Annotated in this window: 62 protein-coding genes, 1 tRNA gene and 1 pseudogene (1 of these 64 only partly in view); 38 read left to right on the forward strand and 26 right to left on the reverse strand. The window is 57.1% G+C overall.

The genetic code is table 11. The annotated features are described in order from the left end of the window. The 4 genes from K5E40_RS09750 to K5E40_RS09765 form a co-directional block, all read right to left on the reverse strand. Positions 1-1374, reverse strand: partial view of a DUF262 domain-containing protein gene (locus K5E40_RS09750; protein ID WP_221730543.1) — the 5' portion only. It extends 657 nt beyond the left edge of the window; only the first 1374 of its 2031 coding nucleotides appear in the window; the start codon lies at positions 1372-1374; its stop codon lies off the left edge, out of view. After that, positions 1364-2860, reverse strand: coding sequence for a DUF262 domain-containing protein (locus K5E40_RS09755; protein ID WP_221730544.1), 1497 nt, complete (start codon positions 2858-2860; stop codon positions 1364-1366). Before K5E40_RS09755 ends, K5E40_RS09750 begins: the two co-directional genes overlap by 11 nt. Positions 2861-2876: 16 nt before the next feature. Next, positions 2877-3602, reverse strand: coding sequence for a hypothetical protein (locus K5E40_RS09760; protein ID WP_221730545.1), 726 nt, complete (start codon positions 3600-3602; stop codon positions 2877-2879). Positions 3603-3789: 187 nt separating this feature from the next. Then, positions 3790-4437: a HEPN domain-containing protein gene (locus K5E40_RS09765; RefSeq protein ID WP_221730546.1), complete on the reverse strand. Its 648-nt coding sequence runs from the start codon at positions 4435-4437 to the stop codon at positions 3790-3792. 218 nt (positions 4438-4655) lie between these two features. Between K5E40_RS09765 and K5E40_RS09770 the strand changes: the two genes are divergently transcribed. From K5E40_RS09770 to K5E40_RS09780, 3 genes are all read left to right on the forward strand, one after another. Then, positions 4656-6137, forward strand: a complete 1482-nt coding sequence (locus K5E40_RS09770; RefSeq protein WP_221730547.1) for a hypothetical protein — start codon at positions 4656-4658, stop codon at positions 6135-6137. A 63-nt stretch (positions 6138-6200) separates the two neighbouring features. Then, entirely contained in the window at positions 6201-9602 is a 3402-nt protein-coding gene (locus tag K5E40_RS09775; protein ID WP_221730548.1) for a TM0106 family RecB-like putative nuclease, read from the forward strand. Positions 9603-9647: 45 nt separating this feature from the next. Beyond that, a complete protein-coding gene (locus K5E40_RS09780) occupies positions 9648-10316 on the forward strand; it encodes an ankyrin repeat domain-containing protein (protein ID WP_221730549.1) in 669 nt (222 codons plus the stop codon). Between the two features lie 50 nt (positions 10317-10366). Here the strand turns inward: K5E40_RS09780 and K5E40_RS09785 are convergent, their stop codons facing one another. Next, positions 10367-11242: a WYL domain-containing protein gene (locus tag K5E40_RS09785; RefSeq protein ID WP_154949546.1), complete on the reverse strand. Its 876-nt coding sequence runs from the start codon at positions 11240-11242 to the stop codon at positions 10367-10369. 119 nt (positions 11243-11361) lie between these two features. On the opposite strand from K5E40_RS09785, the gene K5E40_RS09790 reads away from it, so the two are divergent. Next, positions 11362-11619 (forward strand): hypothetical protein, encoded by a 258-nt coding sequence (locus K5E40_RS09790; protein WP_127650044.1) that lies wholly within the window; start codon positions 11362-11364, stop codon positions 11617-11619. Between the two features lie 9 nt (positions 11620-11628). Beyond that, entirely contained in the window at positions 11629-12681 is a 1053-nt protein-coding gene (locus K5E40_RS09795; protein WP_221730550.1) for an ADP-ribosylglycohydrolase family protein, read from the forward strand. Between the two features lie 334 nt (positions 12682-13015). Here the strand turns inward: K5E40_RS09795 and K5E40_RS09800 are convergent, their stop codons facing one another. The 5 genes from K5E40_RS09800 to K5E40_RS09820 all read right to left on the reverse strand — a co-directional run bounded on the left by K5E40_RS09800 (position 13016) and on the right by K5E40_RS09820 (position 23262). Beyond that, the gene (locus tag K5E40_RS09800; RefSeq protein ID WP_221730551.1) at positions 13016-14605 is read right to left on the reverse strand and encodes a dynamin family protein; all 1590 of its coding nucleotides are present in this window, start codon (positions 14603-14605) and stop codon (positions 13016-13018) included. A gap of 87 nt (positions 14606-14692) precedes the next feature. Further along, the gene (locus K5E40_RS09805; RefSeq protein WP_221730552.1) at positions 14693-16936 is read right to left on the reverse strand and encodes a dynamin family protein; all 2244 of its coding nucleotides are present in this window, start codon (positions 16934-16936) and stop codon (positions 14693-14695) included. Continuing rightward, positions 16933-19017 carry a dynamin family protein gene (locus K5E40_RS09810; protein ID WP_221730553.1) on the reverse strand — a complete coding sequence of 695 codons (2085 nt, stop codon included), beginning with the start codon at positions 19015-19017 and terminating at the stop codon, positions 16933-16935. The genes K5E40_RS09805 and K5E40_RS09810 overlap by 4 nt, the downstream gene beginning before the upstream one ends. Continuing rightward, a complete protein-coding gene (locus tag K5E40_RS09815; RefSeq protein WP_221730554.1) occupies positions 19007-22711 on the reverse strand; it encodes a patatin-like phospholipase family protein in 3705 nt (1234 codons plus the stop codon). The genes K5E40_RS09810 and K5E40_RS09815 overlap by 11 nt, the downstream gene beginning before the upstream one ends. Before the next feature lie 50 nt (positions 22712-22761). After that, complete coding sequence (locus K5E40_RS09820; protein ID WP_221730555.1) at positions 22762-23262, reverse strand: hypothetical protein; 501 nt, start codon at positions 23260-23262, stop codon at positions 22762-22764. 1033 nt (positions 23263-24295) lie between these two features. Between K5E40_RS09820 and K5E40_RS09825 the strand changes: the two are divergent. Continuing rightward, positions 24296-24691, forward strand: a pseudogene (locus tag K5E40_RS09825) (transposase); the annotation flags it as partial. Positions 24692-24821: 130 nt separating this feature from the next. Here K5E40_RS09825 and K5E40_RS09830 read toward each other — a convergent pair. The 12 genes from K5E40_RS09830 to K5E40_RS09885 all read right to left on the reverse strand — a co-directional run bounded on the left by K5E40_RS09830 (position 24822) and on the right by K5E40_RS09885 (position 33512). Beyond that, positions 24822-25931, reverse strand: coding sequence for a GTPase (locus tag K5E40_RS09830; protein ID WP_221730556.1), 1110 nt, complete (start codon positions 25929-25931; stop codon positions 24822-24824). Between the two features lie 609 nt (positions 25932-26540). Further along, positions 26541-27797, reverse strand: coding sequence for an integrase domain-containing protein (locus tag K5E40_RS09835; RefSeq protein ID WP_221730557.1), 1257 nt, complete (start codon positions 27795-27797; stop codon positions 26541-26543). A gap of 371 nt (positions 27798-28168) precedes the next feature. After that, a complete protein-coding gene (locus K5E40_RS09840; protein ID WP_221730558.1) occupies positions 28169-29365 on the reverse strand; it encodes an Arm DNA-binding domain-containing protein in 1197 nt (398 codons plus the stop codon). Between the two features lie 159 nt (positions 29366-29524). After that, positions 29525-30349, reverse strand: a complete 825-nt coding sequence (locus K5E40_RS35390) for a hypothetical protein (RefSeq protein WP_221730559.1) — start codon at positions 30347-30349, stop codon at positions 29525-29527. Continuing rightward, a complete protein-coding gene (locus K5E40_RS09850; RefSeq protein WP_221730560.1) occupies positions 30342-30554 on the reverse strand; it encodes a hypothetical protein in 213 nt (70 codons plus the stop codon). Before K5E40_RS09850 ends, K5E40_RS35390 begins: the two co-directional genes overlap by 8 nt. After that, positions 30551-30817: a hypothetical protein gene (locus K5E40_RS09855; RefSeq protein WP_221730561.1), complete on the reverse strand. Its 267-nt coding sequence runs from the start codon at positions 30815-30817 to the stop codon at positions 30551-30553. The genes K5E40_RS09850 and K5E40_RS09855 overlap by 4 nt, the downstream gene beginning before the upstream one ends. After that, a complete protein-coding gene (locus K5E40_RS35395) occupies positions 30805-31212 on the reverse strand; it encodes an Arc family DNA-binding protein (RefSeq protein ID WP_311775946.1) in 408 nt (135 codons plus the stop codon). Before K5E40_RS35395 ends, K5E40_RS09855 begins: the two co-directional genes overlap by 13 nt. Then, the gene (csrA, locus tag K5E40_RS09865) at positions 31205-31396 is read right to left on the reverse strand and encodes a carbon storage regulator CsrA (RefSeq protein WP_221730562.1); all 192 of its coding nucleotides are present in this window, start codon (positions 31394-31396) and stop codon (positions 31205-31207) included. Before csrA ends, K5E40_RS35395 begins: the two co-directional genes overlap by 8 nt. Positions 31397-31451: 55 nt before the next feature. Next, positions 31452-31658, reverse strand: a complete 207-nt coding sequence (locus K5E40_RS09870) for a hypothetical protein (protein WP_260455578.1) — start codon at positions 31656-31658, stop codon at positions 31452-31454. Beyond that, positions 31655-32092 (reverse strand): tellurite resistance TerB family protein, encoded by a 438-nt coding sequence (locus tag K5E40_RS09875; protein WP_221730563.1) that lies wholly within the window; start codon positions 32090-32092, stop codon positions 31655-31657. The genes K5E40_RS09870 and K5E40_RS09875 overlap by 4 nt, the downstream gene beginning before the upstream one ends. Positions 32093-32183: 91 nt before the next feature. Continuing rightward, positions 32184-32561: a LuxR C-terminal-related transcriptional regulator gene (locus K5E40_RS09880; RefSeq protein WP_221730564.1), complete on the reverse strand. Its 378-nt coding sequence runs from the start codon at positions 32559-32561 to the stop codon at positions 32184-32186. A 156-nt stretch (positions 32562-32717) separates the two neighbouring features. Next, complete coding sequence (locus K5E40_RS09885; protein ID WP_221730565.1) at positions 32718-33512, reverse strand: helix-turn-helix transcriptional regulator; 795 nt, start codon at positions 33510-33512, stop codon at positions 32718-32720. Between the two features lie 86 nt (positions 33513-33598). On the opposite strand from K5E40_RS09885, the gene K5E40_RS35400 reads away from it, so the two are divergent. The 14 genes from K5E40_RS35400 (at position 33599) to K5E40_RS09955 (ending at position 41514) form a co-directional block, all read left to right on the forward strand. Further along, on the forward strand, positions 33599-33895 hold the full coding sequence (locus K5E40_RS35400) for a transcriptional regulator (protein ID WP_221730566.1): 297 nt from the start codon (positions 33599-33601) through the stop codon (positions 33893-33895). Between the two features lie 207 nt (positions 33896-34102). Then, complete coding sequence (locus K5E40_RS09895; protein ID WP_221730567.1) at positions 34103-34438, forward strand: hypothetical protein; 336 nt, start codon at positions 34103-34105, stop codon at positions 34436-34438. Next, positions 34435-34773, forward strand: coding sequence for a hypothetical protein (locus tag K5E40_RS09900; protein WP_221730568.1), 339 nt, complete (start codon positions 34435-34437; stop codon positions 34771-34773). The genes K5E40_RS09895 and K5E40_RS09900 overlap by 4 nt, the downstream gene beginning before the upstream one ends. Further along, positions 34770-35240 carry a Cro/CI family transcriptional regulator gene (locus tag K5E40_RS35560; RefSeq protein WP_409339129.1) on the forward strand — a complete coding sequence of 157 codons (471 nt, stop codon included), beginning with the start codon at positions 34770-34772 and terminating at the stop codon, positions 35238-35240. The genes K5E40_RS09900 and K5E40_RS35560 overlap by 4 nt, the downstream gene beginning before the upstream one ends. Continuing rightward, complete coding sequence (locus K5E40_RS09910; RefSeq protein WP_221730569.1) at positions 35237-35971, forward strand: Rha family transcriptional regulator; 735 nt, start codon at positions 35237-35239, stop codon at positions 35969-35971. The genes K5E40_RS35560 and K5E40_RS09910 overlap by 4 nt, the downstream gene beginning before the upstream one ends. Further along, a complete protein-coding gene (locus K5E40_RS09915; protein ID WP_221730570.1) occupies positions 35968-36558 on the forward strand; it encodes a hypothetical protein in 591 nt (196 codons plus the stop codon). The genes K5E40_RS09910 and K5E40_RS09915 overlap by 4 nt, the downstream gene beginning before the upstream one ends. Next, entirely contained in the window at positions 36555-36782 is a 228-nt protein-coding gene (locus K5E40_RS09920; protein ID WP_221730571.1) for a hypothetical protein, read from the forward strand. The genes K5E40_RS09915 and K5E40_RS09920 overlap by 4 nt, the downstream gene beginning before the upstream one ends. Next, positions 36779-37243: an HNH endonuclease gene (locus K5E40_RS09925; protein WP_221730572.1), complete on the forward strand. Its 465-nt coding sequence runs from the start codon at positions 36779-36781 to the stop codon at positions 37241-37243. Before K5E40_RS09920 ends, K5E40_RS09925 begins: the two co-directional genes overlap by 4 nt. Then, the gene (locus tag K5E40_RS09930) at positions 37240-38007 is read left to right on the forward strand and encodes a hypothetical protein (protein ID WP_221730573.1); all 768 of its coding nucleotides are present in this window, start codon (positions 37240-37242) and stop codon (positions 38005-38007) included. Before K5E40_RS09925 ends, K5E40_RS09930 begins: the two co-directional genes overlap by 4 nt. Beyond that, positions 37991-38824 carry an ATP-binding protein gene (locus tag K5E40_RS09935; protein ID WP_221730574.1) on the forward strand — a complete coding sequence of 278 codons (834 nt, stop codon included), beginning with the start codon at positions 37991-37993 and terminating at the stop codon, positions 38822-38824. The genes K5E40_RS09930 and K5E40_RS09935 overlap by 17 nt, the downstream gene beginning before the upstream one ends. Further along, positions 38821-40215: a DnaB-like helicase C-terminal domain-containing protein gene (locus K5E40_RS09940; RefSeq protein ID WP_221730575.1), complete on the forward strand. Its 1395-nt coding sequence runs from the start codon at positions 38821-38823 to the stop codon at positions 40213-40215. Before K5E40_RS09935 ends, K5E40_RS09940 begins: the two co-directional genes overlap by 4 nt. Beyond that, on the forward strand, positions 40212-40847 hold the full coding sequence (locus K5E40_RS09945) for a hypothetical protein (RefSeq protein ID WP_260455579.1): 636 nt from the start codon (positions 40212-40214) through the stop codon (positions 40845-40847). The genes K5E40_RS09940 and K5E40_RS09945 overlap by 4 nt, the downstream gene beginning before the upstream one ends. Continuing rightward, a complete protein-coding gene (locus K5E40_RS09950; RefSeq protein WP_024011524.1) occupies positions 40844-41128 on the forward strand; it encodes a hypothetical protein in 285 nt (94 codons plus the stop codon). Before K5E40_RS09945 ends, K5E40_RS09950 begins: the two co-directional genes overlap by 4 nt. Next, a complete protein-coding gene (locus K5E40_RS09955; RefSeq protein WP_024011525.1) occupies positions 41125-41514 on the forward strand; it encodes an antiterminator Q family protein in 390 nt (129 codons plus the stop codon). The genes K5E40_RS09950 and K5E40_RS09955 overlap by 4 nt, the downstream gene beginning before the upstream one ends. 145 nt (positions 41515-41659) lie before the next feature. On the opposite strand, the gene K5E40_RS09960 is transcribed toward K5E40_RS09955, so the two are convergent. Then, on the reverse strand, positions 41660-41899 hold the full coding sequence (locus K5E40_RS09960; protein ID WP_024011526.1) for a hypothetical protein: 240 nt from the start codon (positions 41897-41899) through the stop codon (positions 41660-41662). Between the two features lie 66 nt (positions 41900-41965). On the opposite strand from K5E40_RS09960, the gene K5E40_RS09965 reads away from it, so the two are divergent. Continuing rightward, positions 41966-42051: transfer RNA gene (locus K5E40_RS09965), tRNA-Ser, on the forward strand. A gap of 198 nt (positions 42052-42249) precedes the next feature. Here K5E40_RS09965 and K5E40_RS09970 read toward each other — a convergent pair. Further along, positions 42250-42504, reverse strand: coding sequence for a DUF6555 family protein (locus K5E40_RS09970; protein WP_051600379.1), 255 nt, complete (start codon positions 42502-42504; stop codon positions 42250-42252). Positions 42505-42721: 217 nt separating this feature from the next. On the opposite strand from K5E40_RS09970, the gene K5E40_RS09975 reads away from it, so the two are divergent. Genes K5E40_RS09975 through K5E40_RS09985 form a run of 3 tightly spaced genes read left to right on the forward strand, consistent with a single transcriptional unit; the run spans position 42722 to position 44049 of the window. After that, a complete protein-coding gene (locus K5E40_RS09975) occupies positions 42722-43327 on the forward strand; it encodes an HNH endonuclease signature motif containing protein (protein ID WP_024011527.1) in 606 nt (201 codons plus the stop codon). Between the two features lie 30 nt (positions 43328-43357). Continuing rightward, entirely contained in the window at positions 43358-43675 is a 318-nt protein-coding gene (locus K5E40_RS09980; RefSeq protein ID WP_051600598.1) for a phage holin, lambda family, read from the forward strand. Beyond that, on the forward strand, positions 43672-44049 hold the full coding sequence (locus K5E40_RS09985; protein ID WP_210702692.1) for a hypothetical protein: 378 nt from the start codon (positions 43672-43674) through the stop codon (positions 44047-44049). The genes K5E40_RS09980 and K5E40_RS09985 overlap by 4 nt, the downstream gene beginning before the upstream one ends. 144 nt (positions 44050-44193) lie before the next feature. Here the strand turns inward: K5E40_RS09985 and K5E40_RS09990 are convergent, their stop codons facing one another. Together K5E40_RS09990 and K5E40_RS09995 are read right to left on the reverse strand one after the other, a co-directional pair. Next, positions 44194-44397 carry a hypothetical protein gene (locus tag K5E40_RS09990; protein WP_210702691.1) on the reverse strand — a complete coding sequence of 68 codons (204 nt, stop codon included), beginning with the start codon at positions 44395-44397 and terminating at the stop codon, positions 44194-44196. Positions 44398-44718: 321 nt separating this feature from the next. Beyond that, positions 44719-45057, reverse strand: a complete 339-nt coding sequence (locus K5E40_RS09995; RefSeq protein ID WP_024011532.1) for a YceK/YidQ family lipoprotein — start codon at positions 45055-45057, stop codon at positions 44719-44721. A 129-nt stretch (positions 45058-45186) separates the two neighbouring features. Between K5E40_RS09995 and K5E40_RS10000 the strand changes: the two genes are divergently transcribed. From K5E40_RS10000 to K5E40_RS10065, 14 genes are all read left to right on the forward strand, one after another. Then, the gene (locus K5E40_RS10000) at positions 45187-45363 is read left to right on the forward strand and encodes a hypothetical protein (protein WP_221730576.1); all 177 of its coding nucleotides are present in this window, start codon (positions 45187-45189) and stop codon (positions 45361-45363) included. 2 nt (positions 45364-45365) lie between these two features. Continuing rightward, complete coding sequence (locus K5E40_RS10005; protein ID WP_221730577.1) at positions 45366-45677, forward strand: HNH endonuclease; 312 nt, start codon at positions 45366-45368, stop codon at positions 45675-45677. Between the two features lie 413 nt (positions 45678-46090). Next, positions 46091-46567, forward strand: a complete 477-nt coding sequence (locus tag K5E40_RS10010; protein WP_210702687.1) for a TerS protein — start codon at positions 46091-46093, stop codon at positions 46565-46567. Continuing rightward, positions 46567-48108 carry a terminase large subunit gene (locus K5E40_RS10015; protein WP_221730578.1) on the forward strand — a complete coding sequence of 514 codons (1542 nt, stop codon included), beginning with the start codon at positions 46567-46569 and terminating at the stop codon, positions 48106-48108. Before K5E40_RS10010 ends, K5E40_RS10015 begins: the two co-directional genes overlap by 1 nt. A 7-nt stretch (positions 48109-48115) precedes the next feature. After that, on the forward strand, positions 48116-49327 hold the full coding sequence (locus K5E40_RS10020; RefSeq protein ID WP_210702685.1) for a phage portal protein: 1212 nt from the start codon (positions 48116-48118) through the stop codon (positions 49325-49327). Beyond that, positions 49311-49955 carry an HK97 family phage prohead protease gene (locus tag K5E40_RS10025; RefSeq protein WP_210702684.1) on the forward strand — a complete coding sequence of 215 codons (645 nt, stop codon included), beginning with the start codon at positions 49311-49313 and terminating at the stop codon, positions 49953-49955. The genes K5E40_RS10020 and K5E40_RS10025 overlap by 17 nt, the downstream gene beginning before the upstream one ends. Beyond that, complete coding sequence (locus K5E40_RS10030; RefSeq protein WP_221730579.1) at positions 49952-51160, forward strand: phage major capsid protein; 1209 nt, start codon at positions 49952-49954, stop codon at positions 51158-51160. Before K5E40_RS10025 ends, K5E40_RS10030 begins: the two co-directional genes overlap by 4 nt. Positions 51161-51226: 66 nt before the next feature. Next, positions 51227-51418 carry a hypothetical protein gene (locus K5E40_RS10035; protein WP_210702682.1) on the forward strand — a complete coding sequence of 64 codons (192 nt, stop codon included), beginning with the start codon at positions 51227-51229 and terminating at the stop codon, positions 51416-51418. Beyond that, entirely contained in the window at positions 51419-51718 is a 300-nt protein-coding gene (locus K5E40_RS10040) for a head-tail connector protein (RefSeq protein WP_221730580.1), read from the forward strand. A gap of 14 nt (positions 51719-51732) precedes the next feature. Beyond that, positions 51733-52038 (forward strand): phage head closure protein, encoded by a 306-nt coding sequence (locus tag K5E40_RS10045; RefSeq protein ID WP_210702680.1) that lies wholly within the window; start codon positions 51733-51735, stop codon positions 52036-52038. Between the two features lie 11 nt (positions 52039-52049). Then, positions 52050-52241: a hypothetical protein gene (locus K5E40_RS10050; RefSeq protein ID WP_210702679.1), complete on the forward strand. Its 192-nt coding sequence runs from the start codon at positions 52050-52052 to the stop codon at positions 52239-52241. Positions 52242-52244: 3 nt separating this feature from the next. Continuing rightward, complete coding sequence (locus K5E40_RS10055) at positions 52245-52748, forward strand: HK97-gp10 family putative phage morphogenesis protein (RefSeq protein WP_221730581.1); 504 nt, start codon at positions 52245-52247, stop codon at positions 52746-52748. After that, a complete protein-coding gene (locus tag K5E40_RS10060) occupies positions 52741-53124 on the forward strand; it encodes a DUF3168 domain-containing protein (RefSeq protein ID WP_221730582.1) in 384 nt (127 codons plus the stop codon). Before K5E40_RS10055 ends, K5E40_RS10060 begins: the two co-directional genes overlap by 8 nt. Positions 53125-53180: 56 nt before the next feature. Further along, a complete protein-coding gene (locus K5E40_RS10065; protein WP_024011774.1) occupies positions 53181-53651 on the forward strand; it encodes a hypothetical protein in 471 nt (156 codons plus the stop codon). Positions 53652-53657: the final 6 nt, after the last annotated feature.

Genomic DNA, 53657 nt, shown 5'->3' on the forward strand with positions numbered 1-53657 from the left:
TTCCTGCGAGTGATACAGCATGCTCTGCAGCAACGATAGGCCCTGGTGCACGGCATTGTCGCGACTGCGATTGATGTAACGCTTGTCTTCACTGGCGGAAATCGATGTGTGGCAGACCTGATGGATTTCGTCATCGCCCTGATCGACCCACTTGATCACATACTCGTCCCACAGCACACGCATGCGCCAGAGCAGATCAATGAACCCTTGCGCCCTCGCCACACGCTGCGCCGAATCCGCTGGCGCCAGCAAGTGGGCTTCAAACAGGGCGAGCAACTGCCGATCCAGCACACGCGGCAGATCCGCCTGCCCTTGCTCCTTCAGCCAGATACGCAACACATGAAGCAAGAAGAGTGGAAAGCCGATGATGCTCCGCGCCCAGGGGGCTTCTCCGTCATCCTCGGCGATGGCTGCCGGAGCCGCGCCGATATCGACAACAGAGCCGTCAACGATGGCCTGCAAGGTCAGGCGGTCGTAGCCATCCGTTTGCGCGGAGTCGGTCTTTCGATCGAGCAACCCGTGTACGGCGCCTGCATGGAGCAGTTGCCCCTTGTTATAGAGATCCCCCAGTCGGTGCGCCTCCAGCTGGGTTTCCAAACACAGATTGCGCTCGACAAAGCCACTCATGTCGGCACAGGCATTCCACAATGCCGCGAAACGGAAACGGCTTTCCGCGGGGATGTCCTGCAGCAACCTAGCCTTGAGGATCTCGTGGTGCTGTAGCTGGATACCACGATTGTTGATGACTTCGAACAGCTTGTTCAGGTCCATGCCCTCAGGCACTTGCGTGAGCACCAGCGATACATTGCGATACACAAAGCTGGCCAGCGCCTTGAGATATTCATCATCAACAGGCCCGCCGTCCGCACGCTTGTAGGTCTGCGCGAAGGAGGCCATCAATTGCTGAGCCTCTCTCATGCTCTGAGTGTCGATGATTTCGCTGCTCGTCGCTTTCCCCCCCGGCATCATGCTGGCAAGGAAGTCGTTCACCTGCTCCCGGATTGAGAAGTGCAGACGCGGAATCGTCCCTTCCTTCAGCACAACCCTACTGAAGTCCTCCATCACCTGGCTCCATACCGGCACCGTGCTGAGCATCCACAACGTGGTGAAACGCTGCTGGCCGTCGATCAGGTCGAAGCGGCGCATGCCCTGATTGCGATCTTCATCGGTGGTTTTTTCCACCAACAGCGTGCCGCCCAGGAAGAACTGTGTGTCGCCTCGATCGAAAGCATTGGCGATGTCTGTCAGCAGTGTTTTGATCTGCTCATCACCCCACACATACAGGCGCTGGTAGATCGGCACATTGAAACACCACGCAGCGTCTTTCCTGTTGGCCAGCTGTTGCAGAGTGCAGAGGCTGGAATCAATGCTCATGGCGACCTCCATGGGAGGCTTTAAGAAACACCTCAAGCCATTGCGATTTGTCCGCAAGGTTGCGGCATTCAGGATCCGCCTGCACCTTGTAGAACGCCAGAACAGCCCGTTTGTATCGACCTTGCACACCATTCCCCACTTCAATCGTTTCATCGGCATACAACGATGCCACGGCCTGTTGGCGCTTTTGCAGAAAGTCCAGCACCTGTTTCGGATGGTAGCTTTGTGCGATCACATCCAGCAGGTTTAGCTCGGCCAACCTGAAGAAGTTGGCGGCGGTTTCCTGCTTGACCTGTTTTTTCTCCAGGCGAATTGCGCCCAGCAGAAACTCCAGGCGTAAGGCAAACGCGGTCAGTTGCTCGACTTCGAACTGATCCATGTACACCAGGCTGCAGAGCATGAAAATTTCGCGCAGATACTCCTGGTTGTTGCACAGCAGCTGTCGATATATCGCGCGGAAAAAACTCACCTGCGCGCACGGCGCAGGATCGTTCATCAGCCTCTGCAGCAAGGCGGCATACTTGTCTGCGTAGAGAAAGAAGCCCACGCCCTCATGAATGGGCTGGCGCAGTGCCATCGGCAAGTTCGCGGGGTTGTGGCTGATGCGCAGTTGACTGCCGTGCAGTACATGCTCTCCGTCGCCCGTCAGCGTCAACGCAGTTGCCAGCCGATTGTGTCGGGTGGCGTAGAGCGGCACGCTGTCGACGCTGCTGCGGCTGTCCGCAACGTGGTTCCATGTGTCGCACTGGAACTCGGTCAGCAGCGTCTCGTGTCTGCCCGCTGGAGTATGCGCACCGCGCCAACGCCGAGCACGCCAGAGAAAACGATTGAACAGGTTGGGGGCAAAATCCTGGCCGGGCGACAGTATCGCGGGTTGACGTTGCAGCGCCTCCCAGCGCTCGGCGCAGTGCTGCTGCAGGGCTGTCTTCAGATCGCCCTCAGCGTCTGCGTGATCGATCGCACGCAGGTGATAGGCCTTGAGCAGGTCGGTGGCCCGCAGAGGCACGCCGCGATTGTTCTGGGTATCGAAAAAGGTAAATGCAAGGTCGCTGCTGTCCACCTCGATCACCGTCAGACGAAGCTTTCCGATGATCTCCGGTGCAATCGGCTCTTGCTGCTTCAACGCCTGAATCCCTTCACGGATATGTCGTGCGGACTGCCCCGAATAGCTGAGCACCTGGCCCGCTGGCAGTGCACCGGTCGCGCGGTGATACAGCAGCGACAACGCCGTGATGCGCTGCTGACCATCGATGATGAACCTTCTCGATTGGTGCACATCGCGATGCAGCAATACCGCGCCAATGTAGTAAGGCAAGGTTTTGTCCGGCTGGCCTGCGAACTCTGCGAGATCACTGGTCAGTTGCAACAGCTTGTCCGGGCCCCACACGAAGCCGCGCTGATAACTGTCCAGTGCCAATGGCCAACCTACCTTTAGCAGATCGTCGAATGCCAGGGTGCTGACCCGGACAGGAGATTCATGCGTCATTTATCGGCTCCCCTGCTCAGCTCTCTTCCCAGCGTTTGCGCAACGTCCTGATCCGGGCATCCCCTCGCAGCGCACGCCGATCCGGTCCACAGAGCGCGACCGAACCTTCCGGTAGACCAAAGACTTCCTCGATGGCTGCCCGAATGCTGCTGACCTTCGCATCCGAACGTGCGGCCCGATAGCGCGCCGCCCTTCGCTCGGCAGTGGCCACGGTCTGGTCTGCACCCTGCTCATCCTCGGCATCTGGTTCCTCGACATCCCAGTCCTCGTCCTCTTCATCCCCCTCTATAAGTTCCGGATCATCATCGGCCTCAGCGGTCAGGTCAGCCAGGCTCTGACCATTGGAATACCAAGTGCAGGCGTCCTCCTGCTCCCATACCAGCCCATCCTCGACATGAAAGGTGCGCAGGGCTATGGAGGACGAAACGTAATCGCTGAACCGCGACTTCACCGCTGGCAACCGCTCAAAGCCAGCGCCCAAGGCCAGTAGAACCTTATTAGGGCCGGCAACCAACAGGAATTCAGACCAGCTCTGCTCATGGAAATTGACGCTGGCAGAAGCGTACATGTAAAGGGTTGCGCGAAGTGATGCGTCCTGTTCGGCCAACTGGGTCAGTACCTGCATCACAGTGCGGTAGATACTAAAGCCCGCATTTTCGACGGAGTGCGAGTCGACCTCGACAGTGGGCAATGGCGACCCTTTGTTGACGAACGAGAGCTCCGATACCGATTTCTTGATCATTGCATTCTTTCCTTGAACAGTTCGTGGGCGGGAACGGGCGCAGTTTGCGCCCAAAGTCCCCGCTTTTTCGCATTCCCTCTGATTGAGGACGAAGATGTCATGCTCGACAGTGGCAAGTTAGGTGATGAGGATGAACAGCCAGCGGAATCACTTCGTTTGTGATCGCGTGATTGGAAAGTCCCACGACCTAAGAAACAACCGGATAACAAGCATCACCCCATAGCGTTTCCGGGTTATCCAGCATCAGCAAAATAATCACCGGCACCAACTTGCCGAGGAGGTTCGAGCAGTCGCGCAGTTGATCCCGGTTCACAGTGCTATTCCAGGTTGCGCCCCCATGCATGACCTGATTCCGCAACGTATAGATTCGATTGAACAGAACGCCAAGTACTGCAGGGGTGTTGCGGTTGGCCAACGCTTGCTGTGCGGCTCGCCGACCGCTGGCAAAGCGCTCGGTCCACTGTTGCTCGCTGATTTTGCCGTTCTGGTTATCCCAGAAGCTCTGGAACACGAAGGGGTTATCCAGCAACGCGCGAATGCTTCCTGAAAACTCGGACCAGACCAGGTTCTCGATCAGGTTGTCAGTGTCGAGCGCGCAGAGTTTGTCCAGAAAAGCCTTGAACGTGGATTGCTCGGAAAGACGGTACTGCTCGTCGATATCGGTGGCGTAGGCGGAGTTGAAAGCGATCCACAGGAAGATAAATCGACCATCGATATCATCAGCTTGCTCGGCGCGATTCAGCCAGCTCAGTGCACGATGAACGCGCAAGGTGAGGTTTGGATGATGACTTTCCCGTTCCTGACGATGACGGGTCTTGAGTGTTTGATGGTCCATGCAGTGCCGATCCTTGAGGTCGTGGGCGGTACGTAAACAGATGGTGTGTGTCTGAAAACTTTACACATAGTTGGGTTAAACGCCGAGGGAATGGAAAAGCGTCTATCCGAAGCTTGGAACCTGCGCCGTTTGTTTACCTGTATGAACAGACAACGTGGACGGGGCCAGCTCTTTTGCTTAGGGTATGGCCATTCGATATTACCTGCAAGGCAGTCGGCATGAAGCGCGAACAGTTCCTGAAACAACCTGAAGTCGAGTCTTTCATTTCATGGCTTGCGGAGAATTTGCCGACGCTCACGTTCAAGCTGCGCTTCAAATCCAGCAAGTTCGTGCCTGGCGGTTTAATGGCTGATGTTCAGGGGCTCGAGCAGGTCCTTGAGCACTATCGCTGGAAGGCAGGTTGGCAAGATTCCAACCAAGTCCCGGTGGACTCGCAAACCTGGGCTGAAACCCAGCGCTCCCTCGGGCAACTTCGTGAGTGGCTGACGAGTGCGGTCAGTCTGGAGGATGTACAACAAGCGCTTCAGGCGTGTTTGCAGATTCTTCGTTGGGGTGGTGTCCGGGGAGCCATTCCGTTTTTGCACCGGCTGGCCGCAAAGGGCGAGCTGTCGAGCTATCTGCAAAAGATGGCCGGGCTCATGCCGCTCGACGGCGACAATGACCTGAATGATCTCGACGCGACCAGTGTCGAGCGTTTCGATGCGGGTCTGACCAAGATTCACGCTTTGTTCGATAAGTCGGGATCCCCCATCTACGACAGTCGTGTTGGCGCTGCCATAGGTATGCTTTATTCACTGTTTCGCCAGCAATGGACGGGGAGCGGCAAGCCCTTGCTGGCGTTCCCGTCCGGAGCTGCTCGTGGCAGCCAGATCCGCAACGCGGGAGCATTCTTGAACGGCTTGGCAGCACCGCAATTTTCTGCGATCGATTATGCGCAGTGGGCACGTTGGCAGGTGCGGTTGGGGTGGATTATCCGAGCTCTGCTCGAGCGCACCGACTGGTTTTCCGAGCAAGGAACACTGCCTGCTCGATGCCACGCCTTCGAGGCCAGCTTATTTATGCTCGGCTATGACCTGCGGTGCTTTGGGGCGGCGCTGGTGTCTGATCCGAAGGCAGCAGTACCCGTGATTGACGCGCAGAAAAGCGAAAGTGACACCACTGGCTGGGTGCCAACGGGTCACCCCTTCAGCCAGGTCCTGAGGGATTATCTGGCCTTCCGCCACAGCGGTTCGCTCGACAATAAAGCGTCCTTCGTTGCATGGCTGTTGACTAACCCGCGTAACGAGAAACCACTCACGCGTGCCACCGCGCAGGGCTACTGTTTCGCATTTTCCATTGAGGAATTCGACCTGTTTGGCCGGTCGCCCGAAGAGCTCATTCGCATTGTCGACGGTGGCAAGGATGGATTGTGTGCGGCACTGGCGACCGAAACATTGGAGCCGTTCACCCTGGGTGATGAACGGGTAAATGTCTGTCTGGTGGATGTATTGATCACGGGCAATGCGTATCTGCGGGCTACGACAGAAAAGGCACGCATCGACTACATCTTGAGCGCCGGATATGCCGGTACCGAGAACTCTGCCAAGACGCTGATGGCGTTGGGGCGCAACGTGGGCAAGCACTTCGGCCTGCTCGATGCACAACATCTGCCGACGGCCTTGTTCGAGCAATTTTTCCGCGGATGCTCGCTCGACGCCTGAATCCCGCAGGACATTGAATCAGCGTGAGGCGTTCCTGGGCGCCTCACCGGACGGGAAGCGACCATGCAAAACCGGAACGGAATTCAGTTGTACTCCGCCTCAGATATCTGCGGTTTTCTTGAGTGCCAGCACCTGACGGCGCTAGACCTTCAGAACCTCGTCATGCCTATGGAAAAAGCGGCGGCTAGCGATCAGAACCGATTGATACAGGACAAGGGCTTAGCCCATGAGGCAGCCTTTTTCGAGCGGCTCAAAAGCGAATATGCCAACGTGGTAGACATTGCCGAGGGCAATCCGAGTTTCGCGCGCCGGGTGGAACTGACCATCCAGGCCATGAAGGCCGGCGTCGATATCATCTTCCAGGCTTCGCTTCAGGAAGGCGCCTTTATTGGTCACGCCGACTTCCTGCGCAAGGTGCCGCGGGCGTCGGCGCTGGGCGACCACAGTTATGAGGTGATCGACACCAAGCTGGCGAAAACGGCCAAGGCCAAGTTCCTTGTGCAGGTTGCGCTTTACTCACGAATGCTGATCTCGATCCAGCAAGTACAGCCACAGTTTATGTATGTCGTACTCGGTGATGCCGCGTGTACCGAGCAAGCATTTCGGGTTGCTGACTACGCTGATTATCTGGAGCATGTGCTTCAGCGTTTCGAAACGTTCGTGAACAGTGCCGACCACCCCGTAACGTACCCGGAGCCATGCAGCCATTGCGGGTTCTGTGCGTGGCGCGATCGCTGTGACGAACAGCGGCTGCAAGACGACCACATCTCGGCCGTCGCCGGCATCAGCCGCTCGCAAATTCGGAAACTGCAGGGCGCCGGCGTGACCACGTTGCGTCAGTTGGCGGACAGTACCGACGACCTGCGCATCCCGAAACTGCAGACGGAGTCTTTGAGCAAGTTGCGGCATCAGGCACGCTTGCAGTTCCTGGGGCGTTCCAGTGATGTTCCGTTGTTCGAGCTTCTGCCTGTCTCGGGTGAGCGGCGTGGTTTCTATCGGATGCCCAAGGCGGTCGACGGTGATCTGTTCTTCGACATGGAGGGCAATCCGCTGGAAGAGGGTGGCCTGGAATACCTCTTCGGTCTTTACATCGACGAGGCTGGGCAGCAAACCTTCAAACCCTTCTGGGCGCATACCCGAGAAGAAGAAAAGACCGCCTTCGAGCAGTTCATCGACTGGGTCATCGGCCATCTCAAACGTTACCCCGACGCGCATATTTACCACTATGCCAGCTACGAAGAGACGGCCATCAAGCGCCTGATGAGCCAGCACGGGACGCGTGAAGCACAAGTGGACTGGTTGCTGCGCAACGGCAAACTGATCGATCTGTACAAGGTCGTGCGAGAAGCGATCCGGGTGTCCGAGCCCAGCTACTCGATCAAGAATATCGAGCACTTTTACATGGGGCAGCGTGACGGCGACGTCACCAATGCCGGCGCGAGTATGGTGTTTTATGAGCAGTGGAAAGAGACCGGCGAATCGAAGTTGCTTGAGCAGATCGAGCATTACAACAAAGACGACGTGCTATCCACCTATCTTCTTCGTAACTGGCTGTTGGAAATCAAGCCGTCGAGTGCAGGCGCTTTTCTTGGATCTGAAGCCGAAAGCGAGAAATCCATGGCGGAGCAAAAGGAGATCGAGATTCGTCTGGAAGATTATCGCGATCGTTTGCTGGGGGGGATGTGCACTGACGAAGAGGCCATGAGTGACGAGGATCAGGTCACGTTGCTCACCTTCCAGCTACTCGACTTCCACCGCCGTGCAGAGAAGCCAACGTGGTGGCAGCTGTTCAGTCGGCAGGACATGACAACCGAGGAGCTGCTGGAGGATATCGAGAGCCTGGCCGGTTTGCGGCGCACAAACACACCGCCTGAACCGAACAAGAAATCGTTTTTGTATGAGTACAGTTTCGACCCTCAAGAAACCAAAATGCGTACGGGTTCTCAGGGCGTCATCACCGAGTCCCTGGTCAGCGTACAGCTGGTTAATCTGGACCATGACAACGGTCTGGCGACATTCAAGGCTACCGAGAGAAATGCACCGCCTGATTACTTCGACATGATTCCCGGGAGGCCGATCCCGTCTACTTCGCTGCGCAAGGCGTTGTTCCGTTATGCCGACAGCCTCTTGGCCGGCGAACAGCGCTTCCAGGCGGTTGCAGACTTTCTACATCGTCGCGCTCCGCGGGTGAAGGGCATTAAGCCGGGTGCACCACTGCTTGATTCAAGCCTGCCGACGATTGATGCCATCAAGCAGGTGGTGCGAAACCTCGAGCACAGCGTGCTTTTTATTCAGGGGCCGCCTGGTGCAGGCAAGACCTACACCGGCTCGCACGTCATCGTTGATTTGCTCAAGGCGGGCAAGCGTATCGGCGTAACTTCCAATTCGCACCACGCCATCAATAACCTGCTGGCGGCGGTTGAATCTCGTGCGCAAGAAGAGGGATTCACTTTCACAGGACTGAAAAAGTCCTCGGAGGGCGAAGGCACGGAGTTCACCGGCCGCTGCATCCGTTCCATCGAGGAAAAAAAGGAGTTCCTCGATGCGTGGGGGCCGAACATTAACTTGACCGCCGGCACCGCCTGGCTATTTGCCGACCCCGTCTTCACCGAGCAACTGGATTACCTCTTCGTCGACGAGGCTGGTCAGGTGAGTGTGGCGAATCTGGTCACGATGGGCTTGGCTGCGCGAAACATCGTCCTGATGGGCGACCAGATGCAATTGTCGCAGCCAGTGCAAGGCGTGCATCCGGGCCGCTCCGGCGATTCCATCCTCGACTATCTGTTGGATGGCACGCCCACAATCGCACCTGATCGTGGGGTGTTCCTGGCGCAAACCTGGCGGATGCACCCCAACGTTTGCTCGTTCATTTCGCAAGCAGTGTACGAAGGGCAACTTTCTTCGGCGCCCGGTACTGAGAAGCGGGTGTTGTTACTGGATGGCCAGCGACCGGAAGTGCCGAACAGCGGGCTGATGTTTTGCCCTGTGGAGCACGATGGCAACAGCCAGAGTTCGGACGAAGAAGCGGCGCAAGTCCAAGAGCTTTACGCATACTTCCTGCGCCAGCGTTATGTGGATAACAAGGGCGTAGAGCACGCGATCTGCATCGAAAACATCCTGGTAGTAGCCCCGTATAACCTGCAAGTACAGTTGTTGAAACAGGTGCTGCCAGCGGGCGCTCGTGTGGGTACTGTGGATAAGTTTCAGGGGCAGGAAGCGGAGATTGTTATCGTATCGATGGCGACCTCCAATGAAGACTATTTGCCCAGAGACATTGGTTTCCTGTACTCGAGAAATCGCTTGAATGTAGCCGTCAGCCGGGCGAAATCGTTGGCCTGTATCGTCGCCAGCCCCGATCTAACTGCCATACGTTGCCTGACTCCGCACGACATGAGCCTAGTCAACGGTTTGTGCATGGCTGTCAGGTACGGGACGGCTGCCAATGCTCTCGCCCTGTGTGAGTAGTGCCATCAAGGGTTTTGTCATCTATCCGCAACAGGGAAGAGAGTAATGCCATACACGCCCGCTTTGCTTTCTCTGCTGCAGAAGGCTTTGGCCTCGACGAGCTTTTGCGTTGATGACATGGAGGGGCTCGGCTTGGGGGACTGGCACTCTTCAGTGCTTCTCGACAATACGCAGTATCTGTCGTCGTTTGATCCGCTGGCGTTCAATGACCGGAATCTTGTGGGGGACACCCCACTGGACATCGCCTATCGTCTGAACCGAATCGCCCTGATCGAGAAGCTGGAGGCACTCGGTGCCTTGGGAGACAAGCAACTGCGGAGCTGGAAAGGGCTCGGCAGCTTCATGCCGCACGATAAATACATGCATCTTCCCGCCAGGCAGGGAAAAATAAAAACTCTTGAAACGCGTTTCCGGCTAGGCGGGAGTCTCAACCATCGTGATGTGGGCGGAAATACGCCTATTCATTGGCTCGCAATAAATGGCCACTTCAAGACCGTCAAGTACTTCACTGATAACTACAATATGTTCGAACTTGATATGAACGCGAAGAACAACGAGGGCAATACCGCTCGAAATCTGGCCATCCTCTATGGCCATAACGACATCGCTGAGCAACTGCTGATCCGGGAGATCAACAACTGCATCAGCGCTGCGCGTATCTGGCACGAGATGTCGGCCGGGTGGACATGGATGTTGCCGAGTCGAAACGCCTGACAGACAGCGATCGACTCGGGGCAACACGCCTTCGCCCAAAGGATTGAGGATCAGTCATGCATGAGCCAGGGGCGCAGCTCCTTGAGGTTGGTTGCCACGATTTGCTGGGCCTCGGGGTTAGTGGCCTGGTTTCTTGGGTCGATCTGATAGCGTTGCAATACGTACTTCACCAGCGCCCTGCGACTGGGCACCACGAGCTGGCCATCAATCATGCCGAAGTCGGTTTCGATGATTGACTTCTGCGCCGCGTTCAATCGCCCATCGGCGGCAAATATCACCGGTATTTCGGTGTTCCAGTCTTCATCCAGCTCACGAGTATTTGGCGATTCGTCGAGCAAATCTGGCTGGCCCCGTAGACGGCTGAGCACAAAGTCGCGGTACTGGCCGTTCTTCTCGCAGTAAGCCCGCACATGCCAGCGCATACCGGTGTAGACCAGCGTGTGAGGGGCGATGAGGCGAATCTCCACGTTCGGAGTATTGAGCGACACGTACTCGGTTTCCAGGCGCAGGCCGTCGCGACAGGCCTTGAGCAATGGGCGCAGGACTTCCGGCCGAATTGGACGATCCGGGACTTCCAGCACCTTGGTGTGGGCGTAGGCTAGGGCGAGTCCATCGATGTGCGGGGCGCGTTCGTTGTTCTGATAGAGCAGGTGCAAATAGGCGCTGGCGCTGTTGTCGATGAACAGCGGCGTGAACGTCTTGCTGGGCACGTAACCTTTTATTTTTTTATCATATGTAAGATTTTTAGGCGCATGTTCTGTGATGTAGGTGTTGATGTCCTTGGACGCCTGCTGACGGCTGATGCCGAAGCTCTGCATCAAGTGTCCCGTGGTCAACCGGCCCTCCCACCAGGCAACGGTCTCAATCAAACGATAGCGAAGTGCCAGATCCCAGCGGACCTGTTCGATGGACTGCTTGCGTTTCATACCGTCTCCATATGCGCGAATACTTTACCTGTATAAGTCTACATTCTAGACCTGTCGTTAAACACTACATATCGTGTGTCTGTCTTCAAAATGAATTGAAGTCACGAAAGGAAGTGGACATGAGTATGTCGGAAGCGGTTTCGACGGGTGCATTGCTGATGATGGGAGCAATCCTGCTGGTGTTACTGCATCAGTGTCTGAGATTACGTGAGCTCTGGCAGATGGCTATGGGCTGCCAAAAAAATGTGCGCTGGGCGCGGATCTGGGAAATGGAAAACCGCGAACTGCGTTCGGCGTTGCGAGCCGAGAAAGAGCACGTCCAGCAGTTGCAAAGAAAGCTGGTGATTCTGCAGGAATTGATCCCTGCAGAGGGATGAGGAAAGGACATGAACAGACTTGAACGGATCAAGGGTTGCCTGCTCGGCGGCGCCGTCGGTGATGCGCTAGGCGCCCCAGTGGAGTTTCTCGAATGGTCAGCTATTGAGGCTAAGTTCGGTCCACAAGGTATCGTTGATTTTGCCCCTGCTTTCGGTACCACCGGCGCCATTACCGACGATACGCAGATGATGCTTTTCACCGCAGAAGGCTTGCTGCGGGCTTATGTGTGCGGCAGCTCGCGAGGGACTTGCCACGTCCCCAGCATTATTCACCATTCGTTGCTGCGCTGGCTGATAACCCAGGACTATCCCGCGGCGATGCCGATCGACGTGGACGGCTGGCTGATCAAGCAATCGGAGCTCTGGTCTCGGCGCGCCCCTGGCACTACTTGCCTAGGTGCACTCAAGGCCAGTCCGCGGTTGGGCGCAGTTGCCGAGAACAACAGCAAAGGCTGTGGCGCCTTGATGCGCGTTGCGCCCTGCGCCTTTTTTGCAAACGCCTTTGACTACGCGACCCAATCAGGGCGCCTGACTCACGGGCATCCTACGGGCTATCTGGCAGCCGGGATGTTCGCCGATATTCTCCAGCGTATGGTCGATCGGCAGGACAGCCTGGAACACGCCGTCACTCAGAGCCTGGCGCAGTATGGACAAGTGCCCGGTATGGAAGAGACCCGCAGCCTCCTTGAGCGCGTCCTTTTCTTCTTTTACGAGGGCTACAAGCCCACTGCGCAACGAATAGGCGAGCTTGGTGGTGGATGGGTCGCCGAAGAAACGCTGGCTATCGGGTTGTGGTGCGCCCTAGCAGCGCCCTCTTTCGAAGAGGGCGTGATCACGGCGGTGAATCACAGTGGCGATAGCGACAGTACAGGACTCGTCGCCGGGCACTTGTTGGGTGTTCAGTATGGTGCTGCGGCGATTCCTGCTCGGTGGTTCGAGCAATTGGAGTTGCGCGAAGTGATTGTGCAAGTTGCCGAGGACATAGAGCGTATTCCGCGCGTGTACTGTGGGTATAGCGGAGAGTTTGATCAGCAAATCGAGCTGGCGTATCCCGCTGGGTGAGAGCGCTGAAGGAGAGGTCTGTGGATAAATGTTCAGGAGAGCCGCGATGCCGATCAAACCCAAACCTTTCACTTTTGTTCGTGATGAGTGTGGTTGGAAAAAAACTGTAGCGCCACGTAGCGATGCATTGGGGCCCGGTGACTGGTTCGCTCGCTGCCCCAAATGCGGTAGCGAGGCGTTGAGTCATCGGCGAGCGGACGTTATCGATCGCACAGTGGCTGAATGGCTGGCGCGACTGCGACGCTTTTGAGTGCTCGTCGGCACGCAAAGGGACGTCATATGCTGCAGTCGAGCCTGCATCGCCTGCGACCTTCTCAGGTCGCAGGCCAAGTGCTCATGTTGCTGCGTGCGGATTGCTGATCGCCAGGGTGACAAACTCATCATCCACAACACGAACTTCGCCGTGCAGCAGACTGCCCTTGACCAGTACCAGCGGGTCAATGCGCAAGCCGCCTCGGATCATGCCGAAGCTTAGCCCGGTGGAGGCAATGCCATTGCCGAACTCTACGATAATCTTTTTCATCTCCGGCTTGACCGTCAGCACTCTGATCTCGAACTGCTCACCGATGGTCAGCGGGCGATTGAGCCATGTGCGCCGGAATCTGTAGATCAACTCGTGGCTGCGTCGTACCTCTTCGTCTTCGGCCACACCGCCGACAATGAGGGTGATTGTCTCAAGCATTTCCTGCTTGAGCTCGCCAAAGGCACCGACCAGCTCGTTGAGTCGGCGCTGGTCATTGCGCAGGCGTTCGATCTGCTGCTTGATCACTTCGCGTCGCTTTTCGGCCAGGCTGTCGGCGATGGGCAGCAGCTCGTTCATGGCTGACAGCAGCTCACGGTTGGTGGCCGTCGCATTAATGTTGTGAGCGATGATGGCGTCCAGCACTCGCGCGCAGGCCACGCGCTTCTGGGTTCGCTTTGGCTGGCGGTTGAGCGTGTCCAGCCAGGCGCGTGCATCATCTCCGGCCATGTGCTGGCCATTGAGTTTGCCCAGCGGGGCAGCCCAGGCCATCAGTCCGGCCCGGTCGATGTGGGCGTCGTCGAGTGCTTGAGCAGTGCTGTCGAGGATTGCCTGGATGCGCGAGCGACCGACCAGATCCGCCTGGGTGACCACGAAGAAGATCGGCTTGGGATGGTTGAGGGTACGCAGGAACTCCAGGTCGTCGCGGCGGATCGAGCCGTTCTTGGCACTGAGCAGCCAGATCACATGGTCGGCTTCGGCGAGCTGGCGCTGGGCGATCCATGCATCACTATGTACGGCGTCATTGCGGTCGGCCTTGCTGTAGCCAGGCGTGTCGAGGAAGGCGAGTCGCCGCCACAGGCCGGGCAGATGGATCATCAGCAGGCGCAGGACATGAGCGAAGCCAACCTCCACGCCGAGCGTTTCCTGATAATGCTTCTGGAAGGCATGGGTGATCGCCTGCAGGGCGCGGCGATCCAGCGCGACCTCCTGGGTGAATGTGTTCAGCGCGATGATTTCCTCACGCTCACCTTGCACGATATAGCTGGGAATCGCGGTGGTGGGCTCCAGCGATTCGGGCAGCACATCGACGCAGAGCAGGCTGTTGAGAAAGCGCGACTTGCCAGCGCTGAAGCCGCCGCCGACACCGATTACAGTCTTGTTGGCCAGATCGGGGAAGGCAACCATATCCTCCAGCGACTGCTCCAGCGCCACTAGCTCGCGATAGGCTTGTGCCTCGGCCGGGTAGTCGTCTCGCGCGGCGAGGTTGACGAAGCTCTGGTGAATCAGTTGGTGCAAGCGGTGAAGCTGCCGGCGATGTTCGCTGGGGATCACGCCTTGAGGCTGGGCGATCAGTCGGGTGATCAACTGCAGTCCCAGCGCCGAATCTGCCAGATAGGGATTGGCGGTTTCGGCTTCGGCAACTTCCAGTTCTTCTAGGCTGAAGTTGGATTCAAGGGACATTTATTAATCTTCTATTTTGCGGGCTACTGTCTCGATTCGAGAGTTGGCAGATATTCGTAGCGGTGTGATGTGTTCGTCACTTCGCCATCACAGCGCGGCCAGTGCCTTCGCTACCGCCTGGCGGGCGGCGGCGATCTGTTGGATGCTCTGCTCCTTGTTGGCAATATCTTCTCGCAAACGGGTCAGGCTCCGCTGGATGTCGCAGCTCATGTCTTCGACGAAGGTCTGGCCGGTACTGCTCAGGCTGGCTTCGATAGCCTTGACCTTGTGCTCCACTTCGCTTTCGAGGTCGCGGATGATCGCGGCTACGGCCTCGCGCTGAGCTTCCTTGAGACCGTTGATCTGGCTCTCTGAAACCCGATCGCTGCCAAACGATTTGATGATGCTGAGGCTGTAGTCCTTGCTGGAGAAGCTGACATCCGGAATGGTGATGCGGCGCAGGCTCTTGTTGACCTCGGCCAGCATCAGTTCGGCATCGAAGTCGGCGCTGCCGGTGTCGAACAGCGACATTGCCGCGACACCGACTTTACGGCGCATCTCATCGAGATCGACGCAGTCAATGATTGCCTTCTGCAGGGCCTTGGTGGTCTGCAAGGCAAAGACCTGTACGCGCTCGATGGCATCCTGAGCGCTGGCGTAGACGGTGACCACATCGCGGAAGCGTGTTTCCCGATCCCCCCAGGAGAAGGGGTTGTACCAGCTGGACGTGGAAACGGAGTAGGACTCGGTCGTTGTTTCCTTGACCGCGTCCACCCTGGAGTACTTCTGTGCCTGCTCTCGAATGTCTGTCTTGAGCAGCGCGAACTGCTGACTGGCCTTTACCGACTGCTCGTCAAACACGCCTTCCAGGCGTGCCTTGCCACTTCGCATACGCTTGAGCATGTCCTGCTCGGTTTTTTCCAGCTCCCCGATGTCGCCGTTGCGCACATGTTCGCTACGCGCCTGCAGGCTGAGGTCAATCTGTTGCAGGCGTTCGCGCGTTCCGTTGTGCACGCCTTCGATCAATGCCTGCTCCTTGCTGGCGATCAGGCGCTGCTTGTGTTCGAGTTGGGCGAGGATCTCGTCGCGCAGCGCCGGAATGTTGGAGAGCTGACGCAGGCTGTTCGGTTCAAAGGCAAAACCGGTCGCGGTGCATAGCTGATCGAGTTGTTCCCGGTCTTCTTCGGACAGGGAATCGAAGTGCTCGGCGACTAGCCACGCCCAGCTGGAAATGAAGCGTGGTGCGGATTTTTTAACGGCGCTGAGGATGCGCCGGGTCTTGTTGTCCTGGCCAGGCTGGTTGATCTGCGCTTCCAGCGTCAGGCCGGCCTGCTCGGTCATTTTCTTGTCCAGCAGTTGCAACATTGCACCGGTTCGTACAGCAGAACGTTTCTCGGCGGGTGCCCGCTCGGCGAGCTTGCTGGCTGTGACGGCAATACCACGATCCTGGCGCAGGGCAAGATCACGCTGCGAACCGACCAGGAACACCGCCTTGTCGTCGATACCCGCTTCAGGCAGTTGCTCGCGCAGCACCGCCATGTCGGAAGAGGTGAGGAACTGGCTGACTGCCGAGAGCAGGAAGATCACGTCGCACTGGCCAAGGAAGCTACGGGTGATTTGGCCACGGGAAACCACCGGGTCGTTGAAGCCGGGGGTATCTATTATTTCCAGGCCTTGCAGGCGCTTGTCGTCGACATGCAGCACGGACATCTTGGTGATGGCGGTGAAGCGTCCGCCGCTGCCAACATACTCCTGCAGTGCATATGCCAGGTCTTGAGCACCGCCAGCGACGTCCAGCACCTCGGTCTTACCCAGGTAGTCCCGTACGTTAAGTCCCTTCTTGCGTGTCATTTCCACCAGCTCCCGTGAGGAGCGGATGGCTTCGGGAACGTGGCGATCGATCTCCTCCGCTGTGTGCGCGCGAGGTGTCGCGAGTATCTTGGCGAAAGGGCTGTCGGTCTTCGGCGGCTCCTTCAGCTTGCGCTTTGCTTCGGCATAGGCTCTGGGGTACTCGTTGGCACGTTGTTCGATGTCGGCCCAATCGTCGACGCTGTAGAACACCACTTCAGCCTTGGCCTTGGGGGCGTACACGATCTTGGTCAACGCCGCGGTCATCGGCGTGTCAGCCTTAGGCAGCAAGTCGCGGCCGAAGAAGGCAGCATTGAGGAACGAAGACTTGCCGGCCTTCATCTGGCCAACGACAGCGATGCGTAGGTCGCGATCGCTCTCGCGTACAGCGTTGAGATTAACTTCAAGCCCGTCGAGCAAGGTTTTCAGACTACTGAGTTGTTCGGCGTCAAGAGCTGCGGCATGCGGGGTTAGCGAAGCCAGGGAGAATACTTTGGGTGTCATTGGATTTTATTCCTTACCATTTGAATCTGAGAAAACCAACCACCCGACCGGGGCCGTAGGCTCGATCGTTGTTGGTTCAGCAATGAAGAGGCTTTGGCATGTTTTTGTGCAGCCGCCTTTTCCAGCCAACTGATAGCGTGAGCGGAGTTTTTTCTCAGACCCTCTCCATTTAAATAGCGGCGGCCAAGTTCAAATTGGGCATCGGCATGCCCTGCCTCGGCCGCTTTGCGGTATGCCTTGATGGCTTTTTCCAGGTCCAGGGAAACACCCAGGCCTTTTTCGTAAAGCCCCCCTAACGCGTACTGCGCGACGGGGCTGCCATGTTGGGCTGATCGATTGATCACGTAGAAGCGGGCTTCTGGGTGACCTTGCCTGGTCGCTTTTTCAAACCAATGCAGGGCCCGCTGTTCGTCTTTCGCAATCCCTTCTCCACTGGCAAGGCAAACACCCAGGTTGTATTGAGCCTCGGCGTGCCCTTGCTCCGCGGCCTGGAAGTAGCAGGCGACGGCGCTTTCCAGATTTTCTTGCACGCCTACACCGTTCTCGTAGCAGACGCCCAGGTAGAACTGGGCCTCGACATGACCTTGGTTTTTGGCCTTGCGGTACCACTCTGCCGCGAGGCGTTCGTTTACGCACACGCCTTGTCCTAGCTCGTGATAGATGCCAAGGCGAAACTGAGCATCGCAACTCCCCTGTTCTGCAGCGTGCTGGAAGTAGACAGCCGCCGAGCCGTAATCGCCTTGCTCATGAAATGCCAGGCCTGTGCCGTAGAGTTCTTCGATGGAAAGCGCATCAATGGCCAGGTCACCGATGATCTGCGCGATGATTTCCTGCATTTCGTTTTTTAAAACGGTGAAGGCGTCGACAAGTTCGGCGAAGACTTTCTGCCGGGTACGTTGCTCCTGGAGCAGTTCTTGTAGCGTTGCCTGTTCACTCTGAGGCAGTCTTTCTTGCAAGGGCAGGAGGGTATTGAACAGCGATAGTTTTCTGCGGCTGTTGGACAGGTTTTCTTGGTTGTGACGGATATAACCGTCTAACACACGTTCGCAAGTGCGCCTGTGGTTGGTGTACTTGGGAGCGTCGTCCAGCTTTTCGAGCCACACGCGAATATCATCACCCGCAATCAGCGTTCCCTGATCGGCTCCCAGCGGCGCCGCCCAGGCCATCAGTCCGGCGCAGGGAATGCCCGAAGCGTCGATCTCTTCTGCTGTGCTGTGCAGGATAGAGTCGATAGACGAGCGCCCTACCAGATCTGCCTGAGTGACGACGAAGAAGATCGGTTTTGGATGATTAAGGCTGCGCAAGAACTCCAGGTCGTCCTGGCGAATCGAGCCGTTCTTGGCACTGAGAAGCCACATCACGTGATCGGCTTCGGTCAGCTGTTTGAGGGCGATGGTTTCGTCGGTTTGGCGGCTACCCCGGGCGTCGGCTTTGCTGTAACCGGGCGTATCAAGGAAGGCCAGGTTGTCCCAGGCGAAGCTAGCGCAATGGAGCATCAATAGTTTGAGCACATGGGCAAAACCGAAAGCCTCGTCAAGACTGTGGCGGTACTGGCTGGTGAAGGCGTGAGTGATGGCCTGCAGGCCGTCGGGGTCCAGTCGAATCTGCAGGTTGAAGGTGTTCAGCGCAACGATACCGTCTTCGCCACGGGTGATGAAACTGGGAATCGCCGTGGTTGGCTCCAGCGACTCCGGTAGCAGATCGACGCCGAGCAGGGTGTTGAGCAGGCGCGACTTGCCGGCACTGAAACCACCACCGACGCCGACCACGGTCTTGTTGGCCAGGTCGGGAAACAGAGCAAGGTTTTCCAGTGACGCTTCCAGCGCCTGAAGCTCGCGCAACGCTTGAGCTTCACCGGGATAGCTGCCCTTGGACGTGAGGTCGATGAAGCGCTCATGGATCAGCCGGTGCAGCGCTGCGGACAGTTGCTGTTGTTGCTCCTGGCCCGCGTCCGGACGTGGCCGGCCGACGAGGCTGGCAATCAGTTGCAAGCCTCTGCCGGCGTCACTCATGTAAGGGTTGGTGGTGGCCGATTGCGCGGCCTCCAGGTCTTCGAGGGAGAAGCTGAAATCAAGCGACATCGGCGCTGGCCTCCACAGGACGAGGTTGTTGCTGGCTGCTGTGGTCGAGTAATCGGGCGACGCTGTTCAGCGCCTGTTCGGCCTTGTGCTGGATTTGTTGCTTGCGGTCACGGTCTGCCATCAGTTGCTGTTCGATGCGTTCGAGGTTTTCCCGTTGCGCCGCCAACTGTGCGGCTAATCGGTCGCACATATCGGAGATGAACTGACGGGCATGCTTGTCGAGCGCATCGGGAATCACGCTTTGCAACTGGCTAATGACCGTTTCAATCGCGTCATTGGCTTTGCCTTCGGCTTCGCTCTCCTTGTTGCTGCGCGAAGCGAACAAGCCGAGCGCGCCGCCGACCAGGCCGCCGATCAGGGTACCAATCCCCGGCACTATGGTGCCGATAGCCGCCCCAGCCGCTGCACCGGCCGCGGAGGCACTGAAACCATGGTCGGCCTCTATTCCGGTCGGGCCGTCGCCGGAGAGTTGCGGACCCTCAAAGGCGTTGAACTCGATATGACTGCCCAGACGTTGGCAGGCGTCCTTGAGGCGCGGGGTCAGGTTCTGCTCAATGGCCAACTGGCAAGCGTTACGCGCATCGGCGGTGAGCAGCGGACCAATGCCTTGGCCCGCCAGCAGCATCTGTTTGTAGGCCTGGCGACGGCTGCGCAGGTAGCTGTTGACGGTGGCCAGCACCTGTTGGCTGATCGGCCCGCGGCAGTCGCGCAGCAAACTGTCTTGTTCGTTGGTGTAGTTTTCTTCGAGGCGGGCCATGCCTTTGTCGAGGATCTTCTGCTGTTCGAGTAACTGCTCTGCGCTGGTGTCCATCGCCAGTTGCTGGCGAATCAGGCGTTCGGCCTGAACCAATAGCGCCTTGACCTGCGCACCGAAGCGCTCGTGGAACAGGGAAGCCTTTTGCGTTTCGAGGCCAGCGAGCAAATCCTCGAAGCCACTCAGATCACCCTCACGCGCAGAGCAGCCACGGGTCGGCTGGCTCGGGTCCAGGCCGGCCTGTTCGGCGAGGGAACGGCGCAGGGATTCGCGCTGCTGACGGCTGTTCAGCGCCTCCTGGCAGACTAGCAGGGAAAACGTCTGACCCAGGGAGCGCTGGCGATCAATGAAAGCCAGCTCGTCGATACCGACCTGACTGATACGGGTGACGCAGAGGATGCACGACACCGCCTCGCCGATGTACTGCTCCAGCGCACGCTCATGCTGGCCATCATTGGAGCCCAGGCCCGGCGTGTCGACCAGCACCAGATCAGGGTGGCGGGCGAGGGCACTGCGGCACAGGTGCAGTTCTACGAACAGTGGTGGCCGGGCGGTAGTGCGTGGATCATCGAGCAGCGCGGCGTAGGCCGTGAGCGGTTTTTCCTCGCGCCGTACGTGGCCAGTCTGGGCGTCCTCCAGCCAGTGGATCACCAGTTTTTCCGCGCCCGGTTCGGCGTAGTGGAATTCAGTGGCCAGACTGGTGCAGGCGCCGAGGTCGTCTTTCTGAATATCCTCGCCCAGCCAGCAATTGAGCAGGGTCGACTTACCAACACTGAACTTGCCGATCAGCGGCACCTTGAGGTGGAAACCGGTGATCTGCTGGCGCAGTGCGTTGATCTCCCCGGCGAAGCTCTTGGGCAGGATGTTTTCGCCCAGCAGGTCGTCAAGCACCTGCATTTGCCCTAGCCAATGCTCCTTGTACTGGCTCAGGTCGCTGCTGCGCACCACCGAAAATCCGGCGGACTGGAGGTGGTAGAGCAGTTCGGCGAGAAAGTCCCAGGCTGGCAGCTCCGTTGCCGCACCGTATCCCCAGCGGGCAAGTACGCTGTCGTTGTCCGTTGGCGCGGTACCGGCGCGCAGGTCGAGCAGCCAGAGGGCCGTCGGGTTGAGGGGGACAGGCTGAGGCAGTGCAGCCAGGTGCAGGGTGAGTGCCTGCAGGCAGGCTGGTTGCTGGCTCAACTGGGCGCAGAACTCGCCGATCTGCACGGGGTGAGCATGATCCAGCCCGACGAGTAGGCACATCTCTTTGAGGCTGTTCAGCTCGTGGACTGTCCACTGGCCGTCGGTGAGGCGAAAGAAGTCGTTGGCCAGACAGCTGAGACGCAAAGTAGTAGGCAGTTCGCTGAGCGCCTGGCCGTCAAGATGACGCCTATTGGGATGAAGTAGCCAGTCGTGCAGGCGGCTGGTGCGTTCCAGGGCATCGAGGCGGTTGTCATGTGCACTCAGGCGGTCGCGCAGCTTGCAGTAGACTCCGGCCAGCGAGCGGTAGACGCGCCGCAGATCCCGATTATGACGATCTCCCAGTCGCTGGATTTCGGCGAAGGCGCCGTTCAGGCGGTTCTGCAAGGTGCAGGCGAACTCGAGGGTGATTGCACCTTTTTCCTGAACTGCAGCAATCAGGCGCACGGCCGCGAATTGCGCCTGGGCCAGGTCGCGGTCGTTCTCGGCGGCAATCTGCTGGTTCTTGCCGGTGATAGCGCCCATGAAGCGAGACAGTATTCCCTGTTCACGCAGGTAGGTGGCGCGTCCGCTGACTGGAGAAAGGGTGGCGAGGGCGTCCAGCACCGAGGTTTCGACCGCCCGGCGGTTGTTGCTGTTCTGGGCCAGGAAACTGTCGACGGCAGTTTCGAGTTGCTGACGCTCGATGTCAGCCAGCAGCGCAGTGTTGTCCAGAGCCAGGTGCTCGAGTGCAAGGGGGATCTCGTCGTCGGCCAGTTCGAACTTCTGGCTGAAATCGTCGTTGCGAATTTGCCGGTCGAAGTCATGGATATCGCGGACAGCCTGGCTGTGTTTACGGTCCACGTCGTACAGGTTGTCGCTGAGCTTGCGCTCCTGTTCGGCTGCCAAGCGAGCGCGCTCCCACAGGGCTTCGTACTGCGCCTCGTTGTCGAGGAACAATTGCAGGTGGCGGAAGATCTGCAGGCCGTCGGCATAGCCTTGTTCCATGCGCCTTGCGGCACCTTCGTTGGAAAAGTCGAGGGTGGCGCTGACGCCGCCCAGACTATTGGCAGGAATGATCGGCAAAATACGCACCCCGGGATAGTGGCGCGGGTCGATGCTCAGGTCGTCGGGCGACAGATACACCACCACGATGGTGTCGCAGCCGGCCTCGATCAGTGGCCGGACCGGCGTGTTGTCGACATTTTTCTGCGGCAGTCCCCAGTAGAAGCCGCCATCGGTATAGATGCCGTCGCCAATTGCGACCTCGTCGAAGATCAGGGGCAGGGCGGCGGTACCGAGCAGCATGTCCGCTGCGGTGTGGGTATCGCGTACCGAGAGGTAGTCGACCCGGTTGGCGGCAGTATTGTGCAGCGCCACGGTCAGCGGCAGCGCCGAAGAAGCCAGCCTGCCTGCGTCCAGGCCTTCGGCGATCATGCTCTTGAGGCCATCTTGCTTGAAAAAGCCCTTGGTACTGATGAAGTGGCTGAGCATCGGCGAGATCATGCCGCTGGCGGTCAGTAACGCAAGGCGTGACGCCAGGCCAGGCACATCCTGTACGGAAAGCATGTTGCGGCTTTCGATGTTCAGCCACATGGATTTGGCCTGATCGAATTTGTCTTGAGCAAACATGGCGCCGTTGAGTCCGCCCACCGAGGTACCGGAGATGGCGCTCAGCTGGCTGTCCAGGCCCAGGTCGCGCATGGCCTGCCAGACGCCGAGTTGATAGGCACCCTTACCGCCGCCACCAGATAGGGTAAGACCGAGTTTCCTGAATTTCATGCTCTGCTCCATGTTTGTTTCGGCGTCTCTATGGGGGGCGGCCGAGTCTTCTAGATGAGGGGGTAGCGGGCGAGGGGCGGTACGAACTTCGTTTTCCAGTTCGTCCTACACGCTTTCCGGGCTGATGATGTGGATATGAAGGTGCGTGACTCTGGTCTTTTCCAGTGCTCGGCCGGCACTTTGCAGCCGCTGAGATCTTCGTAACGCTGCCTATTGATCAGCAGGCGACTCTGCGTGCGGTCGTCGATGGTGTCGCGTAGGACATCGGTGGACAGGGATAAAAACAGCTCATAAATGCCGACCAGTCCCGCGAAGCGCTCGACGTCGCGCAGGTCGATCTTGTTCAATGGGAGATTAGCAAGGCGCTCGTTGAGGTCGCACTGGATGGTGCGGATGTTGACACCGAACTCTTCGACCAGCGTTGCAAGCTCGAGTCTCTCGCCCAGGTTCGGCTTGTTGAGAGTCTGTGCCTTCCGGAGGATTGGGGTATCGTCGCTGCCCAATGACTCACGGCGGACGGCCTCTTTAGTCGGGCGCGGGGGCTCGGGCATTACAAGTTCCTTTTGACTGAAGCAATGTCCGTGGTGGCGTTCTGCCCGCTTAGAGGGGAGTATGCTGACTTCGTGAGAAAGATTTTGCAATTGGTCAGCATGTCGGGCACATAGATTTTGGGCTTAATGCTGGCATGCGCTTCATTGGTATGGCGACCAGATCCTACCTGCTAAAGAAAGCCGCATTGGCGGGATGCATGTCAAGTCGTTCAGCTATCACTTACTCCCAGCTTGAAGCGGAGCAACTGCAGGAAAACCTCTTACCAGCTGCGGCTGGATGAATACCAGACAGTCAGTGTCTCGCAGTTCAGGCCGAGCGTGGATTTTGCCCTCATATTTCGGGACTGCTGCCTGTCTTCTTGATTTATTCAGTCTCTGGACGATTCAGGATTCAAGTATCTCGAAAAGCGCTGAAACCTGTACCTGATCTGAAAAAGTTTTAGTCGCTACCTTCAAGTTTGACGTGCAAAAGGAAGTCATCAACCTAGAGGTCACACGAGAGCGCATTCACGCTACGTCACGCTGCACGCCATAGCCCGAGCGATGAAAGCCTTGGAGGTACGGGTGGCTGATACATTGTGAGGTCCTGTCGCTGACTTGGTAGGAGCGGAGTCATTCGGGATGATCAAATGTTTGTTCACCCCGAGAGGAGGGACATTGATTGAGTGACATAGCCGGAAGGTTACGTTGCGGGTATCCGTGCTGATAGTGTGGATACCTGCGTGATATTGAGCTTAGGCGGCCGATAGCTAGGGGCGAGTGACTACTGCGTGATTGCATCGAATTGACCACCCTTTTGCATTCGACCTGACCAGGCATTTGCATTCGTTTTGATCACCGATTGCATTGGATTTGACCAGTACACTTTGTCACCATGATCGGCACAGAACGGCTGATTCTGTTGAAAAAGTAGCTCCCCTGTTTGGCCTGCGGCAAAATTGCTTCATTGGTCGGCGGGGGATCACGCAGCATGATGTGACAGCTATCGAGTGGGCAGGAGCGACTGTTTTGCTCCTTCAACCTTTAAGATCACATCCCAGCCAATCACCTTCTGCGCAGCATTAATCAGTGCCTCGATCTGAGCGACTTGCGCCATTACTTCGCCGATTTTTCCAGCCCGATTGGGCGTCCGTCGATTGACCCTGAGCTGATGATCCGCATGCTGATCGTAGGCCATTGCTACGGTATTCGCTCCGAGCGGCGGCTGTGCTAAGAGATCCATATGAACCTGGCGTATTGCTGGTTCTGCCGGTTAAGCCTTGAAGATGAAGTCCCCAGTCACTCGACCAAAAATAGACACGGCGGTTTTCGGGACAGCGATCTGTTTCGTTGGCTGTTCAATGAAGTGCTACGTCAATGCATGGACGCCGGCCTGGTCAAGGGCGAAGGCTTTGCCGTGGACGCCAGCATCATCAAAGCAGATGCCAGCGTGCTGCTGGAGCGTATCAAGGCCGAACGTGCGAGTGTAGGGTCGTAAGACAGTGGTTTGATGGGTATGCATAAGTGCCTGCTTCCGACATCAAGGAAGCAGGCATATCTGCCTGGAGAGGAAACGCTCGTCAGTTGAGCAGTCCGGTCAACAGCTTGGTAACGCCTTCTTTGCTCTTCAGATCAGTGAGGTTCACGCCTTTAAGTTTCTCACCGACTTTTCTGAAGTCTTTGAATGTGCGCTTCAGCAGCTCGGTTTCATCCAGCCCATGGCCACTTTCCAGCATGTACTTGACGGCGGCCAGCATCGCGAAGGTGATGACAACGGCAATGACTGCTGCTGCCACATCAACGACACCGGTAGGCGGCAAAAACGACTTGGCCCACAAGAATGCGGTGGTACCGATACTTTCGCCGGCAAACGTCGGCAGTAATGTGAGCGCCGAGCTCTTGCTCAAGACACTGCCCGTATACAGGTAATGCAGGGAGGAAATAGCAACAACCTGGGTAGCGGTGATGTACACGGCGCTACCTGGGATAAAGGCTTCTCCAGCCACTGAGACTAACGCCGCCGCAATAATGCCCAAGGCATATTTGTTCTTGTCCCGAAGGTGCCGGGCCATCAGCAGCGCCTTTTTTTCCTGCGCTAAAAAATCGAACATGACCTCCCGGATTTCTTCGATGCCGCGAAGCACCATCGGAGCGTCTTTGCGCATCTTGGGGTCGTAACCTTTCGCGCACGTAGGGTAGATTTTGTCTGCCCCCAAATCCAGGCGCCATTGCTCAACGACTTCATCGAAAGCCGAGGGCTCAAGATCGTCCCACTCATCAGCTTTGTTCAATACCACCAACACGTGCTTTGCGCTGGCTTTGAGATCCTGATAATTGGCTTTTTGCGATGCGTCCGATGAACCGGTGACTACAAAAATCCCGACATCGATCGAATCTAGAAACGCCTTGGTGGTGTCGCTATTTTCTTTGCGAACATCATCAAGGCCTGGACAATCAATAATCAGCACGTGCTCGTCGAGCCGATAAGGTGTAACGGTTGTCGTCACACCGGAGCTTGCACCGACTTTGGCGATGGGATCCGAGCGATCACAGCCCATGATCGCGTTGAGCAACGAGCTCTTGCCCGCACTGACCTTGCCGACTAATGCAACATTGACGTTGTCATCGTAATTAGGCGATTTTTCTTCATGCGCTTTCTTGAATTGACGATCGAACTCTTGCTGATCCATTTGAATAATCCTTCCTGACGCTCAACTATTCACAAAATTGTCCATCACCGGCTTCCGTACTCAGTATGTTCATCACACTCTAAGCACTGAGGCACAAAGCGGTAACGGTATATCAAAATGCCACTCGAATTCTATCCATCCAGGACCCCATCTTTGAAAACGGCAACGCGGTGGCCCTCGCGCTGATAGTTTTCACTCCAGCAGCCGAATCAACTTCCTCATCAACCACCCTGCGCGTCTGATTTTCATCTCTTGGCTGCCACACTTCGGACACTTCGAGAACCAATCCCCCGGCCCCAAACAATCACTCTTGGGCGCCACAATCTTTTTCCACCCACAATCGCCGCACTCGAAGCTGAACGGCTGAGGTCGTATCGGCATGTTCAGTTCTCCGGTGGGATCGTGCGTGAGTTCAGGCGAGTGGAAAATCCGACTTTTTCAACAGAATCGGCCGGTTGCTACCCTTCGCGAAGGGTAGCCAAGGGGCGTTCTCTGCCGGCCATGATCACGAAGCATGATGGTCAAATCCGATGCAAATGACTGGTCAGGTCGGATGCAAATGGGGGGCAAGTCTGTGCAATTACTCAACTACTATCATCAATCGAATCTTCAGCGTAAGGAGGCAACCTTCCGGTCTCGATTTTGGATGAGCGTTGAGATCGACATGTTGCCTGTGGCTGCTTCCTGAATGTGTCCGCTCCACCAAGCCATCATCGGACGTCGGCGTTCGATATAGTCTGCTCGGTTGTAGGCGCTTCGCACTTCGTCCTTGTCAACGTGGGCAAGCGCCACCTCGATCAGCTCCGGATCCCAGCCATGCTCATTGAGGATGGTACTCGCCATTGAGCGCATGCCATGACTTACTAGGCGCCCTTCGAAACCCATGCGCTTCAGCGCCATGTTGGCAGTCTGGCTGTTGCAGTGGGTACGAGGGTTACGGTCTGCAGGGAAGACGTACTCCCGGTGTCCACTGTAGGGTTTAATCGCTTCCAGGAGCGACAGAGCCTGCTCCGTGAGTGGAATGATGTGTATCCGACGTTTCTTCATGCGCTCCGCCGGTATAGTCCAGATTTTCTTTTCGAAGTCGATATCAGCCCAGCGGGAAGTGGCAGCCTCGGCTGGTCGAGTCATGGTGTGAAGTTGCCACTCGATTAGGCAGCGTGTAGTTCTCTTTATGCTGGCGTTGGCAATCGCCACCATAAGCTCCTTCAGCTCATCGGGTGCAAGGGCCGCCATATTTTTCTTTTTGGGCTTTTTAAAGACGGCTCGAATGCCACTGAGCGGATTCGCGTGAATCAATCCCGAGTTGACGCCGTAGGTCATGATTTCATTGAGGCGTTGGGTCAGACGTTTAACGGTTTCGAGGCTGCCCTTCGTCTCGAGGGGGCGAAGCAAACTTATGACTTTAGGGGCAGTGATAGCAGAGATTGGGGTGGTCGCCAGATCAGGGAAGACATGCAGCGTTAGTGAGCGCCAAATATCCTCGGCGTACGCAGGAGTGACTGAATCCTTTTTGAGCTCGAACCACGCTGCCGAGATATTTTCGAAAGTGTGTTCCGTGGCTGCTTTTTTCGCGTGCCGCTCGGCGTCGCGTTTTTCTTTAGGGTCCAGCCCCTGGGCGACGAGCTCTCTCGCTTCCATGGTTCTCTTGCGTGCTTGAGCCAGGCTTACCTCTGGAAATGTGCCCAATCCCATATTTATCCGCTTTTTCGTCACGGGTTGGATGTAGTTGAAATTCCATAGCTTTGAGCCATTGATTCTCACTCGCATCTGAAGGCCGTTGCCGTCGGTGAGTATGTAGTCCTTTTCCTTTGGCTTCGCGGCTTTGATTTTTACGTCTGAAAGGCGCGTGGCTTGGGCCCCCATCGTATATTCCAGTGCTGTTTATGTATTCCAAAAAATAGCAGGTGAGGGCTTGGAATACCACTTGGAATACACGAAATCGTAGATGGTCACGGATGCTGGTGGACGCTGATGGACTCTAAATCCTTGTATTCACTGGATTTCAGGCACAAAAAAAGACGTCAGTGGACGTCTTTAGATGATGAAGTGGTGGAGCCGGGGGGATTTGAACCCCCGTCCTTTACGCTGTATGCCTTGTTCTGTAAAGGGTGGCGTTAGAATGCTGTCGAAAAGCTGTCATTAGTTGGGCGCCGAAAATTGCTGTCATAGATCGGCCTTTCTCGTCTTCGTAAAGGCTCGACCAAGCTGTCTTTTATAGCCTCCAAACGTCCTGATCATCGAGCAGCAGGATCAAATCTTCCCTCAACATTATTTCCATCATCTGGTGTTGCACTCCAAAGCTCTTCTGCTCTGTTGCCCGCACTGACATCCGCTGATGGCATCCAGCGTCCGTACACGCGGCCAATCATTAGCCAGTCGGTATGTCCCATCTGCTTGGCCACCCACATTGGATGCTCGCCGGCAGACAGCATCATCGACGCGTAGGTGTGCCGGGTCTGGTACGGCCTCCGGTACCGAACACCAGCCTTCTTCATCGCCGGCACCCACATCGTTTTCCGGATCGGCCCGTCGCCAGCCCAGCGCTCGAGTGTGCGCGGGTTCTGGAACACTTCGGCGTCCGCCAGGAACGTGTGCGCTTTCTGTGCTTTTAATGCCTCCATCGCCGGCCTGAGCAGCTTCACGCTTCGGCGCCCGGCGGCGGTCTTCGTTGTTTCCGCCTTTCCCTTGCTGGCCTGGGTCATCGCACGGCTGACCATTACCTCTTCCCGCAGCCAGTCGATATCGCCCCAGTCCAGCGCCACCAGTTCGCTAGTGCGTAATCCTGTCCATAGGGCGAACTGCATCATGTTGCGCGCCTGGCCGGAGAGGGCGCCCAACACCGCCTGCTGCTCTTCAGGGCTGAAAGGGTCGACATCGTCTTTTTTTGGCGGCGCGGCCTTGCGCGAATAGGTCCAGCCAGCCAGCGGGTTCAGCTCGATCAACTCCTCCTCGGCGGCATCGTTCAGCGCGGAGCGTAGGCAGCTCTGGATATTGCTGAGCGTCTTGTTGCCCACCTCCAGTGTGTCTAGCCAGTCCCTCACTGTTTTCCGCTTGAGGTCCACGAGCATGGTGTCGCCCAGGGCGGGAATCAGGCGCAGGGTGACCAGCTTTCGATAACCATCAAACGTGCTGCTCGCGACGTGCTTTTTCTTCGCTTCAAGCCACCTGATCAAAAAGCCGTTCAGGGTCTGGCGAGAGGCCTCGGGCGCGAAGTTCGCTGCCCTGGGCGAGCCTGGGAAGGTCACCGAGTAGTCGAAGGTTCCGATGGAGATCGCGTGCTCGATCGCCGCCTTGTGCTGCTCGGCTTTCTTCAGATTAGTGGCGGTGGGCTTGAGCGTGATCCGCTCGCGGCACCGGACGCCCCGATACATGAACGTGATTTCGATGCTCGAATCGGAGACTGCCCGAACTCCCCGCCCGCCTCTACCCATGACTCGTATCCTTCTATGTCGAGAAGCGTCCGGCCATCCGGCGCTTTGATCCATATCTCACCGAGCCGCCAGATCCCGTCACGGATCTTTGAGCGGATCGCGTCTTCTGTGTAGCCAGACTCGCTGGCGAATTTCCTGACGGTCACATAGCGCATCGCTTCACCGTGTTCCGTGTCGCGACACTTTTTCAAAGTTCGCGTTTTGTGTCGCGTCACGGCCATGCGTCACGCGAGCTGGAAATGCCACGCCCTCCCACTTGCCGGCCATTCCACGGATGTGGTGACGGTCGACGTGCGGGCGATGCGGCTTGCTTGCGTAAAGGCTGTCGCAGGCGGAGAACCGCTCAATGTCACCAGCGATATTCAGCAGCACCTGATGTTCGGTGGTGTTGACCTTGATCCAGCCGTCTTTGGTTTTCCCGTAGTCGCTGGTGCGACTCAGGATGAAACGACGACCGCTGTTCTTGGCACCGGTAGACGACTCGTTCAGGTAGTAGGCGATCGCTCCCTGGCGAACCCGCAGAATTGTCTTAGCCATGGACCGCCCTTCTTCAATACCAATCAATGGAGCTGCTAAAACGTTACATCTGTATCGTTTATGAGACGCTATTGACTCCATGAATAACTGCAAGTATTTAAGCGGTTCGGTTTTGTTTCCAAAATGGTCTCTAGGTATAGGAGCAGGAAGAACATGCCACATCGAGGATCGACATTTTGGTTGTGGGCCGATTGCGAGCTTCACCACAGAACTCATAGTGAAGTTGTTAGCGACGGAATCATTATTGATGTTCAAGTAAGACTTTCTCGACAGGGTGTTACCCAATTGTTTCTGGGCGTTTACTCCGAAAGTCTTCGCATCATTCATGAAGAGGCGTACACCGAGCGAACCGACGAGACCATGACTGCCGCGCTTTCGTGGGGAGTGGACAAGGCGCGCAGCATTGCAGCTGAATCCGCAGGCTCCTCCAAAAATCCTCTCATTCATGATTCCGCTCCTCGGAGTCGGCCACGGCGCGGAGTTTGAACGAGATCCCGCAAGCGCCGGCCAGCCTGGATAACTCACTGACGGTGGTGCTGGGCTCTTGAAGGGCCTGGCCGAAACGAACGAGGCGGGCGCCCAGGCTTGCAAACTCGTTGCCTCCGGTGACGCCCTCACGGTCGCGTTCCAGAAAACTGTTTGGAGTGGTCATAGTTTGAACCTCTCATCCTGTGGGAGCGGAGTGGCCACCGAAAGCCCTTTTTCAGTCACTGAACTGGCCTGAGAGGCCCGGCCTGACTCACGCTCGGTAGTGCCGCTCTGTAGGAGCGAGTCTGGTAGGCAACTGATACCGCCCTGAGCCGTGATGAAGCACGTAACAGCCCGGGTAGAGTCGTGCTGGACGCTGATGACTTGCTCGCTGGCGCTGACTTGGCCGGCGATCAGCAGCAGGGCGGCGATGATCATTGCCCGCATGTCGAACCCTCCAGAGCTTCAAGACGCATGGCGTCGTCGATGCACTTGTCCAGTTCCGCGCCGGTGAAGTAGATATCGCCCGCCATCACCAGAATTGCGGTGTCGGGGTCATCGATGATCTGCCGATCCCGCAGCCACTCATAACGCCGAGCATTGGCAGCCATCTGCACGCGGACGTCGATGTGCATAGAGGAAGTGGCAGCGTTTGCCAGAGCATCGAGCAACAGTTGCTGGCGCTTCTGACCGTCTGTGTACTGCCGAACGGCCTGAACAAACACGGCGTTCATGCTGCGGTCACTGGCATTGGCGATTGCCTCAATCTCTGCGCGCAGGCCGTCAGGCAGGCGTGCGACAAACTTGTCGGCGGTTCTCGAATCGAATTGAGTGTCACGCATGGGCGTCACCTTTTGCTTGCTGCTCAGCCTGGATACGCAGAAAGATCTCTTCGCGGTGCACTTCAACTTCTGCCGGCGCGGTGATGCCCAGGCGTACCTGCTGGCCGGAGACCCCGAGTACGGTGACGCTGATGTCGTCGCTGATGCGGATGGTTTCGCCTGGCTTTCGGGTGAGTATCAACATGGGTAAAACTCCTTGTTTGTGATGGGGTGGCAGATCACCACCCCATGCAGGTCGGTTACTGCGTTGTGCGCAGCTCGCTACGGAGAGCCCATCCGCTCGAGGTCTTGACCATGCAGCCAACAAAGGCGGCGTAGCGGGTTTCTCGATCTGTCTGGTAGCCGTAGTAGGAGCAGGCTCCGCGATTGACGACGCTGTAGATGATCACCACCAGGGCGATGACTGCCCCGGCGATAATCAGCGACCGCCTTGTGCGCTGCTTCAAGCCTCGATACCGAAGTCTTTCAGGCGAAGGCCCAGCTCATTGCCAACTTCGGCCAGCACCTTCATTTCCTGAGCGCTGATGTCGCCATCACCTTCAGCTACAGCGAGCATGTTGACGAACACTTCCTCGGCGTCGGCCGGGTTGTTTTTGATGTCGCGGATCTCACGCAAGATCGTCATGCGGCCGATGCGGAAGGACGCCTGCAACTGCTCGGTGTAGAGATTCACCGTGCTGGTGATCTCCGGGCCGAAGTGCTCCAGGTTCTTGTTGGCGCGGATCTGGATATCGATCTGCGCGGATTCGTTCTTGCTGATCTCGCCGTCAGCCGCGGCGACCAACAGACAGCCGCCAACGATGGCTTGCATCAGGTCGCGGTTTTCCAGCTTCTTGACTGCGCGCTTGGCGCCGAACAGCTTTTTGCCTAATCCGAACATGGGTGAATCCTCTTTCGTGGGTTGGGTGAAGCTTTTTCAAGGCCGAGCGAATCCCGGCCGCGTTGTTGGCTTTCGCGAATATCAGGGTTGGTTAAACGGTTTGAGCGGCCTCGATGCGGCGGACGGCCACGCGCGTTTCGATGCGACGTTCGCCTGGGCGGCGGATGCGGTTCATGTGGTCGTCGGTGATAGTTGCGTGACCGGTCAGAACCGCACAAATCAGGACTACCAGGTGGCGAGCAATGCCTCGGCAGAAAAGCTCGGTAGGGATAGCTGAACGACTAGAAACGCCAAGCTTGTAGAAAATACGCTCAATGGACTTTTTGACTGTTCCTGGCGCGCAACCAACAACACGGGCGATTTCTTTGTTGGCCAGACCTGCGCAAACGGCGAGAGCGGCTCTCAATTCTTGCTCTGCGAGCACGCCAGTGGTGCCCTGCAGCTTGCCGAAATTAATAACCGTGCTCATATCCATCTCCGTCTAAGCGTTACGATGGTTAGAAATATAAGCGCATTGATAATACGCTTCAAGAAGTATTTTTATATTTTAGCTTCTTGAGCTTATTTTTCGGATCGCCGGGCATAAAAAAGCCCAGTAAAGACTGGGCATTGGATGGGGCTGGGGCTAACCAAAAAAGGACGCTCCCCAGAACACTCGGCCGATTATCTCGATGCCGTTCTCCTTCATTTGTTCTGGTGTATAGCTCTCATCAGGGTGCTCTGCGTTGTTCAGACTCCTCAGGCGGATACCTCCGCCAGGCAGCCTATATAGAACCTTCACTCGCAGCTGACCATCATGCTTCAGGGCATACATCTTGCCATCGACCACTGATTTTTGGCCGGTGTTGATCCCTACAGTACTGCCGTCAGGGAGCACTGGCTCCATTGAGTTTCCGGAGACAACTACGCAAACCGCCTCGTCAAATTGAACACCGCGCGAGCGTAGCGATCGCTTGCCGAACCTCAGCTTCGTCGTATTGGTTTGTTCGATCACGGTGCGCCCGCCTCCAGCAGACAGTTCAACCTCCCGCAGGAATGGAATTTCTACCTCGTCATCATCCAGCGGCGTTTCGTCATCCCAAACGCTTATAGGGACGGCCCCCATATTTTTCTCTGAATTTTCGTCATTGTATTTGTGAGCCAGATCCATGCCTTCTTCAAATGCTTCCCACTGCTCCTTGCCTTCGACATGAAAGGCCGCCTGCTCTGGAGACATGAGCATCCCACCTAAACCAGAGGCCAGCCAAATAACCGAGACGCCGCAAGCTTCTGCGATTGGAAGGAGGTACGAGGAGCGAAGCGTTTTTCCTGATTCAAGCTGGCTTATAGCAGTTTGAGCAATACCTACTCGCTCAGCGAGTTGGCTTTGGGTGAATTGTGCATGCTTCCTGGCTGCTTTAACGCGGTCTGATAGTTTCATCCGCTGATCCTATAAACATACTTATGGGGTTGCAAAGAAGTTTGCTTCTGTGCAGTCTATAAAAAGACTTATCAGAGGCCTTCGTCATGGCTGAAAAAATCAGTTCACTAATTAATTTCTTCGGCAGCCAAGCGAAGACTGGCGAAGCTCTGGGCGTCTCCCAGGCTACGGTCTCTTATTGGTTGTCAGGTTCGCAAAAGGTAAGCCCCGAAAAGGCGCTGCTTGCTGAAACCCTCACTGGTGGCGCCATCAAAGCATCTTCCCTTTGCGACCTGATAGCTCAGGTCGAAGCTCGCCACAAGGTAGGTGAATCATCCCCTGAATTCTCGACCTCCGCAGCTGGGCTGGATGGCTCTGTATGCGCATCCAGTACATTCGCGTAGGCACTGTGCGGATGAACAGCATAGTTTTAGGACTTATTCGGTTTCGTCGCTTGGTTGATCCTTAACAGGCAAAAACCAAGCAGGAAATCCTGCTCCCAATTCTGACTTTCTGAATCCCAGAAAGCAGAAAACCCGCTTGCCGGCGGGTTCTCAATCCACTCCTTGCCGGGAGTGGTCAGTACTTCTTCGTCTGTAGGAGACGATCTAATGCCCACAAAAAATAGCAACAATCAATCTGTAGCGCAAGACACCCTCACAACTGAGGTCGGTTTTTGCGAGACCCCTATCGACAACAAGGGCGAGTACATGCTCCAGGTCGTGGCGGGTATTGGTTCGCGTGACGCCATCCAGAAGGCGCGCACGCTCGCCTCTGGCCTTGGTCAGATCTGCCAGCACATGCACGACAGCCTGAATTATGGCGAGATGGTGTACTGCGACGGCATGGCAACCTTGAAGTTTGTGAGCGACAGCGTTAGCGCACTTCTCTGGTCCGTACAGAAAGGCCTTCCATCGGAAGTGGAAGCCCGTGGAGGTGCCCAATGAAGCCTCCAATGTGGAACCAACTTCTTATTGATGTCGAGCGTGAGTTTCCAGCCTGCTCAACCAAAGGGGCGAAGCTCACCACCGCCCAGGTGGAGCAACTCCAGGCTGTGGAAAACGCCAACGATAACTTCCAGATCAGCACTCTGCACGGGGTTGCAGCCATCGGCGAACTTATCGCGCATGCAGCGAATCATGGCGAGCTCAGCGATGAGCTCGCGATGAGCGCCGGCTGGCTGATCAATTCGCTGGCGCTGCTCTCTATGTCCATGGCTGAAGCCGGGGCTGCTGCTGCGTACAAACTGCAAAACATCCCAGGCCAGGGAGCAGCCAAATGAACAATCCATTACCAACCATGCAAGAGGCGGCGCAAGAGGCTGAGCTTCAGCTGATGGCAGCTAAAGACGTCCTCGAATGGCAGCAAGCACTGATCAAGGCTATCCACCTGGATCACCTGCACGACGGCGGAAAAGGGATTGGCACCTTGTTTGAGGTGGCGAAGTACTTCAATGACACCGGCTTCGGTGGAGTTTATAGCGCTATCGACCAGTTCAAGGAGCTCGGCGAGGCGAAACCCGCGCCACGTTTTGATATTGCAGAAAACGTGGCGCGCATTCCTCTGGCGGATTTCGCCAAGGGGCGCCAGCACATAGCGGCTCGCGAGCTTGGCGTTCAGCAGGCTGCAATCAGCAAGGCGCTTCGAGTCGGCAGGGAAATATTTGTAACCCGTCACGCTGACGGCACGGTCACCGCCACGGAAGTTCGCTCCTTCCCATGCCTAACAGTAGAGGGGGGCGCCAAATGACCATCGTCATCATCAAAGACGGCGATGCCGTGACGACTACCTTGGCAATTGCCGAGGGCACACTCAGCGATCACGCAAGCGTCATCAAGCTTGTACGCACCTATCAGGCCGATCTGGAGGAGTTCGGACTTCTGGATTTCAAATCCGAAAGTACGGGAGGACGCCCGACTGAATATGCCTTCCTAAATGAACCCCAATCCACGCTGCTGCTGACCTACATGCGCAACACGGACATTGTCCGGGCCTTCAAAAAGAAGCTGGTGCGCGAGTTTTGGGAGATGGTCCAGCAGCGCAACCAAAGTGGCACATCACTGCCCGCTGACTACATTGGCGCGCTGGAACACCTGCTGGCCTCGAAGCGTGCAGAGCAACTGGCTATCGAGGAGCGCGACAACGCCGTTGCAACGAAAGCAGAGATCGGTTCGCGTCGTGAAGCCACGGCCATGGCCACCGCTTCGGCGGCTGTTCGGCAAGTGCAGAAACTCAAGGATGACCTGGGCCTCGGCACCCGGCAGGCGGCAGTGCTTGCCGTAGAAAAGGCTGTCGGCCGCAAGTTCGGCGTGTCCGGGTATGTGCCCCTGCGCCGCTGGTGCAAGGCCCGAGGCATCACCGCCCCCAAAGTATTCCATCCCACTTTCGGCTTTGTTCGCTGCTGGCCCGCTGGCGCTTGGATGGACGCCTACCAAATTGACCTGGCTGACCTGTTTGGCGCCGACGGAGAACAAGCATGAGCAAAGTAATCGACTTTCCAAAGACGCCAACCGTGGAGGTTATCAACGAGGCCCTCTTCGAAAAGAACAACGATGCCGCCCTGTTGTTGAAGTGCTTCGAAGTAGTCAAGGACGCGCTGGAGGTCATTAGCGAGCCCGAGTACACCATCGAGAAAGAGGATGAAACGCACATAGATCTGTTCCGTGCGTTCTATGCGTTGAAGGTGCTGTTCCGGCGGAGGACGGGCCACGATGCAGACCAGGTTGCCAAAGACCATTTTGACGCAATGAGTCGCCACTTGCTGGGGGGGGAGCCGCGCCCTGAAAACAAAATCCCCGTCGTCGTGTACCCGGCCGAGTGCCTGCCGGACGAAGCGTTTGACGGCCTAACCGACCAGCAATTGGCTTGCGCAGCGTTCAACTACAGCGATCGCGTGCGCATCCTGATCATGGATCACACGCCGCACGCTTTGGCGTTGGACGAGGCACGCACTTTCTCCATTGATTCCACCACCGCACTCCGCCTGCTGGTGTTACGTCTGTCTGGTGGCTCAGTGGAAGCCATGGGTGCCGGGATTGGCCGCAAGCCAGGGGAGACTCTGCAATGACCACTCTCAACCCTCATGCCCCCCCCCAGGACGCCCGTACAGCGCCGGTGATCGCCGGACCTTGGCCGAGCTATGCCGCGTTCGCCGATCTGCCGGAGCGCGAGCGCTGGGTGATGTACAGCAGCGCCAAGGCCCACCGGGAAATGCTGGAACAGGCGGGCTTCGTCATGAGTGAGAGCTATGACGCGTTCATTGCCCGGATAACGCGGGAGCTGGATATATGAGCATCGACCAATTCCTGCGGAAACCCGTTTGCTTCGGCGAGGTCGACGGCGTGATCTATGAGGATCGCGACCGGTACTTCGAAGCAATTTCCGCGAAAGAGACCGAAGCCATCGACAACTTCTGCGCCTACATGGAAGAAAACCGAGACCTGTTGATGCATGTAGCTCGCCAGGGTGATGGTGAGGGCGGTCGCCTGGTGCAGATTCTCAAGCAAACGCTGTTCGGGGCTCGCGAAGACCAGAAGTCCATCTATCGGAAGAAGAAAATTCCAGATCGTCTGCGCACAGCTGTCATGGAGCGCGATGAGTACAGGTGTGTCCGGTGCGGCACGCATCGTGACCTGTGCGCCGACCACATCTTTCCCGAGGTGCTGGGAGGTGAGGCGACCCTTGAAAATCTCCAAACCCTCTGCCGGCCTTGTAACACGAGCAAGGGCGGACGAGCCGAGGTATTTGTATGAGCATCATTCGCGCCCCTCGCCCCGAGGGAAATTTCTACCTGCTCAACAAGACGATCAGCGAAGACCAGCGCCTGAGCTGGGGCGCCCGCGGAATGCTTGTGTTCCTCCTGGGCAAGCCTGACCACTGGAAAGTCTCCCCGGCGCACCTGCGTGGCGAAACCGCAGGCTCGGCAAAGCCAACAGGTCGGGACGGTATTTATGGCCTTCTGGACGAGCTTATCAATGCTGGATACGTGCGCCGAGAACAGCCGCGCACCGAGGCTGGCGTGCTTGGTGAGGTCACCTATCTGGTGTCTGAATCACCGCTTCCGGATTTACCGTATCCGGCTGAACCGCTTCCGGCTCGACCGCATACGGCAAATCCGACACTAGTAAGTATTGAAGGCAAGCAAGGACTGAAAAAAGCAGTAAGCACTGAAAACCCTTCGGGTGGGGATAAGGGAAAGACTGGCAAGTTCGATCCGCTTACCGCCAAACCGGCGAACGCTTCCGAAAAGGCGTGGGCAGATTTCTGTGAAATGCGAAAGGCCAAACGGGCACCGCTAACACTCCGTGCCTGCGAGCTGATCGCCAAGAAGCTGGCCAACCATCCAGAGCCTGACGCGGTGCTGGATAAGTCCACCACCAGCAGCTGGTCTGACATCTACCCCGACTCGGTATTGCCAGGTGCTGGCGCGAAGAACGGGAAACCCTCGACTTACAACAATCTGCCGCAGCACACCGAAGAAATGTACCAAGGAGGCGGCAATGGCCCTGCATTCTAATTTCCGTCGGCTGCCTGAACAGCGAAACATCGATGTGGCATGCCCGCTCCATCCAGAAGTGAAAGTGATGGTCGAAATTGAGCAGTTCGACGGCTCGATGCTTGTCCGCCCATGCAAGAAATGCCAGTTCCACGGCCTGCGCATCGCCCCACGGGGAAGTGATGCGCATCTTCAGGCAGTGACGGCCCTAGCCGCTGAACGCCTTAACAGCGCGCTCATAGGCTCAGGAATCACGCCACGGTTTGCGGGCTGCACGTTCGAAACTTACCACGCCAAAACCCCAGAGATGGCGAAGGCTCTGGAGAAGTGCATGGCCTACGCCGATAATTTCGCCGACCAGCACTACCCGGTAGGCCGCAACCTGCTGATGACTGGCAATATCGGCACCGGTAAGACGCATCTGGCCTGCAGCATCGTGCGCCAGGTCATCGGCCTGAATGCGGTCGCGGTGATCACCACCGCCGCCGAGATCATCAGGGTATTCAAGCGCTCAATGGGGCGCGACTCGGGTTACACCGAAGGCGACGTGATCGACGAACTGTCGAGTGTCGATCTGCTGGTGATCGACGAAGTAGGGGCCCAGGCCGGTACCGCGTATGAGCTTGCGGCACTGCATGAAGTCATCGACAAGCGATACCAGCTTTTAAAACCCACGGTACTGGTATCGAATCTACCGGCAAAACCTGCCACTGACGCCGACGGCAAACCCCTGCCCAGCCTGGAGCAGTACATCGGGGCCCGAGCTCTGGACCGACTTCGCGAGAACGGCGCATTACTGGCTGGATTCACCTGGGCTTCGGCACGGGGGCGCGTATGAATCCGCTGGATAGGTATTACCGCCTTGAGGCGGAGCAGGGCGTGCTGGGCGCGATAATGATTGCCTCGCTCAATCAGAGCGCCGGAATGCTGGACGAGATCGTTTTGCAGATGAAGTCGGGAGACTTTTGGCACGAAGATAACGCGGCGCTGTTCGATGTGATTTGCGACTGCCATGCGCAGCGGATGCCAGTTGACGCAGTGACTCTCGGGTCAATACAGCGCTACCTGCCAAGCGGGGCATCCACCCTGCAATACACCATCGATATTTGCCGGGGTGTTCCGTCAGCTGCTAACTGGAAGAGTTACGCCCAGACCGTTAAGAAGTGGGCGCTGGTGCGCCAGTTTCGTGACCTCGGGCGCATCGTTGACACCTGCGTCGATGAAGATCTTCCGGCGGATGAAATCCTTGATCAGTGCGGCCTGGCGCTGGCAGACCTGCGAGACCTGCAAGCATCCGGCAAAGCCGGTTACAAGCGCATGAGCGACGTGTTGCCGGCGGTGCTCGACCACATGGACGACGTGCTCAACGATCGGGCGCCACCGAAGCTCTCCACCGGGCTCGCGGATCTCGACAAACTGATTGGATTTCTGCGCCAGAAGTCGATGGTCGTTATAGGCGGTCGCCCTGGTAGCGGAAAGACGATGCTGGGCCTGCAGATCATGAATCACGTTGCCACCCAAGGTCGCGGCGTCGGACTGGTTGTCAGTCTCGAAATGCCGGGCGAGCAACTGACGCTGAGGACGATCGCGAGTCTGGGCGGCGTCGATCTGCGCCGGATGGATGAGGTCAAGTGCCTGGAGCAGGAAGAGTGGACACGGATCGGCGTCGCGGCTGGAAAAATCAAAGATGCCGAACTCTACCTGCTGGACACGCCCGGGCTGACGATGCCGGCGATTCGCGCCGAAGCACTCAAGCTTCGCCGCGAGGTCGGGCTGGACATCCTGATGATCGACTACGTGCAGATCGTAGGGAGTGATGGGAAGTCGCAGAACCGGGCGGATGCGGTGGCCAAGGTGTCCATCGCAATCATGAACCTCAGTCGAGAGCTCGCCATTCCGATACTGGTGCTCGCTCAATTAAACCGTGGCCCGACCAATCGGACCAACAAGAAGCCGCAAGCGAGCGACCTCAAGGAGAGTGGCCAGATTGAGCAGGATGCGGACGCGGTGATCTTGGTGCACTACGACCGAGAGTCCGAAATGGGAGAGCAGGGAGTTACGGAGCTGATCCTCGACAAGGGACGTCAGGCGGAAGCTGGCTCATGCCTAGTACAGCGCCAAGGTCAATTCGGCCGTTTCGTAAACTTTGCGGGCCGCGAGCCCACCCAAGAAGAGGTGGAGATCGCCCGCCCCTTCTCCGAACAGTACAAGGGGAGGAAAAAGGCATGATCGAGCTGAAACAGATGTTCCGTCGATTGACCGGCTTTAGATTTGAAAATCTCACCAGTTCGCTGCAACGCCCGCCGGAGACAACGCGCACGGCCATTGACGAAGCAACCAACTGCGAGGTTTCAAAACCGCCATTGTTGGAACCGGGCAAGGCGCACGTCCTCCCGAAAGGCGCGGTGCTTGTCCAAGCGCCGAAATACCCGGAGGCCGAGCGCATTGCCGCCTCGATCCGGGACTTTCCGGAAGACTGGGTTTGGAAGATGAAGGGGTATGAACTCGGGCACGTACCTACCGGTTTCATCCTCTGGGTGGCAAACCAAGATTATGGGCTCGCTGAGGCTTACAGCACCGGAGGAAAGGGGGCGTTCGCCAAAGCCGAGCAAGCGATCATTTGGTCGGCCGTCGAGGGTTGGCTGGCTCAGCACAAGATCGGGTTCACCGGACGCCTTCCGAAGGTAACGATCATCGGCCGTCAGTCTACCTACTGGTGCTTCGTCAAGGACAAGCCCTGGGTGGGTATCGGCAGTTCTCCGGCGGACGCGTATCGGCAGTGGAGCTTTGCTGTCTCCGCCCAATCGCGCAACAACATCAATGCCAACGAATATCTGGAAGTTCGGAGTGTCACGCTATGAACAACGTAACGGCGGCATTGCCGCGCAAAAGCCTGACCCCTGTCGAGTGCCAGTTCCTGAAACAGGGCAATCGCCTACTGCTGGAAAAAACCAATGGCCGAATCGGCTCGGCGGCGTTCATGGACATCATTGCCGACTGGCACGCGTCCCGCGCCAACCTGGGTTTCGAGGAGTTCGCCCGGCGCTGGATCACTGAAGGCAACGCAAAAAACAAGATCGCCAACAAGCTGCTGCGGGAGCTGTTCGGCATGGATGAGCCAAACCCGAGGAAGGCAGCATGAAAAAACGAACCTACGCAGATAAGCCATTGGGTGACACGGAATACTTGCTGGAGCAGTGGGGTTGGTGGCGCATGGATGGAATGGGTGTGCCTCGGTACGTGTCACCGCTGTATGCGCTGATCCGTGACAACAACGTGACCGAGGGCGGCGTGAAGAACTATTGCGTCACGGATGATACCGCCTTGGTGGTTGATCGCGCGGTGGCCAAGCTGGCCCAGCGTGACGAGCAGATGGGTAATTTCATCTGGCTGTACTTCGGTGCGAAGTGGACGATGGTCAGGGTTGGCGAGTCGGCGAGGATGTCCGAACGCTCAGCGCGGGAGGTGATCAAGGCTGGTGTTGCGTGGATTGATTGCGCGATCGAGCAAATTCGCCTCGCAGCATAAAAAGTTCTTTCCTGCCGGATAAACACCTGTTTTCATGGCACCGTGTTCAGCTTTTCAAGCGCGACACAACAGACAAAGCCCGAACATCGCGTCGGGCTTTTTTATACCGGTAGGCATTAGTGACGAAGCCTGCAGGTTCAGGGGCTCAGTCGCGCATAGTGCGAGTCAAGGTTTCGCCTGTTCTAGAGTTATGAAACGTCGTCTCGCTGAGTCTAGTGGAATAGCCGTTATCCACGATCCGGTAGGATTTAGCTCCGTTTTCCCACTCCGTGCTGCCTTTCGAGATGATCCCGTTCTGCTGAGTCTCTTCAACGATGGTGTAGATTTTCCCTGCATCGTTTTGAACCTCAAACCGATCAGTTTCCAATGTGCGTTTTACCCTCATCACGAGAATCTCCTGGTCAATAAGGCGCGCAAGATACCTTAGGACCTAGCCGTTTAGACAGTTTTAGGAAGGTGGCGCCCAGTGGTGGGCAATCCGGTTTGAACCCGGAGCTATCGGAAACGGTAAGAGTTCGACTCTTTCACCTTCCGCCAATGTTGTTGATGACCATTGCCAGAGTGGCCCTTTGGGGATGTCTGGACACCGATAAGCCGGTCAGTACGGTGGTGCGATAAACACCGGCAGTCAGCGTGCTCTTGCTCCATCACCCTGAAGTAGCGCTGACGGACAGGAGGGGAAAGTCCCTCACCGAATTCTAGTAAGCGCCTCCTAGGGTATTCTCATATCCACAATCACGACGTGGCCGTATCCGACCAGTCGACCGATTCAGATGCTCGCCACCGTACATCGGCGATGCCATATCTTTCGGCCATCGGTTTGGAAAACTTTTTAAGAGGCGGTCGACCAGGTTTTGGAATCGGCGCGATACCGACATCGCAGCTTGCCCAATGCCATGCGTCAGCGGTGTTCATGCCTTTCGTTCTGATGACGAAGGTTTTTGGTTCGCCGTGTAGCAGATACTGAATAGTGAAAATGTCGATGCTCATGCCGCCTCCCTTTTGCGTCTGAGGTAGTGATCGACTGCGTTTGCAAAGATTCCAAAATTATTGAACGACTGCTGGGTCCTGGCTGGTCAGGATCACCTTATTTTTGACCTCGGCATTAGCCGGGGTTTTTCGTTTTCGGCTCCCCACACCCATAGCCCTGAGCTGGGAGTGCTGTTGGGGCCGAGTTTATTACGCTCCCCACAAGGGAGGAAGCCGGATGAAGTCCATGCCAAGAAAATCCATGGCAAGGCCAATCAGCCTGAGCCAAGCAGATCTGTGTGCGATGCTCGAGTACGAGCCTGATACAGGCTTGTTGCGCTGGAAGTTAAAGCCTCTGCTTGGCGGCTCATCGGATGCGCACACTAAGGCGTGGAACTCGACCCGGTCAGGAGTGGTGGCTGGAACTAGAAAGCTCAGCCCCGGTAAGGAATATACCCAGGTAAGCGTGAAGGGTCGTTTCTACCATGCCCACCGGCTCATCTGGGTGATCGTTCACGGAAGCATCGACGACACCCTAGTTATCGACCACATCAACGGCGATGGCAGGGATAATCGTTTGGCGAATCTTCGCCTGGTAGAGCATGCCGAAAATCAAAAAAATATAACGATGCGCCGAGACAATCGCACCGGCGTGATGGGCGTTCGCTGGAATCCAGAGAAGCGAAAGTGGGAGGCGAAAATCACCTCTGGTGGCGTGATCACTTTTCTCGGTTACCACGACTCGTTTGAGGATGCTGTCGCTGCCCGAAGGATTAGCGAAAAGCAGCATGGCTTCCATCAATATCACGGGCTGTCTCGCGAACAAAAGACCACGCCCGTATGACGTCGCTCAGAAGCGAGCAGAGAAATGAAGATGCCGGATAAAAATCCTGACTTTTGGGCGCAGGTCTGGCTGGTCCTTTCCACGCCGCTTTGGCAGGGCGCCATCATGGCCTTCACCATTACTCTGTTGCGCGTGCTGTACGAAGCCAAAGAGCCAAACAAATGGCGGATCGTCTTCGAGGCGTTGATATGTGGCGCGCTCAGCCTTTCTGCCAGCAGCATCATTGAATGGATGGAATGGCCGCCGAGCCTTTCCGTTGCAGCTGGAGGTGCTATTGGCTTCATCGGTGTCACAGCGATCCGAGACCTGATCATCAGGTTCCTCGGTCGCAAGGCAGATGCGGCATGAAGGCCTTCGCTGCTGCAATCATCATCGCATTGGTGGGGATCTTGCTCATCGGTATCCAGCAGTCACGCGTCGTCGCTCTACGTAGCGAGGTGGAGGCTGAGTCCCGAAGCAAGAATGACGCCATTAAGGCGAACACGGAGAGCCAGGCCACGATCACCACGCTGCGAGCAGAAGCCAAGCGCAACGCCGACTACACCGCCGATCTGGCCAAGCGTATCAAGGCCAGCGAGAAGAAAGCCGAGAAGGCGAGGAAAGACTTTGAAGAACTCAAGCGCAACAGCAAGCCTGTTCGTGACTGGGCTGCTCAGCCTCTGCCTGACGGCCTGCGCGGGAAAGCCAGCGCTGGTAACCCAGACAAAGGCCGTAAGAATTGAAGCCCCTGAGCTGATCCCCTGCGAGCGGGTAGACCACGATGACGCCGACCTTCGATACAACGGCGACGTGTGGGAGCTCAAGGACAAGGCCATCAAGCTGCTGGACACGTGTGCCGATCAAGTTGACGCCCAGATCAAGCGCAGTCAGAGCGAATAGCCGGCACCTTGATCAAGCGAACTGTCCTGTGTGACCAAGAGGCGCGAAGGAATTAGCTGTTGCGCATCAACGGCTGGGATTTCGAAGCCGCCGAGTAGTTGAAGCTGCCGTTCACTTAATTTGGTCGAGCCTTCTTCCTTTGCCTTGGTCATTCTCGCGTGGTTCATTGCGATTTCATTGAGAGTTGACACGTTACATCTCCGGTGGACTGCCCAAGCGTATCGCTGAGTCATGAACATTATTTGGGTGCCGCTACGTCAGATTACCGACGCTCTGGGGCCATTACAATCGACCCCTGTGCAATCCCTAAGCCAGACTCGCTTACCCACTCCGCACTAGGTTTTTAGTGCGACAAATGGTCTGTGGAGACTCATGGCCGCGATCATTCCGACCATCACAATAACCTTCAAGCGCGCCTAGTGGGTGATGCCATGAAGCTCACGACCGGACGCCTGTGAAGAAAGGACAAGTAGGTCGCGACGCGTTTCTCATGGAAGTAGTCATTTCGCGTGCTACTCGAACCGGGCCTTCTTGATATCGCCATGCTTGTTCTGAAGATAAATGGAATAAGGCAATAAGACTGTGTCTGTAACAGCTGAGAGTCCCATATCGAGAACAATCAGTGCGGGAGCAGGGTATCCATCGAAGCCAGTGCTTCGCCGTTGCTCCGCGTCTAGTGTGCAGTAATCAAACACTGTACCGCTGTAGATTCGCGGCACCGAGTCACAACGGGAATGCCAGCGAGCCAGCTTATTACTAGCCACTGCATCATCCCGGAACGTCGTATTGATCGTCCCACATCCCGATGCTGAAGCGGCCGAAAGTATCAATATGATCCAGCTGAATTTCATTGAGTCGACTCCTTTGAAAGGATTTGGATTGTAGTCGGATCGGTGAATTCATTGAGTCATATTCGATAAGTCGCGACACGTTTCGCGAGAGTAAAAATTGTGTCGCGACACGCGGCGAGGAACCGCAACATGAGTGACAAGGCCGAGTACTACCAGATGAAGGGCATGGTCAGCGAGCTGACGCCGGAAGAGCAGGCCGAGGTCATGAAGGCTGAGGCCGATGTGATCGCGATTGCCCAGCGGTCCGACAAGGCATTGATCGGTGCGCTCATGGCGATGATACGAATCTCGCTGGAGGCTCGATAGTTGTGGCTACCAACTCACCCTGGCGTCACCTGTACAAGACGAAGCGCTGGTACAGACTACGGTGGCATCAGCTTCAGGCCGAACCAACGTGCCGCCTGTGCAGGGCATTGGGTACGGTTGAGGCGGCAACAGTGGTTGACCACATCATCCCGCACAAGGGTGACGAGAACATCTTCCACGATGCCAGCGCTCTGCAGTCGTTGTGCAAGCCTTGCCATGACGGCGCCAAGCAACGGCAGGAGCGCACCGGCATTCTCCCTGGTCACGACACCTCCGGCATGCCGGTTGACCCGAACCATCACTGGAATCGGTGATAGGGCAGCGCTATTGGCAGGATCGACCATCGATAGGGAGAGTCTATCGTCGGTCAGTCGGCGATAGAGGGGGTGGTCAAATGATAGGGGTTCTCGTTGGATAGGACCGCCCTCGACCTGCTTCTGTATCCGTAACCCGGAAAAACCTCCAAAAACCAAATTCGGCCAGCATAGAGAACCCTTATGGATGACGCTCACGATGATCTGTTGTGCGCGCTAGGCGCCCGCACAGCCCCGCGCGCGAGGCTGTCGAGATTACAGCGCAAAGAAATCAATCGGCAAGCCCACCTCGCAGCGCAACAGTTTGAACACGCCGAGCGTGAGCGCCTGACCCGAGAGGCGTTGGACAAGATTATCAAGACTCGGTCCTGACCGGCCGCGAGCAATACCACTCCCAACCCAAAGAGAACTCTATGGCAGCCAGACGTAGCCGCTCTGATAGCTCGTCGTCGGCGGTTGCCGCCATGCAGGCCGCATCTTCCGGTCCGATCAAGCCACCTGCCTCCGTGCACTTGCGCGATGGCGATCAACCCTACTGGGATGCGATTGTCCGCGCCCGCGCCAAAGACAGTTGGACCGACTCCGATTTGATCTTGGCGGGAAACTTGGCCCGCTGCTTGGCGACCATCGAGAAGCTGCAACGTGAGATCGACGCGGAGGGCGACATCATCACTAACGACAGAGGTACGCCGGTGATCAACCCACGTCACACGCTGCTGGAGACACTGAGTCGTCGCGCGGTTTCGCTGTCACGCTCCCTGCAGGTTCATGCTCACGCCACGCAGGGTGATTCTCGGGACCAGGGCAAAAAGGCCACCAAGCAACGGCAGGCCGAGAAGGTCATCGAAGAACAGGACGATGACGACCTGATCCCCCGGGCTATGCACTGATGGCGGTCAGGCGCCGCACTCGCGGCGAGCGCGTCATTGCGTTCATCGAGAAATATTGCCGGGTTCCGGAAGGCAAGCACATTGGTCAGCCTCTGGTGCTCGACGAGTTCCAGAAGAAGTTCATTCTGGCGATCTACGACAACCCGGCCGGGACCAGCACGGCCTATCTGAGCATTGCGCGGAAGAACGGCAAGACTGGTTTGATCGCCGGCATTCTGCTCGTTCACCTGGTCGGCCCTGAAGCCGTACAGAACTCGCAGATCGTTTCCGGCGCCATGAGTCGGGAGCAGGCGGGGATCGTGTTTAACCTCGCGGTGAAGATGATCAACCTGAACCCTGATCTTCAGGCGCTGGTGCATATCAACCCGAGCGGTAAGAAGCTGCTGGGCACACCGCTCAATGTCGAGTACCGAGCCCTGGCGGCCGAGGGAAAGACAACGCACGGCTTGTCGCCCGTGCTGGCTATCCTCGACGAGGTTGGTCAGGTGCGAGGTCCGCAGAACGATTTTATCGATGCGATCACCACGGCGCAGGGCGCTCATGAAGCACCGCTCTTGATTGCGATCAGCACCCAGGCGGCGCAGGACAGCGATCTGTTCAGCGTCTGGCTTGACGATGCTGCGCGCTCCAAGGATCCACACATCGTCAGTCACGTCTATGAGGCGCCGAAGGATTGCAAACTCACCGACCCCGCTGCCTGGCGCGCGGCGAACCCGGCACTTGGGACATTTCGGTCCCTGCCGGATCTGGAGAAACAGGCCGAGCGTGCCGACCGGATGCCAGCGTCGGAGAACACCTTTCGAAACCTTTGCCTCAACCAGCGAGTGTCGACCGTATCGGTATTCGTCTCGAAGGGCGTGTGGGAATCATGCGGCGATGAGCCGGACAGCCCGGATGGGTTGGATCTGTACGGTGGTCTCGACTTGTCATTCCGTACTGACCTTACAGCGTTTGTTGTGATCGGTAAGCGCAACGGGGAGTGGAACGCCTGGGCATTCTTTTGGACTCCCGAAGTGGGGCTGATGGAGCGAGCCAAGCGGGATCGCGAGCCATACGACGTGTGGGTAAGGCAGGGGCTGCTGATCACCACTCCCGGCGCGACAGTGGATTACGCATTCGTGGCAGTAGACATCGCTCGGATCTTGAATGACCTGGGCGGTGACATTCAGGCGATTGCATTCGACCGCTACCGGATTGATCTCTTCAAGCGTGACGCCGAAGCCCAAGGTGTAAATCTTCCTCTGATCGAGTACGGCCAGGGCTTCAAGGACATGGCTCCAGCCATTGACGCACTGGAGTCTGAACTGCTGAACGGACGACTACGACACGGTATGACACCGGTGCTGACCATGTGTGCGGCCAACGCAGTCATCCAGAAAGACCCCGCAGGCGGGCGCAAGTTTGCCAAGGACAAAGCAACCGGTCGAATCGATGGCATGGCCGCACTGGCGATGGCGTTCGGAGCCACCCTCGGAACTGTCGAGGAAAGCAAAGGCGATTTCGACCACTACCTCCAACACGGATTTTCCGGACTTCTATAGGCTCACTATGGCTTCTCGCTGGTACAACCCGATGAGCTGGAGTTTCTTCGGCTTCAATGATCCAAAGACGGGCCAGTACGTCGAGGTGAATACCGACATCGGCGGGGAGACGCGCTCGGGTGAGGTGATAACGCCGAAGAAAGCGATGGCCATCCCGATCGTCTGGGCGTGCATCAAAATACTGAGCGAAACCGTATCTGGCCTTCCACTAAAGCTTTACGACGATCTGCCAGCAGGTCGGGTGCTTGCGAAGGGCAACAGCAGAGCGGCGCGGCTACTGGGCAAGCCCAACCCCTACATGACGATGCTCAACTTCATCAAGGCCATCATCGTCAACATGGCGCTTCGAGGAAATGCGTTCGCGCTTATCGAGCGTAACGATGCGGGGGAGTTCATCGGCTTTATACCGTTGAGTGCCGACGCAGTCGAAGTGAACACTGACGACGAGCTCATTTACTGGGTGACGTCGAACGGCCAGCGCTTCCCTGTATCTCCCGAGTTCATGCTGCACTTCAAAATATTCAGTGCTGACGGCATTAACGGTTTGTCCCCAGTCGAATTTCAAAAGGAAGCGATGGGCTTGGCCAAGGCCGCTCAGAGCTGGTCGTCACGGTTCATGCGCAAAGGTGGCTTCACCGGCGGCTATGTGATCTACGACAACTTCCTGACCGAGGAGCAACAAGCGCAGGTCCTCGCCAAATTCCCCAAGATCCGTGACGGCGACGTTGAAGACATCGGCAAGATGGGGTTGTTGCAGGGCGGGCCGAAAATTGTGCCGGCTGGCATGACGCAGAAAGACAGCCAGTTCATCGAATCGCAGCAGTTCCAGGAAGAGGCGCTTGCCGGTATCTGGGGCGTTCCGCTGTACCTGGCCAACCGCGCGGGCAAGACCTCAATCATGGGTTCTAACCTGGAGCAGCAGACCAGCGGGTTCATCACCTTTGGCTTGAGTCCCTACATCAAGGCGATTGAGGACGAGATCAACGACAAGCTCTTTGGCGGCACGACTCAGTTCGTCGAGTTCGTAGTGGAGGGCATTCTGCGCGCCGATAGCGCTGGACGGGCCACCTACTACGGTAGCGCTCTCGGCGGGTCTGGTGGCTCCGGCTGGATGACCATCAACGAAGTCCGCCGCAAAGAAAACCTTCCTCCTCTGGCTGGCGAAGAATACGACCGGGTCACCCGGTGGGAGATGCAAACCAATGCTAAGCAAGATTGAAGTTCCCTTCGAAGTAAAGGCCAGCGACGAGCTCGGCAACTTCGAGGGCTACGCCGCGGTATTCAACAACATCGACCTGGGTGACGACGTGATTCTGCCGGGTGCGTTCACGAAGGTTAAGACCACCCGTGCGGGCCGCTTGAAGCTGGCGCTGTTCCATGACCTGACTCGGCTCGTCGGTTCCGCTGAGTTCAGTCAGGACGACCATGGCCTGTACATCAAGGGCAAGGTCAACTTGGCCGTGAGCTACGCCCGTGACGCTTACGAACTGATGAAGGAGGGCACGCTAGACAGCATGTCCATCGGTTTCAACACGATCCTCGCGGCCTATGAAGAGCGCGAGGGACGTAGCGTGCGGATCATCAAACAGGCGGAGCTCTGGGAGGCTTCGCTGGTGCCGTTCGGAATGAACCCAGCGGCACAGGTTACCGACGTTAAGTCGGACATCAGAATTTTTGAGAAGGCCCTGCGCGACCGCATGGGCCTTTCCCAAAAGGAGGCGGCAGCAGTCGCCTCGCTCGGCTATTCCGCAGTGCACCGTGATGGTGACGCTGGGGCCACGGCGATCGTGGAAGAGCTGAAAACACTCTCCAGCACTTTTGACCAATTTTTTAAGGTGTCGCCATGACCGATCAAATCCAAGAAGTAAAAAGCTCGCTCGAAAACCAACTGAAAGAAGGTTTCGGTGGCTTGCAGAAGAAGTACGACGCTGTCGCCGATGAACTGCAAAAGGGCAACACCGTCACCGCTGAGATGAAATCTCAGATCGAAAACCAAAAAGGCGAGATCGAGCGCGTCATCGAGCAGGTTCAGAAGCTCGAAGAAAAGGGCGTCAAGCTGCGTGCGGCCGGCGGCGAGAAGAAAAGCTTCATCGACTTCGTCAAAGGTAACGAGAAGTACCAGGCGCTGGCTCAGAAAAATCAGTCTTCGGCCGAGATCGAGGTTAGCAAATCCGACATGGCGGCGATGGCTGAGACCAAGGTCACCAGCTCTGGCCTTGTGGCTCCGCAATACGATCCGGTGATTCAAGGCGCTCCTCGTCAGAATCTGCTGATTCGTGACTTGATCCCGACCACTCCAGTGACCGGCCAGGCTTTCACGTACTTCCGCGAACTGCTGCACACTCTGGGTGCCGGGATGGTGCCAGAAGGTGGGGCCAAACCGACCAGCAATGTGACGTTCGAGCAGGTGACCGACACGATCAAGAAGATCGCCGTCTGGATGCCTGTGACCGATGAAGCACTGGACGACGTTCCTCAGCTCTACAGCTACATCCAGGAACTGTTGCGCTACGATCTCGAGTTGAAGCGCGAAGGTCAGCTGCTGAAGGGTGACGGCACCGGCAACAACCTGAACGGCATCATGACTCAGGCGACCGTATTCAATGCGGCTCTGACCAAGGCCAGCGACACCGCCATCGATACCGTTCGCCGTGCGATCTACCAGGCGCGCAAGCAGTCGAAGCTTCCGGCCGATGCCGTTGTTATGTCCGATCTAGATTGGATGAACATCGAGCTGCAGAAGGACGGCGAAAACCGCTACCTGTTCGCCAATCTGCAAGGTCTGGTCACCCCGGTGCTGTGGGGTCGCCCAGTCGTTGCCTCCGACAGCATGGACGAGGGCGATGGCGAAACCACTGGTGGCGAGTTCTTGACCGGCTCGTTCCAGCAGGGCGCACGGATCTACGACCGTATGGGCTTCACCATTAAGGTCGGCATGATCAACGACGACTTCATCAAGAACCAGCGCGCCATCCTGGTGGAAGAGCGTCTTGGCCTGGCTGTTCGCAAGAAGTTCGCCTTCGTGAAAGGTCGCTTCGCGCTGGCTGCGTAAGCCACTCGAATCGGAAAATGATCAATCCCTTGGGGCCTAACGGCCCCTTTTTTGTTGGAGAACACCATGGAATTGAAAGTGCTTTGGGGCTTCGAAGGCGATCCTGAAAAGCTCAAAACCGCCAGCGGCCGTATTCAGGCCGGGCAGATTCTCGACGTCGAAGACGAAGAACTGGCAAACACACTGATCGGGAAGGGCCTGGTCGAGAAGGCGAAGCCCTCCGCCAACAAATCCGCCAAGCCCAACGAGAACAAATAAATGCTCGACCTTGACCGCGTAAAGCTGCATCTCCGGGTCGATGGCGATGGTGAGGACGCGGTCATTTCGGGTTACCTCGAAGCCGCGAAAGCGCACGTGGCCATGCACTGTGATCGCGAGCTCGTCGAATCGGCGCCGACCTGTCCTGAGCAAATGGCGTTCACCCCGGACGTCGAGCAGGCGGTACTGCTGCTCGTTGGGCACTGGTACGCCAACCGCGAGGCCGTGGTGATCGGGACTATCTCAACCGCCGTGCCGCTCGCGGTGGAACGGTTGCTCTGGTACAGGAAGCGCTTCTGATGAGAGCCGGCCCGATGAACAAACGCTGCTCCTTGATGCAGTCTCAAGATCTTAAACGCCCGGGTGGCGGTCGCGAGGCCGTCTGGGTAGAGGTTGACAAAATCTGGGCAGAGATCGCCACTCCCAGCGGTAGCACTTCCCCGGTGGCGGACCGCCTTGAGGCGAAAGTCACCGCAGAAATTAAAATCCGGTACCGCCCCGACGTAGTCGCTGGAATGCGTATCGCATCTCCCAGGGGCACCTATCTGATCGTAGCAGCGCTGCCGGATCGGGACCCCGCCATGCTCAGGCTGTTGTGCTCGAGCGTCACCAACCCTTAGAGGTTATCCACATGAAAGTACGTGCCTTGGCCAGTATCTCTGGCCCCATGGGTCGCAAGGTCGCGGGCGACGAGTTTGTTGTCAGTGCCGGTGATGCCCAGTCTTTGATCGACCGTAAGCTGGTAGAGCCGGTGCCTGTTGAGTCGGCGCCGCTACCAGTCACCGAAAAGCCGAAGAAGCCAAAGGCGGCAGCCAAGGAGTAAGCCATGGCTGCGCGCAGATCACGAGTGTCCGGCGACTTCAAGCTGAGAAAGACGCTGCGCAATATCCACACCCAGCTCGACAACGAGCTCAAGCCTGCAATGCAGGAAGCGGCGGACAAGCTTCTGTCCACGATGAAGGAGCTGATCCCTAAGGATACCGGTGAGGGTGCGGCGGCGCTGACAGCCTTTGTCTCGAAGAGCGGACTGGATGCTCAGGTTGGGATTCGAGGGAAGAAGCTGAACCGGCGGTTTTTCTATCTAGGGATCGTGGAGCGCGGCTCGAAAGGTTACACCGAAGGCAAGCGAGCTGGCGGCCGCAACAAGCGGCCAACGAACAAGTCAGACGGCGCAACATTCTTCGGAAAGTATCCGGATATTCCGGCTAGACCCGCTCACCCCTGGTTGCGACCGGCCTATGACGTGAACAAGGAGTTCATCTTGGCCAGCATCAATCAAGCGGTCAGCAACACACTGAAGCGCGCTGTCGAGGAGCTGGGCAATGGCTGATCCATCCTTTGCGCTGCAGGTTGCGCTGTTCGACAGGCTTGAATTGGAAGTGTCCTGCCCGGTCTACGACAGCGTGCCGATGAACGCCGATTTTCCGTACGTCTCGCTCGATTATGAAATCTCAACCAACAACGATCCATTGGCGAGCCGCCGAGACATCAGATTTTTTTACTTGTCTGTTTGGTCTGACTTCAAAGGGCAAGAAGAAGTAAAGCGCCTCATGGCCGAGATCGATGCGGCGACACACGAACGACCTCTTCCGCTTACTACAGGCCGGGTTGTATCGATCCGCGTCGAGCGCAAACAAACAAACCGCGAGCCGGACGGCGTCACCTTTATGGGTAGCGTCACGCTGCGAATCATCACCCAACACTAAACCGCTGAACCAACGCCGCCACGCGGCTTTATCACCTGTCCTCAGGAGGACTGCTTATGTCTATCAATACCGGCGCTGGCACGCGAATTTACATCGGTCCGCGCCTCACTGCCGATCTGCCAAAAGATCATGCCGCCGCCATCACCCTGTTGTCCGGCCTGATTTATGTCGAAGTCGGTGAAATGGAAAGCATCGGCGATTACGGCGACACCATCAACGATGTGAGTTTTGCCGGCCTGGCGGAAGGCCGAGCGAAGCATCTGAAAGGCCTGGCCGATGCTGGGTCGGTCGAGCTGTCCATCGGCTTCGATGCTGGTGATGCTGGCCAGCTCAAGTTGGTCGAAGCGTTCCTGGATCGCTCCCGTTATGACTATCCGATCAAGGTCGTATACGTCGACGGTGAAACTGACTACATGGCTGCCAAGGTCATGAGCAACAAGAAAACCGGCATCAGTGTCGAGGGCGTGCTCAAGCGCACCGTGACCCTGGGTATCAACTCCGAAGTGTACGAGGTCATCGAGCCTTAATCGGTC

The sequence above is a fragment of the Pseudomonas baetica genome, from assembly GCF_019733355.1.
GTDB lineage: Bacteria > Pseudomonadota > Gammaproteobacteria > Pseudomonadales > Pseudomonadaceae > Aquipseudomonas > Aquipseudomonas baetica_A.

Excerpts from the sequence above, each read along its gene's own strand:
- K5E40_RS09755 (WP_221730544.1), bottom strand. The coding sequence starts at position 2,860 with ATGACGCATGAATCTCCTGTCCGGGTCAGCACCCTGGCATTCGACGAT.
- K5E40_RS09760 (WP_221730545.1), bottom strand. The coding sequence starts at position 3,602 with ATGATCAAGAAATCGGTATCGGAGCTCTCGTTCGTCAACAAAGGGTCG.
- K5E40_RS09765 (WP_221730546.1), bottom strand. The coding sequence starts at position 4,437 with ATGGACCATCAAACACTCAAGACCCGTCATCGTCAGGAACGGGAAAGT.
- K5E40_RS09770 (WP_221730547.1), top strand. The coding sequence starts at position 4,656 with ATGAAGCGCGAACAGTTCCTGAAACAACCTGAAGTCGAGTCTTTCATT.
- K5E40_RS09775 (WP_221730548.1), top strand. The coding sequence starts at position 6,201 with ATGCAAAACCGGAACGGAATTCAGTTGTACTCCGCCTCAGATATCTGC.
- K5E40_RS09780 (WP_221730549.1), top strand. The coding sequence starts at position 9,648 with ATGCCATACACGCCCGCTTTGCTTTCTCTGCTGCAGAAGGCTTTGGCC.
- K5E40_RS09785 (WP_154949546.1), bottom strand. The coding sequence starts at position 11,242 with ATGAAACGCAAGCAGTCCATCGAACAGGTCCGCTGGGATCTGGCACTT.
- K5E40_RS09790 (WP_127650044.1), top strand. The coding sequence starts at position 11,362 with ATGAGTATGTCGGAAGCGGTTTCGACGGGTGCATTGCTGATGATGGGA.
- K5E40_RS09795 (WP_221730550.1), top strand. The coding sequence starts at position 11,629 with ATGAACAGACTTGAACGGATCAAGGGTTGCCTGCTCGGCGGCGCCGTC.
- K5E40_RS09800 (WP_221730551.1), bottom strand. The coding sequence starts at position 14,605 with ATGTCCCTTGAATCCAACTTCAGCCTAGAAGAACTGGAAGTTGCCGAA.
- K5E40_RS09805 (WP_221730552.1), bottom strand. The coding sequence starts at position 16,936 with ATGACACCCAAAGTATTCTCCCTGGCTTCGCTAACCCCGCATGCCGCA.
- K5E40_RS09810 (WP_221730553.1), bottom strand. The coding sequence starts at position 19,017 with ATGTCGCTTGATTTCAGCTTCTCCCTCGAAGACCTGGAGGCCGCGCAA.
- K5E40_RS09815 (WP_221730554.1), bottom strand. The coding sequence starts at position 22,711 with ATGAAATTCAGGAAACTCGGTCTTACCCTATCTGGTGGCGGCGGTAAG.
- K5E40_RS09820 (WP_221730555.1), bottom strand. The coding sequence starts at position 23,262 with ATGCCCGAGCCCCCGCGCCCGACTAAAGAGGCCGTCCGCCGTGAGTCA.
- K5E40_RS09830 (WP_221730556.1), bottom strand. The coding sequence starts at position 25,931 with ATGGATCAGCAAGAGTTCGATCGTCAATTCAAGAAAGCGCATGAAGAA.
- K5E40_RS09835 (WP_221730557.1), bottom strand. The coding sequence starts at position 27,797 with ATGGGGGCCCAAGCCACGCGCCTTTCAGACGTAAAAATCAAAGCCGCG.
- K5E40_RS09840 (WP_221730558.1), bottom strand. The coding sequence starts at position 29,365 with ATGGGTAGAGGCGGGCGGGGAGTTCGGGCAGTCTCCGATTCGAGCATC.
- K5E40_RS35390 (WP_221730559.1), bottom strand. The coding sequence starts at position 30,349 with ATGAATGAGAGGATTTTTGGAGGAGCCTGCGGATTCAGCTGCAATGCT.
- K5E40_RS09850 (WP_221730560.1), bottom strand. The coding sequence starts at position 30,554 with ATGACCACTCCAAACAGTTTTCTGGAACGCGACCGTGAGGGCGTCACC.
- K5E40_RS09855 (WP_221730561.1), bottom strand. The coding sequence starts at position 30,817 with ATGCGGGCAATGATCATCGCCGCCCTGCTGCTGATCGCCGGCCAAGTC.
- K5E40_RS35395 (WP_311775946.1), bottom strand. The coding sequence starts at position 31,212 with ATGCGTGACACTCAATTCGATTCGAGAACCGCCGACAAGTTTGTCGCA.
- csrA (WP_221730562.1), bottom strand. The coding sequence starts at position 31,396 with ATGTTGATACTCACCCGAAAGCCAGGCGAAACCATCCGCATCAGCGAC.
- K5E40_RS09875 (WP_221730563.1), bottom strand. The coding sequence starts at position 32,092 with ATGTTCGGATTAGGCAAAAAGCTGTTCGGCGCCAAGCGCGCAGTCAAG.
- K5E40_RS09880 (WP_221730564.1), bottom strand. The coding sequence starts at position 32,561 with ATGAGCACGGTTATTAATTTCGGCAAGCTGCAGGGCACCACTGGCGTG.
- K5E40_RS09885 (WP_221730565.1), bottom strand. The coding sequence starts at position 33,512 with ATGAAACTATCAGACCGCGTTAAAGCAGCCAGGAAGCATGCACAATTC.
- K5E40_RS35400 (WP_221730566.1), top strand. The coding sequence starts at position 33,599 with ATGGCTGAAAAAATCAGTTCACTAATTAATTTCTTCGGCAGCCAAGCG.
- K5E40_RS09895 (WP_221730567.1), top strand. The coding sequence starts at position 34,103 with ATGCCCACAAAAAATAGCAACAATCAATCTGTAGCGCAAGACACCCTC.
- K5E40_RS09900 (WP_221730568.1), top strand. The coding sequence starts at position 34,435 with ATGAAGCCTCCAATGTGGAACCAACTTCTTATTGATGTCGAGCGTGAG.
- K5E40_RS35560 (WP_409339129.1), top strand. The coding sequence starts at position 34,770 with ATGAACAATCCATTACCAACCATGCAAGAGGCGGCGCAAGAGGCTGAG.
- K5E40_RS09910 (WP_221730569.1), top strand. The coding sequence starts at position 35,237 with ATGACCATCGTCATCATCAAAGACGGCGATGCCGTGACGACTACCTTG.
- K5E40_RS09915 (WP_221730570.1), top strand. The coding sequence starts at position 35,968 with ATGAGCAAAGTAATCGACTTTCCAAAGACGCCAACCGTGGAGGTTATC.
- K5E40_RS09920 (WP_221730571.1), top strand. The coding sequence starts at position 36,555 with ATGACCACTCTCAACCCTCATGCCCCCCCCCAGGACGCCCGTACAGCG.
- K5E40_RS09925 (WP_221730572.1), top strand. The coding sequence starts at position 36,779 with ATGAGCATCGACCAATTCCTGCGGAAACCCGTTTGCTTCGGCGAGGTC.
- K5E40_RS09930 (WP_221730573.1), top strand. The coding sequence starts at position 37,240 with ATGAGCATCATTCGCGCCCCTCGCCCCGAGGGAAATTTCTACCTGCTC.
- K5E40_RS09935 (WP_221730574.1), top strand. The coding sequence starts at position 37,991 with ATGGCCCTGCATTCTAATTTCCGTCGGCTGCCTGAACAGCGAAACATC.
- K5E40_RS09940 (WP_221730575.1), top strand. The coding sequence starts at position 38,821 with ATGAATCCGCTGGATAGGTATTACCGCCTTGAGGCGGAGCAGGGCGTG.
- K5E40_RS09945 (WP_260455579.1), top strand. The coding sequence starts at position 40,212 with ATGATCGAGCTGAAACAGATGTTCCGTCGATTGACCGGCTTTAGATTT.
- K5E40_RS09950 (WP_024011524.1), top strand. The coding sequence starts at position 40,844 with ATGAACAACGTAACGGCGGCATTGCCGCGCAAAAGCCTGACCCCTGTC.
- K5E40_RS09955 (WP_024011525.1), top strand. The coding sequence starts at position 41,125 with ATGAAAAAACGAACCTACGCAGATAAGCCATTGGGTGACACGGAATAC.
- K5E40_RS09960 (WP_024011526.1), bottom strand. The coding sequence starts at position 41,899 with ATGAGGGTAAAACGCACATTGGAAACTGATCGGTTTGAGGTTCAAAAC.
- K5E40_RS09970 (WP_051600379.1), bottom strand. The coding sequence starts at position 42,504 with ATGAGCATCGACATTTTCACTATTCAGTATCTGCTACACGGCGAACCA.
- K5E40_RS09975 (WP_024011527.1), top strand. The coding sequence starts at position 42,722 with ATGAAGTCCATGCCAAGAAAATCCATGGCAAGGCCAATCAGCCTGAGC.
- K5E40_RS09980 (WP_051600598.1), top strand. The coding sequence starts at position 43,358 with ATGCCGGATAAAAATCCTGACTTTTGGGCGCAGGTCTGGCTGGTCCTT.
- K5E40_RS09985 (WP_210702692.1), top strand. The coding sequence starts at position 43,672 with ATGAAGGCCTTCGCTGCTGCAATCATCATCGCATTGGTGGGGATCTTG.
- K5E40_RS09995 (WP_024011532.1), bottom strand. The coding sequence starts at position 45,057 with ATGAAATTCAGCTGGATCATATTGATACTTTCGGCCGCTTCAGCATCG.
- K5E40_RS10000 (WP_221730576.1), top strand. The coding sequence starts at position 45,187 with ATGAGTGACAAGGCCGAGTACTACCAGATGAAGGGCATGGTCAGCGAG.
- K5E40_RS10010 (WP_210702687.1), top strand. The coding sequence starts at position 46,091 with ATGGCAGCCAGACGTAGCCGCTCTGATAGCTCGTCGTCGGCGGTTGCC.
- K5E40_RS10015 (WP_221730578.1), top strand. The coding sequence starts at position 46,567 with ATGGCGGTCAGGCGCCGCACTCGCGGCGAGCGCGTCATTGCGTTCATC.
- K5E40_RS10020 (WP_210702685.1), top strand. The coding sequence starts at position 48,116 with ATGGCTTCTCGCTGGTACAACCCGATGAGCTGGAGTTTCTTCGGCTTC.
- K5E40_RS10025 (WP_210702684.1), top strand. The coding sequence starts at position 49,311 with ATGCTAAGCAAGATTGAAGTTCCCTTCGAAGTAAAGGCCAGCGACGAG.
- K5E40_RS10030 (WP_221730579.1), top strand. The coding sequence starts at position 49,952 with ATGACCGATCAAATCCAAGAAGTAAAAAGCTCGCTCGAAAACCAACTG.
- K5E40_RS10035 (WP_210702682.1), top strand. The coding sequence starts at position 51,227 with ATGGAATTGAAAGTGCTTTGGGGCTTCGAAGGCGATCCTGAAAAGCTC.
- K5E40_RS10040 (WP_221730580.1), top strand. The coding sequence starts at position 51,419 with ATGCTCGACCTTGACCGCGTAAAGCTGCATCTCCGGGTCGATGGCGAT.
- K5E40_RS10045 (WP_210702680.1), top strand. The coding sequence starts at position 51,733 with ATGAACAAACGCTGCTCCTTGATGCAGTCTCAAGATCTTAAACGCCCG.
- K5E40_RS10050 (WP_210702679.1), top strand. The coding sequence starts at position 52,050 with ATGAAAGTACGTGCCTTGGCCAGTATCTCTGGCCCCATGGGTCGCAAG.
- K5E40_RS10055 (WP_221730581.1), top strand. The coding sequence starts at position 52,245 with ATGGCTGCGCGCAGATCACGAGTGTCCGGCGACTTCAAGCTGAGAAAG.
- K5E40_RS10060 (WP_221730582.1), top strand. The coding sequence starts at position 52,741 with ATGGCTGATCCATCCTTTGCGCTGCAGGTTGCGCTGTTCGACAGGCTT.
- K5E40_RS10065 (WP_024011774.1), top strand. The coding sequence starts at position 53,181 with ATGTCTATCAATACCGGCGCTGGCACGCGAATTTACATCGGTCCGCGC.